Genomic DNA, 57,671 nt, shown 5'->3' with positions numbered 1-57,671 from the left:
CCTGGCGTCGTTCCCGGTCTAGGTGACCGGCGCGATGCAGTAGCTGACGCGTTGCGGCGCGGAGTAGTTCAGTGGCGCCGAGCCGCGGCAGGTCAGCGGCGCGCCCGCTGCCCGCTCGATCACCCGGATCACGTTCGGCGGTGCGCTGCCCAGTGCACTCGGGCAGTCGACGGGGCGGATGTCGGTGGTGGCGGCCTTGTCGGGCTTGACCTGGTAGCAGTTGCCCAGCGTCAGCTTCGGGACCACGCAGAGAACCGATCCCGCGGACTCGACGCGCGCATAGCTCGGGAGGCTGCAGGCCGTCTTCGCCGCGGCCTTCTCCGCCACTGCGAAGCTGAAGCCGTCGCCGTCGCCGTCGCAGCCGGTGCGGGTCACGTTGCCGCCCGAGACGGTGACGCAGTCGCCCACCTCGACCGAGCTCACCGACGCCACTTCCGGGCTCGTGGGCCTGACGCCCAGCAGGAGGACGGCGGCCCCCATGACCAGTGCGGCGATGATGCCGGAGTAGATCACGGAGCTGACCACCTTCCAGGTGGTCGTCGGTCGCACCTCGTCGAGTCGCCGGCCCACCGGCGTCGCGTCGAAGCGGCGCCGGAGCGCGGCGAGACGCGGCTGCGCGGGGTGCAGGAAGGACGTCGACATAGTCTCAATCTTAACTTGAGACTCACTAGGTAACACAAGTCTCAGTTTTCACAGAGGAATCGGCGCGGCAGTGCCACGGGGCCGACGCGGGCTCATTAGGCTTTGCGGCATGTCATTCGACGACGCGCCCGTCATCGCCGTGGGACCGAAGCCCGACCCCGAGTTCGACGCCGCGATCACCGCGGGCGGGGGAGCGCCCGGTCCACTGGCCCGCGCCGCGGGCCTGGTCTGGACCGACTCGCGCGCGGCCCTGCCCGACCTGCCCCCGACGGTGCGCTGGGTCCAGCTGCCCTTCGCCGGCGTGGAGGGCTTCATCGACAGCGGCGTCCTCGCCCGCAACCCGAAGGTGGTCTTCACCTCCGCGGCGGGCGCCTACTCCGGCACCGTCGCCGAGCAGGCGATCGCGCTGCTGCTCGCGGGCGTCCGCGGGCTCTGGCACCGCGAGAGCGAGTGGGACGCCGCCGGCGCCGCCGCGCGCACGGGCAGGCTCGGCGGCACGACGGTGGCGATCATCGGCGCGGGCGGCATCGGCCGCGACCTCATTCCGACGCTCCGCGGGCTCGGCGTGAAGGTCGTCGCCGTGAACCGTTCCGGGGCGGAGGTCTCCGACGCGGTCGTCGTCACCGCCGACCGCCTCGACGAGGTGTGGCCCGCCGTCGACCACGTGATCCTCGCGGCCCCGTCGACCGCGGAGACCCGGGCCCTGGTGAACGCGGAGGTGCTCGCGCAGCTGCAGCCCCATTCGTGGATCGTCAACGTGGCCCGCGGCTCGCTCATCGACACGGACGCGCTGGTGGAAGCCCTGCGCACGGGTGCGATCGGCGGCGTCGCCCTCGACGTGACCGATCCCGAGCCGCTCCCCGCCGGCCACGCCCTGTGGTCGATCCCGAACGCGATCATCACTCCGCACGTCGCGAACCCGCCGCAGCACCTGCGCCCGGCGCTGCTCGCGCGCGTCGAGGTGAACGTCCGCCGGTTCGCCAACGACATGGAGCCGCTCGCCGTCATCGACGCCGACCGGGGCTACTGATGTCCGACGGCCGGTCGTCCGTCGAAGCCCCGCACGCCGGGGTGCCGACGGACGACGCACCGAATGCGGGGGCGCCGGCCACCCCCGACGAGGTCGATCTCATCGTCCGGGGGATCGTGGGACTGGCCAAGCGGATCCGCAGCGACGCGCGCTTCGTGGGCGCGGAGGTCTCGTACGTCGACTTCACCCTGCTCTTCGTCCTGAACGAGTCCCCCGGGATCCGCGCGGTGGACCTCGCGGAGGCGGTGTCGATCGACAAGTCGACCGCCAGCCGCCAGCTCGCGGGGCTCGAGCGACGGGGCCTGATCCGTCGCGACGTGGACCCGCGGAGCCCGCGATCGCGGCAGTTGCGACTGACCGAGCGCGCGGAGAAGGTGCTCGCCGAAACCGACCGCGAATGGCGCCGCCGGATCGCCGCGCGCACGGCCGACTGGTCCAGCGAGGAATTGCGCACATTCGCGACACTGATCGACCGCTACATGAGCGTCGATCTGCCGGGCGAGGAGCCTCCGGAAGGCCTCTGAGCACGGGCGGAACCCCTCGTAGTGATGCGCGCCACGAGGCTACCGAGGGGTAAGTTATGGCGTGCTATGGTCAGCCCACTGTTCTGTGCATCAGGCGGCCAGCGTGGCCTCGCGATGCCCGGCGACCCCGGGCCTTCCGCGTGAAATCGCCCCCGTTCACACCGCGGCGGGGGTCGTACGCGCATGAAGTCGCCTCGGTGCCGGAGCTCCGGGCGCGCAGCCGCGCGGCCCGGCAGGGACGACAGGAACGAATCAATGAACGTCGGTGGACCGACCATGACCCCGTCCGCGGGTCGGCAGTGGGAGTGCTGCGCATGATCATCGGAGTCTTGAAAGAGGCGCGCCCGGGCGAGACCCGCGCCGCCGCAACCCCCGCCACGGTGGCCCAGCTGATCAAGCTCGGCTACGACGTGGTCGTGGACTCGGGCGCCGGTGCGGCGTCCTCGTTCGCGGACGAGGCCTATGTCGAGGCCGGCGCGACGATCGGTGACGCTCGCGCCGCCGACATCGTCCTCGGTGTCAACGCCCCGTCGGCCGCGCAGCTCGACGGCATCCGCCCGGGCGCGACCGTCGCCGGGCTCCTGGCCCCTGCACAGAACCCCGACCTGCTCGAGGACCTGCGCCGCCGGGAGCTGACCGCGCTGGCCATGGAGTCGGTGCCGCGTATCTCGCGCGCGCAGTCGATGGACGTGCTGTCGTCGATGGCGAACATCGCCGGCTACCGCGCCGTCGTCGAGGCCGCGCACGTCTTCGGCCGGTTCTTCACCGGTCAGGTGACGGCCGCCGGCAAGGTCCCGCCGGCGAAGGTGCTCGTGGTGGGCGCCGGCGTCGCCGGCCTCGCCGCGATCGGTGCCGCGGGTTCGCTGGGCGCCATCGTCCGCGCCACCGACCCGCGTCCCGAGGTGGCCGATCAGGTCGCCTCGCTGGGCGGCGAGTACCTCTCCGTCGCGAACGAGCAGGCCGAGGTCTCGGCCACCGGCTACGCCAAGGAGATGGACGACGACTACAAGGCACGCGAGGCGCAGCTGTACGCCGAGCAGTGCAAGGACGTCGACATCATCATCACCACGGCTCTGATCCCCGGGCGCCCCGCGCCGCGGATCATCACCGAGGAGATGGTCGCGTCGATGAAGCCCGGCAGCGTCATCGTCGATATGGCTGCGGCGAACGGCGGCAACGTCGCGGGCGCCGTCAAGGACGAGGCGATCGTCACGCCGAACGGCGTCACCATCATCGGCTACACCGATCTGGCCGGTCGCCTGCCCGCGCAGGCCTCGCAGCTGTACGGCACGAACCTCGTGAACCTGCTCAAGCTGATCACGCCGGGCAAGGACGGGCAGCTCGTGCTCGACTTCGAGGATCCGGTGCAGCGCTCGATCACCGTGACCCGCGCGGGCGAGCTGCTGTTCCCGCCGCCGCCCGTGCAGGTCTCGGCCGCGCCGAAGGCCGCGCCCGCCGCCGAGGCGGAGGCGAAGCCCGTCAAGGAGCCGATGTCGGCCTCCAAGAAGGTCTCGCTCACCCTCGTCGGTGCCGTGCTCTTCGGGCTGTTGATCAGCTTCTCGCCGAACCCGCTGCCGCAGCACTTCACCGTGCTCATGCTGGCGATCGTCATCGGCTACTACGTCATCGGCAACGTGGCGCACGCGCTGCACACGCCGCTGATGTCGGTGACCAACGCCATCTCCGGCGTGGTCGTGGTCGGCGCGCTGCTGCAGATCGCGAGCGACAAGACCACGGTGCTGGTCCTGGCGACGGTCGCGATCCTGCTCGCCTCGATCAACATCTTCGGTGGATTCGCGGTCACGCGCCGCATGCTCGCCATGTTCAGCAAGGGGGCGTGAGCCATGACCATCACCGCTGTCGCTACCGCGGCGTACATCGTCGCATCGCTTCTGTTCATCCTCTCGCTGGCGGGGCTCTCGAAGCACGAGTCCTCCAAGAGCGGCTTGACCTACGGCATCGTCGGCATGGGCATCGCCCTGGTCGCGACCATCGCCCTCGCCCTGAACAAGGTCTTCGACCTCGAGGACTACGACCTCACCTGGCTGCCGATCGTCCTCATGGCGGGCGCCATCGTGGTCGGCGCGCTGATCGGCCTGTGGCGCGCGCGCATCGTCGAGATGACGGGCATGCCCGAGCTGATCGCGCTGCTGCACTCGTTCGTCGGCCTCGCGGCCGTGCTCATCGGCTGGAACGGCGCCCTGCAGGGCGCCCACCTCGAGGGCATCCCGGAATCGGACCACGGCGCCCTGATCGGGATCCATGCGGCCGAGGTCGCGATCGGCATCTTCATCGGTGCGGTCACCTTCACCGGCTCGATCGTCGCCAACCTGAAGCTGTCGGCGAAGATGAAGTCGGCGCCGCTCATGCTGCCCGGCAAGAACATCATCAACGTCGGCTCGATCGTCGTCTTCGTGGTGCTCACCGCCGTGTACGTGGCGCGGGACGCGCACGACGACACCACCGGCCTGATCCTGCTGGGCGTCATCACCGCGCTCGCCCTGTTCCTGGGCTGGCACCTGGTGGCCTCGATCGGCGGCGGCGACATGCCCGTCGTGATCTCGATGCTCAACAGCTACTCCGGTTGGGCCGCGGCCGCGTCCGGCTTCCTGCTGAACAACGACCTGCTCATCGTCACCGGTGCGCTCGTCGGTTCGTCGGGTGCGTACCTGAGCTACATCATGTGCAAGGCGATGAACCGCTCGTTCATCTCCGTCATCGCGGGCGGCTTCGGCATCGAGGCCGGCCCGGCCGACGACACCGACTACGGCGAGCACCGCGAGGTCAACGCCGAGCAGGTGGCCGAGCTCCTCTCCGGCGCGAAGTCCGTCGTCATCACCCCGGGCTACGGCATGGCCGTCGCGCAGGCGCAGTACGGCGTGGCAGAGCTGACCAGCGAGCTCCGGAAGAAGGGCGTGAACGTCCGGTTCGGCATCCACCCGGTGGCGGGGCGCCTGCCCGGCCACATGAACGTGCTCCTCGCCGAGGCGAAGGTGCCGTACGACGTGGTGCTCGAGATGGACGAGATCAACGACGACTTCCCCGAGACCGACGTGGTCCTGGTGATCGGTGCCAATGACACCGTGAACCCGGCCGCGGCCGAGGATCCGAGCAGCCCCATCGCGGGCATGCCGGTCCTCGAGGTCTGGAACGCCGAGAACGTGATCGTCTTCAAGCGGTCCATGGCCGCCGGTTACGCCGGTGTCCAGAACCCGCTGTTCTTCCGCGAGAACTCGGCGATGCTCTTCGGCGACGCCAAGGACCGCGTGCAGGACATCCTCTCCGCGATGCGCTGACGCGAACGGCATTCGGGCCCGGCACTGTCGATACGACGGTGCCGGGCCCGAATAGTCTCTAGGTCCAGGCCTTCTCGATCGCCGTCTCGCCGTCGGTGAAGGGCAGGTCCTTCCCGACGGTGTCCGGCCGGTCCAGCACCGAGGCCGCGACCAGCGCGACGTTCGCCCGCGACGTGCCCGGGTTGTCCGCGGACCGCACGGCCTCGGGATCCACCCGACCGGTGGGCTCGTCGACGGTGAGCCGGCCCGGCATCAGTACGGTCCAGTCCAGGTCCGAGGCGCGCAGCGCCACATCGGCGGCAGCCTTCGCCTCCGCGTAGGGGAAGAAGGAGTCCGTCTCCGGCACGCCGTGATCGGGGGCGGCGCCGAGGTAGGAGACCATAACGTAGCGTTTCGCCCCGGCCTGCTCGGCGGCCTGGATCGACCGGATCGCGGCATCGCGGTCCACGGCGTAGGTGCGCTCGGGGTTCCCGCCGCCCGCGCCCGCGGAGAAGACCACCGCGTCGGACCCGGCGAGCGCGGCCGCGATCTCCTCGCGCGATGCCTGCTCGATGTCCAGCACGAGGGGCTTCGCGCCGGTCGCGGCCACCTCCGACGCGTGGTCCGGGTTGCGGATCCACGAGGTGACCGTGTCACCCCGGGAGCTGAGGACGCGCGCCAGGATCAGCGCGATTTTTCCGTGTCCACCGATGATCGTGACAGCTGCCATGCATTCCAACGTACGCGCCTCGCCGTGCGGTGGATCCCGTCCGCGCAGTGGGCACTATCCACCGCGCTGTCAGCCGCCGAGGGGCATGGTCGCGAGCCGCAGGGCGAGGAGCAGGAGCAGAGCGCCGATGCCGAGGTTGATCGCGCGCCACACGGCCGGGCGGCCCAGCACGCCTGACATTCTGCGGGCACCGAAGCCGAGCAGCGTGAACCACGCGACGCTCGCGACGCAGGCACCGAGCGCGAACCACCACCGGTCTCCCGCGTAGCGCGTGGACGCGGACCCGAGGAGGAGCACTGTATCGAGGTAGACGTGCGGGTTGAGCCAGGTCAGCGCGAGTGCACCGGCCACGACCGCCGCGACCGAGGAAGCCCCGTCACCCCCGGCGACGAGGCCCTCCGACCGGCGCGCCGACCACAGCGACCGCAGGCCGTAGCCGATCAGCACCAGGACGCCGGCCCACTTCACCACCTCCAGCAGCAGAGGCCGGCCGGAGACCGCGGCCCCCAGGCCGGCGACGCCCGCGACGATGAGCGCCACATCGGAGGCGATGCACACCGCGACCACGGCTCCCAGCCCGCGCCCGCGCACCCCGACCTGCAGCACGTAGGCGTTCTGCGCGCCGATGGCGACGATCAGCGAGAGTCCGAGCCCGAGGCCGGCGAGGAGTGCGGAGGTCATGGCGTCGACGCTAGGACCGTGGCGGCCATAAGCGCCAATGTCTAATGGCGATCACCCATTAGAATCACTTCATGCTGAGCGGAGCCCGTCTGGAGACCCTCGTCGCCGTGGTCGAGGAGGAGAGCTTCGGCGCCGCGGCCTCGCGCCTGCGGATCACGCAGTCGGCGGTCAGCCAGCGCATCCGCGCGCTGGAGCAGCAGGTGGGGCACGTCGTGGTCACGCGCGAAGGGCCGTGCCGTCCCACCGCGCAGGGCGAGGTTCTGCTCGGACTCGCCCGCGGCGTCGCGTCGCTCGAGTCCGATGCGCTGGGCCGGCTGGCCGGCGGCGCACCGTCGGCCGTGCTCGACGTGGGAGTGAACGCGGACTCGCTCGCGACGTGGTTCCGGGATGTGATCGACGCGGTGGCCGCCCTGCCCGACGGTCCGCTGCTGCGCCTGCTCGTCGACGACGAGCACCACACCGCCGATCTGCTGCGCGCGGGTTCGGTGCTCGGCGCCCTCACCACCGACCCGGAACCCGTGCAGGGCTGCGCCGTCGAGTACCTGGGTACCATGCGCTACCTGCCCGTGTGCACGCCGGCGTACGCGGAGCGGTGGCGCTCCGGCGGACGCTGGCGCTGGCGCGAGATGCCGGTCGTCCAGTTCGACCTGCGCAAGGACGAGCTGCAGAACAAGGTGCTCCACCGCCGCGGGATCACGGAGGCGCCGCCGATGCACCGCATTCCGTCGTCGGAGGCCTTCACGTACGCCGTCCGCGCGGGACTGGGTTGGGGGAGCCTCCCCGAGGCCGAGATCGGCGACGCCCTCGAGCGCGGCGCACTGATCCGCCTTACCGACGACACCGTCGACGTGAAGCTGTACTGGCAGTCCTGGCGGCTGCACACCCGTGCGACCGAGCGCCTCGCCGACGCCATCCACGCCGCCGCTGCGGTGCATCTGCGCTGATCGCTCGCACGCCGTGCAGCGCGCGGGGTACTTTGGCGCTCATGCCGGATTCCGTGCCGCATCCGTTCCGCACTCTGCACGAGGGCCTGAGCGACCTCGACCGTCGACTGTTCGACGCGGTCGCCGAGTCGCCGAGCCCGCTGCTCGACCTCACCATGCGCCCGCTGTCGGTCGCCGCGGACCATTCCAAGCTGTGGATGGTCCTCGCCGCCGGCCTCGGCTTCGGCGGGCTGTCGTCTCGTCGCGGCGCCGTCCGCGGTCTGTGCTCCCTGGCCGTCACCAGCCTGATCGTCAATCAGGGGCTCAAGCGGATCTACCCGCGCCGCCGCCCCGTCTTCGACGGCGTGCCGCTCAAGCGCGCGCGACGCCAGCCGACGTCGACTTCCTTCCCCTCGGGGCACTCGGCCGCCGCCGCGGCCTTCGCGATCGGGGTGGGGCTGGAGAACCGCACCGCCGGATACGCGCTGGCGGGCCTCGCCGGCGCGGTGGGCCTGTCCCGGATCGCGACCGGCGCGCACTATCCCGGCGACGTGCTGGCGGGCTTCGCCGTCGGCGCGGGCGTCGCCGTCGCGGGTGCGCGGCTCGTGCCGCCGGTGGACGACAGCCGCACGATGACGCCCGAGCCCACCGTCGAGCGGATCGCGACGGATCCCGACGGCGCCGGGCTCGTCGTCGTCCTCAATCCCGCCTCGGGCGACGGCACCGGCACCCGGGTCGCGGAGGAGATCCGTCGCACCCTCCCGAAGGCCGAGATCGTGGAGCTGGACAAGGATTCCGATATCGACGCGATCGCCGCCGACGTGGCTGAGCGCGCCCGGTTCCTCGGCGTCGCGGGCGGGGACGGCACGGTCGCGACGCTCGCCGCGCACGCCGTCGCGGCGGACAAGCCGCTCGCGGTCTTCCCCGCCGGCACCTTCAACCATTTCGCGAAGGACATCGGCGCGGAGACCGTCTCGGCCGTCGTGGATTCGGTCCGCAACGGTCGGATCGCCCACGTCGACGTGGTGTGGCTCAACGACGAGAAGCTGCTGCTCAACACCGCCAGCATCGGCGCCTACCCCGAGTTCGTGCGGGCCCGCACGCGCTATCAGCGGCGGCGCATCGGGCGCGTCGCTGCGACGGTGCGCGCGATGCGCAGGATCATGCGCGATACGGCGCCGGTCGCGGTGCGCATCGAGGGCAAGCCCGCCACCGTCTCCTTCTTCTTCCTCGGCAACTCCATGTACGGCGCACCGAGTTTCGTGCCCGGGCGCCGCAGCCGACTCGACGACGGCGTGCTCGACGTGCGCTATCTCGAGGACGGTCACCGCAACGCCACCACCCGCCTGCTCGTCTCGTGGATCAGCGGGCGGATCCGCAACTCCAAGGTGTACCGGGAACTGCAGGCTCCGGTCGTCACCATCGAGGCCGAAGAGCCCTTCCGCGTGGCGCACGACGGGGAGGCGGGCGAGCTGCACACTCGCGCCCGGTTCCGCGTGGACTACCGCGCGTTGCGCGTCTTCGGCACCAGCCTCACGCGCTGAGGTGCTACGAGACCCCCAGGAGCGTCATCCCGTTCGCGTTGATGTCGGCGGCGATGAGCGTGCCTGTGCCGACGCCGGTTCCGGTGCCGTCGGGCCTGGTGTGCACGGTGTTGACCACGCCGACGGCGGTGAACGTCCCGTCGGGCCACTTGGCGTAGACCGGCCCGCCGGAATCGCCCTCGACGGCGGGGATCCCGGCCCAGGTGACGCGGGTGCCGCTGACGTCGTCGAGCACCCCGCAGTGCCGCCCGGTGCGCGCGCCGACGATGCAGATCTCGGGTCGCCCGGCGCTCAGGTCCTCGGTGGAGCTGACGCCGGTGACGGAGCCGATCGCCGGCGCCACGGGGGCCACGTCCTTCCCCGCCACCTGGATGATCGCGATGTCCTGTCCGCGGTTGTTGCGGGTCGCCTTGATGTACTCGCCGAAGGGCGTGCTGTCGCCGTCGGGCGTGAGATAGCGCGCGACGGGGGCGCGGCCCGGTCGCGCCTGCCCGGCGAGCTCGGCGCAGTGACCGGCGGTGAAGGCCACGACCTCGCCTCCCGGGTAGCGGGCCAGGAAGCCCAGCGTGCAGACGCTGGAGTAGACGCCGAACGGGTCGGCGTAGGTCGTGATGCCCGCTCCCGTCGTCGGTTTCGAGGCGGTGGCGGGCGAGAGCCCCGGGGCCACCACGTCGTACGGAGCGACGCTCGGCGTCGTCACCACGACGGCGGGGACCGACGGTGCCGGTGGTGCCTCAACGGCGTCCTGCTGCACCACCCCGCAGCCGCCGAGGAGCGCGGCTCCCGACGCGCACGCGGCCATCCGCAGCGCGCGACGGGGACCGGTCATCGCCTCAGCCTAGAACGTCACGCCCGCGAGCGGATCGCCTCCGCGACGGCGGAGATCGCCAGCGCGCGCACCACGTCCACCTTGGCCTCCACCTGCCCGGTGGCGGCGGAGATGAAGGCGTCACCGTCGAAGCGGGTGTGCGGCGGATCGATCGCGCGGGCGAGTCCGTCGTGCGCGCCCTGCGCGAGGATCAGGCACTCGATCTTGGTGAGCGTCGCGTTGGTGAACACGACGCCGATGGTGGTGTTCTGACGGTTGCCGCCGAAGGGCTCGTAGTCGCCGAAATCGGCGGTGCCGGCCTCGCCGGTGAGGATCTCGCCGAAGGCGTTCACCGCGCACAGGGCGCCCACGATCACCTCGCCCGCGCGGACCTCGGCGTACGCGAGGCCGGCGTCGTGCAGGTTCTCGAGGCCGCGGGCTTTGCCCGTGGTGGCGCCGGCGCCCGCGCCGATCAGGCCCTGCAGTTCGGCGTGGTCGCTCACGGAGGCGGCTGCGGCGTAACCGTTCTCGGCGGTCGGGCGGACCGTCGGATCGCCGACCATGAGGTCGAACAGGCCCAGCGTGGGGACGATCGGGACGCGGCCGGCCACGGTCTCCACGCCGCGGCCCTCCTCCTCGAGGCGGCGCATCACGCCGTCGGCACAGGCGAGCCCGAAGGCGGAGCCGCCGGTGAGCACCGCGGCGTGGATCTCCTCGACGGAGCGCTCGGGGGAGAGCAGGTCGAACTCGCGGGAGGCGGGCGCGCCGCCCCGCACCTCCCCGGACCCGACGGTGCCGTCGGGGAAGGTCACCACGGTGCAGCCGGTGCGGGCGGCGGTGTCGGTGAAGTGGCCGACGCGGACGCCGGGGACGGTCACGCTCGGGACGACGGGCATGTCCCCAGGCTACGACGGTGCGGTCAGGCGCGCGCGGGGGCGTGCGCGGCCTCGTAGGCGCGGCGGACGGCGGCGCGGCGTTCGGCGACGACGGGGTTCTCCAGCTCCGGGTCGAGGCCGTTCTTCTCGAGCCGGCGGGCGCGGTTGGGGCGCATGTAGGCGGCGTTGTAGAAGACCGCGAGCAGCGCGCCGAGCAGGACCGTGGCGCCGCGCAGCCACAGCGGGCCCGGAAGCAGCATGAGCAGCGCGTAGACGGGGAGCACCGCGAGCTGACCGCGGATCAGGTGGCGCGCCGCCCAGCTACGACGGGTCAGGGTGTACCGCACCCATTCCCGGTTCCGTTCCGGCAGCGAGCCGGTGTAGAGCCAGGCGAGGTAGTGCAGCGGATCGGGGCGGTGGACGGCGTTCATGAGGACTCCTCGAGTGCGCCCGCGGCGAGCGCTTTGGCGTTGACGACGGTGAGGACGCGGTGCAGGTCCTCGAGCTCGGCGAGGCTGGCTCCCAGGCTCTCGATCACGGCGGGCGGCACCGCGAGCGCGTGCTCGCGCAGGGCGCGGCCCGCCTCGGTGAGCTCGACGTCGATCCGGCGCTCGTCATCCGCGGCGCGACCGCGGGTGAGCAGACCCTGTGCCTCCAGCCGCTTGAGCAGCGGGCTCAGCGTGGGGGAGTCCAGCTGCAGCGCCCCCGCGATCTCCTTGACGGACCGGGGCGAGGACTCCCACAGCGCCAGCATGACGAGGTACTGCGGGTGGGTCAGCCCCATCGGGGCGAGGATCGGCCGGTACACCGACAGCACGGCGCGGTTGGCGACGGCGAGCGCGAAGCACACCTGGCGCTCCAGGGCGAGCGGATCGGTATCGGTCACGCCACGACCGTAGCATTCAGATAGTGCACGAATCAATAGTGCACTAACTATTCCTCCGGGCCCTCCCAGGGCGCCTCGTCGGCCGTGGGGAGATCGCCGGGGAGCAGATCGCGCCGGAAACCGCGCCAGCTGGGTTGGCGCAGGTGGCCGCCACGGCGCAGCGACGAGTAGCGCACGTCGCCGATCACCTTCGGTAGGACCCAGACGGCGTCCCGCGCCTCGGGATCGTCGATCGGCGCCGTGAACGGCGATCGGCGCATGCGCAGCGGTTCCAGCTCCTCCTGCAGGGCCGCGAGGTCACGGTCGGAGAAGCCGGATCCGACAGCACCGAGGTACACCAGCCCGGTCTCGGCGGGGAGACCCACGAGTACCGAGCCGATGCCGTTCGCGCGGGAGCCCCTACCGGGTTTCCAGCCACCGATCGCGACCTGCAGGTCGCGCCAGTTCTTGTGCTTGACCCACGCGCGGACCCGCTGGCCGGGCAGGTACGGCGAGTCGCGCCGCTTGGCGATGATCCCCTCCCAGCCCCGTTCGGCGCTGATCGCCGCCGCCTCCGCGCCCATCGCCGCCCCGACCAGCGGCGGCACGCGGATCGCGGTGTCGGCCTCCAGAAGTGGGGCGAGACCGTCGAGTACCTGGCGGCGGACCGTCCACGGGCGCTTCGTCAGATCGACACCGTTGAGCTGCAGCACGTCGAACAGGTACAGCTGCACCGCGCCCGCCCGCGTCGCGCCGTCGGCCATCAGGTGGAACGACGGGACGCCGCCCGGATCGAGGACCACGGCCTCGCCGTCGAGCACCACGTCCATGCCGTCGAGATCGTGGGCGAGCGACTCGAACTCGGGGAATTCGCTCGTCACCACCCGGCCCGAGCGGGTGCGCAGCGCGACGGTGCCGCCGCGCACCGTCGCGATCATGCGGTAGCCGTCCCACTTGCCCTCGAAGGCCCAGTCCGTGCCGGACAGCCCGTCGATCGACGATTCGGTGGGCAGCATCGGATCCGGTGCCGCCGTGACGGCGGGTTTGGCGGGGGCGGACTTGTCCTTCGTGAGGTGCGCCAGCCAGTTCTTCTCTCCGGTGCGGATCAGTGCGTAACGCTTGCCCTGCAGACGATTCCCGTGCAGCGTCACGATCACCTCGTTCGAGCGCCACTTCTCCAGTTCGTAGGTGCCGTGGTCCCAGATGGTCACGTCGCCGCCGCCGTACTCGCCCTTGGGGATGCTGCCCTCGAAGGCCGCGTAGTCCATCGGGTGGTCCTCGGTGCGCACGGCGAGGTGGTTGATCTCCGGATCATCCGGGAGGTTCTTCGGTACGGCCCAGGAGGCGAGCACCCCGTCGTGCTCCAGGCGGAAGTCGTAGTGCAGGCGCCGGGCGTGGTGCTCCTGGATGACGAAGATCGGATCCCCGGTCGACGGTGCGCCCCCGAAGGGCTCGGGCGTCCGACGGGCGTCGCGCTTGGCGCGGTACTCGCCCAGGTCGACGGGCTCGGGTGGCGCCGACGGTGCCTGCGCGGCCCCGGCGCCGGGCTCGCCGTCGAGGCCGGCCAGGAGGTCACCGTCGGACAGGGCACGCGCGAGGACTTCGCGGAACTCGAGCTGGCGCAGTCCCGGCCGGGAGAGCTCGTCCCAGCTGCGGGGTGCCGCGACCCACGGGTGATCGCGGCCGCGCAGCGAGTACGGCGCGACGGTGGTCTTGGAGGCGCTGTTCTGCGACCAGTCGACGAAGATGCGGCCGCCGCGCTGGACCTTCGCCATCGACGCGGTGACCAGGTCGGGCGATTCGGCCTCGAGCTGCGAGGCGATGGCGTGGGCGACCTTGCGGGCGCCGGGCGCCGAGATCCCGGCGGGTAGCGGCGCGTAGATGTGCAGGCCCTTGGACCCGCTGGTCACGGGGTAGCCGTCCATGCCCATCGCCGCCAGCAGCTCGCGGATGCGCAGTGCCAGCGCGGCGCAGTCGTCGAGCGTGACATCGGGGCCGGGATCGAGATCGAGCACGAGTCGGTTCGGCGGCCCGGGGATCTCCGGACGGTCCGGGTCCGCACCGTCGGGAACGAAGGTCCACTGCGGCACGTGCAGTTCCAATGCCGCCTGCTGGCCGAGCCACACCATGCCGGCGGCGTTCTCGATCACCGGGTACAGCGATTCCCCGTCGGAGTGGTGCTGGCTGCCGCGACGGATCCACGCGGGCGCGTGACTCGGCAGCCGCTTCTCGAAGAAGGCGGTCTTGTCGACGCCGTTGGGCCAGCGCTTGCGGGTGAGCGGGCGGTCCCGCAGGTGCGGGAGCGCGAACGGGGCGATGGCCTGGAAGTAGTCGATGACCTCGGCCTTCGTCGTGGCCGTGGCGGGATAGAGCACCTTGTCGAGGTTGGTCAGCTGCACGGCGACGCCGTCCACCTCGCGGTTCTCCCGGATCTGCGCCACGGTCCCATTATCGCGGGAGACCGGGCCGTCGGCGGGAGCCCTCGCAATCTGGTCTCTCACCAGTCACAATGGTCACATGCGCGCGATATGGACGGGTGAGCTGTCGTTCGGGCTCGTGAACGTGCCCGTGAAGGTGTACTCGGCCGTCGAGAGTCATGACGCGAAGTCGCACCAGGTGGATTCGAAGGACGGGGTCCGCATCCGGTACAAGCGCGTGCGCGAGGGCACCGACGAGGAGATCGAATTCGCGAACATCGCCAACGCCTACGAGTCCGAGGGCGGTGACACGGTGGTGCTGTCCAAGGAGGACATCAAGTCGATGCCGGTGGAGAAGCATCGGGAGATCGCCGTGACGGAGTTCGTGCCGCGCGAGGACATCGACCCGATCATGTTCGACAAGCCCTACTTCCTAGAACCCGCGTCGAAGTCGCCCAAGGCCTACGTGCTGCTCCGGCAGGCCCTGCAGGAGACCGATCGACTCGCGATCTGCACGTTCACCCTGCGCAATCGCACGCGGCTCTGCGCGCTCCGCGTGGTCGGCAACGTGATGGTGCTGCAGACCCTGCTGTGGCCCGACGAGGTGCGCACGCCCGAGTTCCCCGCCCTCACCGAGGACGTGAAGATCCGCCCTCAGGAGCTGGCCATGGCCGCCTCCCTCATCGACTCGATGGCCACGGACTTCGACCCCGAGCAGTACGAGGACGACTACCAGGTGCAGCTGCGCCAGCTCATCGAGGCGAAGGCCACCGGCGGCACCGCTTTCCCCGAGGCACCCGAGGAGGAGACCGAGGACGACGAGGTCGCCGACCTGCTGGCCGCGCTCAAGGCGTCCGTGAAGAATCGCGAGGCACAGCCGGAGCGGCCCGCCCGCAAGCGCACCGCGAGCTGATCACCGACCGGTCGCGCCGTCCCGGAGGTCGGCGAAGGCGCGTCCGGTCAGGTCCTCCAGGTCGACGGTGCCCTCCGCCGCGATCCACTCCTCGTAGGCCGCGGTGAAGGCGGCGACACCCGCGCCGGCCACGATGCGGGCCGCCCGGGGCGGCACGCCCCGCCCGCTCAGCGCGGCGGCCAGGGCGCGGCCCAGGGAGTCCATCTTGTGCAGTTCGCGCTCACGCAGGGCGGGCGTCGCGTCGATGATCCGCTGGCGCTCGATCGGCAGGGCGCCGCGCCCGGCGAGCAGTCGCGCCATCGTGCGGAACGCGGCCTCGACCACGTCGATCGGTGCGGTGTCCGGCGCGGCCTCGGCGACCCGGGCGGCGAGCGCCTCCTCGAGGAGTCGCTGCCCCCAGAACAGGACCTCCTTCTTGTCGGCGTAGTGCCGGAAGAAGGTGCGCTCGGTGAGACCGGCGCGCGCGGCGATCTGGGCGACGGTGGTGGCTTCGTAACTCTGCTCGGCGAACAGCGCGAACGCCGCCTCCTCGAGCCGCTCCTGCGCGTTCGGCTGCCACCGTGCCATGCGTCGAGCCTACGAAACGGCCTCGGGGTCCCAGTGCGCGATGTCGTCGACCAGGCCGGCGCCCTCGGGCTCCCAGCCCAGCGCAGTACGGGTCCGTTCAGTCGACGCCGTGGTGTCGAGCGCGAGCAGCGGCGCGAGGAAACCGAACCGCGCCTCGGCATCGCCGCCCCCGACGGCATCGGTCGGAACGTTCATGAGCCGGCCGACGGCGGCGGCGATGTCCGCCACCGGAACGTCCTCACCCGCCGCGTGGAAGACCGATCCCGCGGCGCCGTTCTCCGCGGCCAGCCGGAAGAGGCGCGCGGCGTCGCGACGGTGCACCGCGGGCCATCGCTGCGCGCCGTCGCCGACGTACCCGGACCGCCCCGCGTCGCGGGCGATCGCGGCGAGGCGTCCGACGAAGCCCGCGGGAACGTCGTCGTGCACCGACGGGGCCAGGCGGACGACGGACGACCGGACGCCCCGCTCCGCGAGGGCGAGTGCGGCGGCGAACCCGGCTGCCCGCGGGGACGGCGGCATGGTGTCGGTCTCCAGCGCTGCGCGGCCGCTGGCGAGACCGAGCAGGCCGGAGGCGATGACCAGCGGCCGCCCGGACCCGGCGAGCTCGTCGCCGATCGCCTCGATCGCCGCGACCTCGACCCGTGCCGATTCCGTGAACTGTGAGAAGTCGTGGTTGAAGGCGAGGTGGATGACCCCGTCCGCGGACGCGGCGGCCGAGCGCAGCACCGGAGCCTGCTCGATGGTGCCGAGGACGGGTTCGGCGCCCAGCGCGCGAACGGTGTCGGCCGCGCGATCGGATCGCACCAGACCGGTGACGTGGTGGCCGGCGCCGAGGAGTTCGGTGACCACTGCGGAGCCGACGAAGCCGGACGCGCCCGTGACGAAGAATCGCATGACGATTGCCCTCCAGAGAGTGATGACAGTTGATGACATCACCGACAGTACGCGCGATGACAGCGACTGTCATCATGTTCGTTGCGGTCTACAGCGTGCGCTTGAGTCCCACGTGCTCGGAGCGATACCCGAGACGGGTGTAGAAGGCCCGTGCCCGCTCGCGCGAGACGTCGGTGGTCAGCTGGGAGAGCACAGCGCCATGGGTGCGGCCGTGGTGGTGCGCCCACTCGATCATCGCGGTGCCCAGGCCCCGCGAACGGTGGTCCCGCGCCACGCGGACCCCTTCGATCTGCAGCCGCGTCGAACCGCCGCGCGACAGGCCCGGGATGACGGTGAGATGCATGGTCCCCACGATGCCGCCGAGTTCGTCGCGGACCACGGCGAGGTACTGGGCGCGGTCGCGGGTGACCAGCTCGAAGGCGCTGTCGTACTCCGCGGCGTCGCCCACCTCGCGGGTCGCTCCGAGCTCGTCATCGGCGAGCAGCGCGACGATCGCGGGCACGTCGTCGCGGCGCGCGCGCTCCACCCGGTAGGTGCCGCCGACGCCGCGCAGCACCCCGCCGACGGAGGCCCGGGCCTGCAGTTCGCGGACCACACCGTCGAGCCAGGCCCCGACGTTCGCGCGCGCCTCGAGCGTGTCCGGATAGCGGCACCGCAGGTGCAGTCCGGCCTCGTCGAGGATGAACCACAGCATCACCCCGTCGGTGCGGATGCTCGCGCCGACGTACTGCGCGTCGAGCCGGGTCGCGTCCACGCGGACGGGGAGCCGGCGCAGGTCCAGCCACGAGATCGCGAACATGCCGGGGGCCTCCGGCATCCCGCCCCACCGCTCGAGAACGTCCGCGAGCGGCCACGAGCCGAGTCGGACCGCCTCCTTCACCGCCTCTGCCGCCGCGGCGGGCTCCGCGGACGGCGAATCCAGCACCGAGTTCGTGATGAACCATCCCACCGAGTCGTGCCAGGTCTCGTCGTAGCGGCTGTGCACCGGGAACACGGCCCGCAGCGGCGCACCGGCGAGGTCCAGCGTCACTCTGGTCAACGCCGCCACCGTCGCCGACAGAGTGGAGACGCCCGTCTCCCGGGCGGCGGAGGCGAACGCGGCCACCTCGTCGGTGCCGAAGACGTCCCTGACCTCCACCCGCTCCCGGTGCGCCTCGGGAGTGCCCAGGGGGAGGGGGAAGAGCGGCATGACTCCGCCGCTGGCGGTGATGATCTCGGTCCAGCGGTCCCGGACCTCGTCGGGCGCGCCGGGTCGGTCGGCCAGCGCTCGGGTGTGGTCGACGAACGGGGGCACGACGTCCGTCGAGGGCGCTCGTCCCGCCCGGACGTCCTCAAGTGCGGCGAGCAGGTCGCGCGCGATCACGAGCATCGACCACATGTCGGTGTGCGAGTGATCGGCGGCCACGATCACCGTCGGTCCCGCGGCGGTCTCCAGGACGCAGAGCCGGTGCGCGGGAAGGCGATAGGGGGAACAGGCGTCGTCGAGCACGTCCCGCAGGGCGTCGTTGACCGCCTGTCCCGGTCCGATCGGGTGCTCGACCCACACGCCGGGTCCGACCGTGATCTCGTGCAGGGTCGGTCCGTCCGCGCCGGGGCGGAACGCGGTCCGCAGTGTGCCGTGCCGCGCGATCACCGCGAGCCAGGCCGCCGCGAGCTGCTCGCGGGGCACCGGATCGGGGAGCCGGAAGGACAGTGCCATCCACGACCCCGGACGGTCCCCGCCGCCCACGTGCCGCGCCTGGTCGAAGGACACCGGCAGCGCCGCGCCCGGCTCCGACGCCGCGACGTCGTAGCCGTACAGCCGGCCGAAGGGCAGGCGCAGGTGGGCGACGTTGGTCAGGCGCATGGGCGGTACCCTAGCCCTTCGACGAACCCTCCGCGCGGCGAGAGAAGGTAGGATGACCAGCTTCGATGTGCCCGGCGCCCGCCTCGCGACGGAGTTCAGCGACGAGGGCGGCCGGCCCGTGGTCCAGCTGCACGGACTCACGTCGAGCCGCGCGCGCGACCGGGTGCTGGACCTCGATCTCGGACGGGGCCTGAGCGGAACCCGACTGCTGCGCTACGACGCCCGTGGGCACGGCGCCTCCACCGGGCGCCGGGTTCCCGAGGACTACCGCTGGCCGAACCTGGCCGACGATCTCCTCCGCCTCCTCGACCACTGGTTCCCCGGCGAGCGCGTGCACGGCGTCGGCCCGTCCATGGGCACCGGAACGTTGCTGCACGCCGCGGTCCGCGACCCGGACCGCTTCAGCGGCCTCACCCTCATGGTGCCGCCGACGGCGTGGGAGACGCGCGTGGCCAAGGCCGACGAATACCGCGCCGCCGCAACGCTCATCGAGGAGCAGGGGCTGGAGGCCTTCCTGACCGCCGCGGAGGGGGCCGTGCCGCCGCCGGCCACTGTCGGGCATCCTCCGACGGTGCCCGACGTCCCGGACGAGCTGCTGCCGTCCCTGTTCCGCGGCGCCGCGGCGAGCGACCTTCCCGACCTCGAAGCGCTTGCGCGGGTCGACATCCCGGTGACGGTGCTCGCGTGGGTCGATGACCCGGCGCACCCCGTCTCCACGGCGGAGACGCTCAGCAGGACGCTCCCGCGGGCGTCGCTGTCGGTCGCGCGGACGCCTCAGGACGTGCAGCAGTGGCCGTCGATCCTATGCCGGGACGTCGGCCGGACGAGCTGAAGCGGATCCGCGCGACGGCCACGCCCACCAGGCACAGTGCGCCGCCGAGCAGGCCCCACGCGGTGGGTGTCTCGGAGAGGAAGATCCAGCTGAGCAGGATCGACAGCGCCGGGACGGCGTACGACGAGGACGCGGCGACGCCCGCCGAGGTGTGCGCCAGCGCGTACGCCCACAGGAGGAAGGCCAGGGCGGTCGGGACCAGGCCGAGGTAGATCACGCCGACGGTGCTGCCGATCGGCGCGGCCGCGAGTTCGTCGAAGAGCCGGGGTGCCCACGGGAGCAGGACGGTCGCGCCGACGCCCGCACCCAGAGCGGTCGCGGTGAGCGGATCGACGGTGCGCAGCACCAGCTTCTGCGCGACCACGCTGATGCCGTAGAGCAGCGCCGCGGCGGCGGCCAGGGCGACGCCGGCGCCGTCGCGCCTGCCGTCCCCGGTGAAGGCGATGACGGCCGCCCCGGCGAAGCTGATCGCGATGCCCACCACCAGGAGCGGCGGGAAGCCCTCGTGGAGGAAGGCCCCGGCCAGCACCGCGACGATGATCGGCGCGATGTTCACCAGCAGGGCGGTGGTGCCCGCGTCGAGGTGCTGTTCCGCGGCGTTGACCAGCACGGTGTACAGCGCGAACCAGAGTGCGCCGTAGCCGACGGTGAGCGCGAGCGTCCGCCCGCGCGGCAGATGAGCTCCGCCGTTGTAGAGCGCGTTCATCCCCCAGATCACGCCGAGCACGGCCGCGCCCACCAGCAGACGGCCCTCGGCCATGGCGATGGGGGAGACGTGCGGGCCGAGTCCGCGGATCACCACGAAGGCCGAGGCCCACGCGAACATCACGGCCACGAGGGCGAGAGCGGGGAGTCGTTTCGTCATGTCTCCCACTGTGCGATCGAGTCGACGTAAGCACAAGCGCATGTTTCTGCATTATCATTCAGTGAGACTGAATGGAGGGCTCCATGCTCGACGCGCACCGACTCATGATCTTCCGCTCCGTCGCGGCCACGGGATCCGTCGCCGCGGCCGCGGCCAGCCTCGGCTACACACCGTCGGCCGTCTCGCAGCACGTCGCCGCCCTGCAGCGGGAGACGGGACTCAAGCTGCTGGAACGGGTCGGACGGGGCGTCGAGCTCACCCCCGCGGGGCGGGTGCTCGCGACCGAGGCCGACGGGGTGCTCAGCAGCCTCAACGACCTCGGCGCCACCGTCGACGATCTGCGGGCCGGCAAGGCTAACCGGATCACCATGAACGTCTTCGCCACCGCGGGCACGCACTGGATGCCCTCGGTCGTGCAGACCCTGAGCGCGGAGTTCCCGGACACCCGGCTGCGCCTGCGGATCGAGGACGAGGTCACCGAGATCGCGGCCCGGCGGCCCGATCTCGCCGTCGCGGTGCGGCAGGAGCACGGCCAGACCACGGCGGTCGCCGGCTTCTCGCACGAGGACCTCGTGGTGGAGTCGTACGTGGCCGTGGTGCCCGAGAACCACGAGTTCGCCGGGCGCGAGCTGGTCGACATGGCCGAGCTGGAGCACGAGCGGTGGATCGACAACGACGTGCGGCGCGGCGCCTGTCGCCAGGCCGTACTCGATGCCTGCGCCGCAGCGGGATTCACGCCCCGATTCGTCGTCGAGACCACCGACTACCCGTCGGCCCTGCGCTTCGTCGCGCGGGGAGTGGGCGTCACCGTGCTGCCCCGGCTCGGCGCCACCGAGCTGCCGCCCGGCACCGTCGCCGTGGACGTCTGCAACCCCGCGCCGCGGCGCACCATCGTCGCCTACGTCAAGGACTCCGAGTGCCGGAACCCCGTGGTGCGCCGGGCCATGCACCTGCTCCGCGCCGCCGCAGCAGAAGCTAGTCGCCCCTGAGTTGGGAGGCTCAATCAAAGGTGACACAAGATGTCTCCTTTGACTACCAGTGTTGGGGTCGCACTGAATCCCCGACACGAGAGGGCATCCCATGGGCGCACCCAACCTGTTCCTGATCTACGTCACCGACGCCGAGCGGTCGACGCGCTTCTACTCCGAGCTGTTCGACATCGAGCCGGTCTTCGTCTCGCCCTTCTACGTCGCGTTCGAGGTCGCGGAAGGAGTGTTGTTCGCTCTGTGGAGTCGGCGTCGAGACATCGTGACGTCAGAGGTCCCTCGCCTGTCCGAGGTAGGTCTCATGGTGCCAAGCTCGTCCGCGGCGATCGACGATCTGTATGCGACCTGGACAGCGAAGGGGCACAGGGTGGTCGAGGACATTCACGACGATGTCTTCGGTCGGACCTTCGTGATCGCCGACCCGGACGGCAACCACGTGCGGGTCTCGCCGGTCGACTGACGTCGCGCAGAAGCTAGGCGTCCCTGAGTCTGGATGCCACGAGCACCGTCAGGACGCCGGCGGTGATCGGCACCAGCATCGTGACTGCGAATCCCGCATGCCCCCAGGCGAGTACCTGGGCGAAGACGGCGCCGGCGCACGCGATGGTGAGGGCGGTGCCCACGGAGTCCGCGAGCTTGAGGGCACTGGAGTTGGCGCCCTGCTCGTCGTCGGCGCTGGCACCGAGGACCAGGACCGACAACGTGGGATAGGTCAGTCCCATGCCCAGACCGCCGATCGCCCACGCGGCGAAGATCACCGGCCACGGGGCGTTCACCGCGAAGGAGGTCGCGACGCCGACGAGCGAGGCGAGCACGAGGGAGGACCCGATCAGGGGGAGCCGGCGACGCGCCGGTCCTGACGCCGGGATCCGAGCCTGCACCTGTGCAGCACCGGCCCAGAGCAGAGCGGCGCCGGTCATCACCGATCCGGCGGCGAAGGGCGACATCGCGTCGATGTGCACCAGGTAGAGCGGGACGTAGATCTCCGCCGCGAAGAAGGTGCCCGAGATCAGCAGGTTGGTCAGCACCAGACGCGGGATTCCGCTGCGCCCCACGAGCGATCCGGCCGGCAGCATGCGGCGCGTGGAGGCGATCGCCACCACCAGACAGGCGGCGGTGAGGAGGAGGAAGCCCGCGCCGCGGGGCGCGGCGAACTGCGCGACGGCCGCCGACGCGCCCGCGACCAGCGCCGCCACGAGAACGGTGCGGTTCGGCGCACCGTCGGAGACGAATCCGGTCTCGTCCAGCCCGACGGTGGCCCGCAGCGTCGCCGCGAGCGCCCCGAGGGCGGGGACCGCGATGCCGAGGAAGACCCACCTCCAGCCGACGGTATCGGCGGTGAGTCCGGCGATCGCGGGCCCCACGAGCGAGGGGACGACCCACGCGGTGGAGAAGGCGGCGAAGATCTTCGGCCTCGCGTCGGCGGGGATCAACCGCCCCACCATCGCGTACAGCACCACACTGAGCAGCCCGCTGCCGAGCCCCTGCACCGCGCGGCCCAGCGCGAGGACGTTCATCCCCTGCGCCGAGCCGACCAGCACGAGCCCGGCGACGAACAGGATGCCGCCGACCACGAGCGGCGGCCGGACGCCGCCCCGATCCACCCACGGTCCCGCCCAGGCGATCGCCACGATCATGGCCGCGAAGGCGGCGCCGAAGGCTACCGAGTACTCCGCGGTCGCGCTGAACTGCTCCGCCGCCTTCGGCAGCACCGTCCCGACGGCGAGCGCCTCGAACGCCAGGAAGGAGATGAGCGCGACGGAGCCCACCTGGAACCACCGGACCGAGCCCCGGTCGAGGCGCGGTTCGGTGGTCTGTGCGGCGGACGGTCCTGCGGTCATTGCCAGAACGCTAATACCTCGACCATGGTTGATGGCAACTGTGAAAACCAGTTGATTCCGGACGCCTCACTCGGCACCGTTGACGAGTGTCCATCGATCCCCGTGCACGCCGACGCGTGCCCCGCATTCTGCGGCCTCTGCTGCGCAGGAACTACCGGTTCCTGTTCATCACGCTGCTGTGCGCGCTGATCGCGGACGGCATGTGGATGATCGCCATGGTCTGGCAGGTGATCCGCATGGGCGGCTCCCCGACCAGCGTCTCCGCGGTGAGCGGTGGCGCGGCCGTGGGCCTGTTGCTCTCCACCCTGGCCGGCGGAGTGCTGGCGGACCGGCTGCCGCAGCAGCGGATCCTGTTCGTGCTTGAGGTGCTCAACGCCGTCACCATCGGCGCCGTCGCGCTGCTGGTGCTCACCGATGCGGTCACCGTGCCGATGATGTTCGTGGCCACGTTCGCGCTGGGCCTGGTGTCGGGCTTCTACTTCCCGGCCTACTCGGCCCTGGTGCCGCGACTGGTCTCGCCGGGCGAGCTGCTCGCCGTCAACGGCTACGAGTCCGCGGTGCGCCCGGCGGCGTCCATGGCCGCGGGCCCGGCCATCGCGGGCTGGTTGATCGCGCTGCACTCGCCGGGACTCGCGCTCCTGGTCGCCGCGTGCCTGCCGGTGATCGGCGCGCTGTCGGTCGCCCGCATCCGCCTCGACGGCGAGCCGGACGGCGGCGACGCAGCCGCTGAGCCGGGGCATCCGCTGCGCGAGCTGTGGGAGGGCGTGCAGTACGTGCGTCGCACGCCGTGGCTGCTGGCGACCCTGCTCTTCGCGAGCCTGCTCGTTCTGCTGGTGGCCGGACCGCTCGACGTACTGCTGCCCTTCGCGATCAAGGACCACGCGGGCGGCGGACCGTCGGACCACTCGATGATCCTGGCGGCGTACGGTTTCGGCGGCGTTGCGGGTGCGCTGTTGATGGCCTCGCGGAAGCTGCCGCGCCGCTACCTCACGGTGATGATGTGCCTCTGGGGTCTCGGGGCACTACCGCTCGCCGTGTACGGCACGGCCACCAACGTCGCGGTCATGGTGGCCGCAGGGTTCGTCCTGGGGGTGGTCTTCGAGGCTCCGGTGGTGATCTGGGGGACCCTGCTGCAGCGGCGCGTGCCACGCCGTCTGCTGGGCCGGGTGTCGAGTCTCGACTTCTTCGTCTCGCTGGTGTTCATGCCGTTGTCGCTGGCCCTTGCGGGTCCGGTGAGCCACGCCATCGGCCTCACCACGACCTTCGTGCTCGCGGCCGTGGTGCCGATCCCGCTCGCGGCTATCGCGATCCTCGCCGCGCGGATGCCGCGCGACGAGCTCGAGCACCCGCTCCCCGAGGATGACTCCGACGAGGCCGGGTCCGAGCGCGATGTCGAGGACGACGCGCCGGTTACGCCCACCGTGAACGCTCCGCCGGGCGAGCGCACCGTCGGATAGGGTCGAACCCATGACGAGCGGGGTGGCGAGCATCGAGACGCACGAGCAGGTGGAGGCCGAGCGCCCCCCGCTGCTGCGCGAGGTGTTCGGCCGCGTGCTGCGGCAGGAGCGCACCCGTCAGGGCCGGACCCTCGCGGAGGTCGCGCGGGAGGCCGGCGTCTCCACGCAGTACCTCTCCGAGGTCGAGCGCGGGCGCAAGGAGGCCTCGTCGGAGGTACTCGCCAGCGTCTGCGACGCGCTCGGCGGCTCCATGATCGAGTTCGTGGGCGGCGTGCACCGCGAACTGCTCGGTGCGCGCTCGCAGCCCGTGGCGCTCGCCGCAGCCTGACTCACTGCTCAGCGGTGGTGTCCGGGCCCGCTGCGGCGATCTCCGCCTCGTGCTTGGCCTCGGCCTCCTTGGCCGTGCGGGTGTCCTTGTCGTAGCGCAGCAGGTGCGGGTGCACCGCGCGGAAGCCGCGGGCGCGGTAGGCGCGCAGGCTGCGAGTCTCCAGCCCCGGCTCGTCGGCGATCGCCTGGGTGAAGTTGTCGTCGATGAGCACCGTGCCCGGCCGGGCGGCGCTCGTCAGGCGGGCCGCGAGGTTCACCACGCTGCCGAACAGATCGCCGTAGCGCTGCAGCACTTCGCCGTACGCCATGCCCACGCGGAGCTGCGGGAATTCGATCTCGATGGCGTCCAGCTCGGGGTACTCGTGCGGTTCCTGCAGTTCCAGGCCGATCCGTGCGGCGTCCGCGGGGTTCTCCGCGGCGAACATCACCTCGTCGCCGACGCCCTTGATGATCCACCCGCCACCGCCGTAGATGACGGCTTGCATCCGCGCCTCGAACGTGGTGACCAGCGTGTTCAACTCCTCGACGGCGAGGCCACGGGACAGGCGCGTGTAGCCCACCATGTCCGCGAAGCCGACCGCCATCCGTGCGGTCAAGGCGTCGGACTCCTCCAACGTGACCAGGCGCTGGGTGGCCGTGGACAGGTGCCGTCGCCAGACGTGCGCCTGCAGGTTCTCCATCTTGTCGATGAGCTGAGCCACCCCGGCCGACGGATCCTTCGCGCCCGCTTCGTGCGCGTGGTCGAGATAGGTCTTGACGATGCCGGCCTGCCACTCGGCGAGCCGGTACATCGCCTGGCCCAGCGACTGCGCGCCGGGCACGACGGCCTCGCGATCGACGGCGTCGGTCGAGAACAGGTCGGCGAGGTCCTTGACGATCGCCACGTCGTCCCGCGTGAACGCCTTCTGGTCGTCGTCGCGCAGGTCAGCGAAACCTGCCGACGTCCACCAGACGCGCAGGTCCTCCACGTCCATGCCGCCCTGCTCGGCGAGCTGACGGAAGGTGTACTTGCGTTTGCCCGGGAGAAGCAGAGCGTCGATGTCCAGATCTTCGGCGTCGCCCATGAGACCACTGTATGGGGCATAGGCTGGAGGGGTGACGATCAGTGTGTTCGAGCTGTTCTCGGTGGGCATCGGCCCGTCGAGTTCGCACACCGTCGGGCCCATGCGCGCGGGTGCGGATTTCGCCGACGAGCTGCGGTCCTTCCCGTCGACGGTGCGCGCCGTGCACGTCGACCTGTACGGCTCGCTCGCCGCCACGGGGCGCGGGCACGGCACCTTCGCGGCCGTGCTTCTGGGGCTCGAGGGCAACCGGCCGGAGACCGTCGATCCCGAGTACGTCGAGAAGCGCGGAGCCGAGATCGAGGCCACCCGGACGGTGCTCTTCGCCGGGCGCGACGAGGTCCCGCTGTGTGCCGAGCAGATCGTGCTGCACCCACTGACGGTGCTGCCGCGGCACACCAACGGGATCCGCTTCCGCGCCGAGCTCGCCGACGGTGGCGAGCACGAGGCCGTCTACTACTCCGTGGGCGGCGGCTTCGTCGAGCGGGAGTCCGGTGCCGAGACGGTGAATCCGCTGGCCGGCAGCCCCGGCGTTCCCCACGACTTCGACACCGCTGCTTCGCTGCTGGAGACCTGCCCGCGCACCGGTCGAACCGTGCCCGAGCTCATGCTGGAGAACGAGATCGCACTCCGTCGGGCCCGTACGGGCGAGGACGAGCACGTGGCGGAGCACGAGGTACGTGCCGGGCTGCTGCACATCTGGGAGGTCATGGAGGCGTGCATCGAGCGGGGCTTCCGCGCCGAGGGCATGCTCCCGGGCGGGCTGGGGGTCAAGCGGCGCGCGCCGGGGCTGTACCGCAGGCTCGTCGAGTCCGACGGTGCCGACGCCATGGACTGGCTCAACGTGGCGGCCATGGCCGTGAACGAGGAGAACGCGTGCGGCGGCCGGATCGTGACCGCGCCGACGAACGGCGCGGCCGGGATCGTGCCGGCGGTGCTGTACTACGCGTTGAAGTTCCGGTCGTCGCTGGCCGCGCGTCGCGAGCAGGTGGTGTGCGACTACCTGCTCACGGCGGCCGCGATCGCGGTGCTCTACAAGCGGCGGGCCTCCATCTCCGGCGCCGAGGTGGGCTGCCAGGGCGAGGTGGGCTCCGCGTGCTCCATGGCCGCGGGCGCGCTCGCGCAGGTCATGGGCGCCACGCCCGCGCAGGTGGAGAACGCCGCCGAGATCGGGATCGAGCACAACCTGGGCCTGACCTGCGACCCGATCGGCGGGCTCGTGCAGATCCCGTGCATCGAGCGCAACGCCATCGCCTCCGTGAAGGCAGTCAACGCCGCGCGCATCGCCCTGCACGGCGACGGGACGCACCGCGTCTCGCTGGATCAGGCCATCGAGACCATGCGCCAGACCGGTGCCGACATGTTGTCGAAGTACAAAGAGACATCCCTCGGCGGTCTCGCCGTGAACGTGCCGGAGTGCTGAGGCGAACGTGTCGGTGGCCCTCGCTAGGGTGACCGTATGGACGTGCTGACGGTGGCGGCGGTGTGTTTCCGGGACGAAGCCGGACGGGTTCTGACGGTGCGCAAACGCGGGACCGACGCGTTCATGCTGCCCGGCGGCAAGCTGGAGCCGGGGGAGGCCGCGATCGACTGCGCGGTCCGCGAGATCGACGAGGAACTCGGCGTCGTGCTGACGACGGACGACCTCACGCACCTCGTGTCCTGGCGCGGGCCCGCCGCGAACGAGGCGAACACCGACATCGAGTCCACGGTCTTCGCCACCGAGCTCCGCGTGGAGCCGCGGGCCGCAGCGGAGATCGCCGAGGCCCGCTGGCTGGACCCCGCGGACCACGGCGAGGTGACCATCGCACCGATGCTCGAGCAGTACCTCTTCCCGCGGCTGGCGGGCGCGCCGAGCGCATGAGGATCACGCAGCCCCAGGCGCGCCGGATCGCGCTCGCGGCCCAGGGCTTCGAATCCGGCTTCGCGGGTTCGTCGACACCCACGATGCGGCAGGTCCAGAAGACCATCGACCGCCTGAAACTCATCCAGATCGATAGCGTCAACGTGGTCACGCGCAGCCAGTACCTCCCGGTCTTCGCGCGACTCGGCGACTACGACACCGCGCTACTCGACCGCGCCCGCGACAAGGCGCCGCGCCGGCTCGTCGAGGCCTGGGCGCACGAGGCATCGCTGGTCCCGCCCGAGACCTGGCCGCTGCTGCGGCACCGTCGGACCGCGGACCGGGTGACGCAACGCTTCGCGAGCTACGAGTCCCGCAACCCCGGCCAGCTGGACCGGCTGCGCTCCGAGCTGGCGGCGCTGCCGCCGCTCACCGCCCGCGCGCTGGAGGCGCACCTGGAGCACGACCAGGTGGTGGAGAAGACGCACTGGGGCTGGAACTGGTCGTCGGTGAAGGAGGGGCTCGAAGTGCTTTTCCATGCCGGCGAGGTCACCAGCGCCGGCCGCACCAGCCAGTTCGAGCGGCTCTACGCACCCACGTCCGCGGTGCTGGGGGAGATCGCCGAACGCGAGGTGTCCGACGAGGACGCGTACGTCGAGCTGATGCGGCAGTCGGCGAAGGCGCACGGCATCGGGACGCTGCGATGCCTGCGCGACTACTTCCGGTTGTCCTCCGCGCAGGCCACCCCCGCCGTCGAGAAACTCGTGGCGTCAGGCGAACTCGTTCCGGTGGAGGCCGATTGGTGGCCTGGCACCGTCTACCTTCACGCGGAGGCCAAGCGTCCCCGCGCGGTCGCAGCGCGTGCGCTGCTCTCGCCCTTCGACCCGGTGGTCTGGCAGCGCGAGCGCGCGGAGGCACTGTTCGACTTCTTCTACCGGATCGAGATCTACACACCGAAGGAGAAGCGGGTGCACGGCTACTACGTGCTGCCCTTCCTGTTCGGCGACCGGATCGTCGCGCGGTGCGATGTCAAGGCCGACCGGGCGGCGGGGGAACTGCTCGTGCACTCCACGTCGTGGGAGCCCGGCGGTCGCGACGCTGCGTCCGAAGCCGCGTTGGAGCAGACCGTCGCCGAGATGGCGGGCTGGCTGGGACTCGAGGGTTACCGACTCTGACCGATCGGCTGTGTGATCGTGCCGAAGACGCGGAACAGGGCGTGTGCGTCGGGGCGGTAGTGCCCGTAGTCGGGAGCGGACCGCCGGGAGGCGCTGTCCCACTGCTTCTTCGTCACCGAGGCGAAGTCGAGCCGGTACCCGTGCCGCGCCGCCAGGAGCTGTAGCAGCGTCTTCGATGCGCGACCGTTGCCCTCGCGGAACGGGTGCGCGCAGTTCAGGTACGCGTAGGCCTCGGCGAGGTGGTGAGCGTAGCCTCTGCGGCTCATGTGGTCGACGGGCTTGTGGAGGATCGCGGCGGCGTCGTCGAGGTACCGCTCGATCCACGCGGCTCGGAAGGTCTGGTGCCGCAGGTCCATGTCGTACCGGCGGTAGACGCCCGCCCACGGGTAGACGTCGCCGAACAGGGCGCGATGGATCCCGATGAGATGCACACCGTTGAAGGTGGCCGGCACGTCGATGTGCCCGGCCTCAATGCCGAACTGGCGGGCAGTGCCGATCTCGAACTCGAGCTGCTGCAGGGCGCCCGCGTTGCGAATCCCGAAGCGGTTGAGGAGTGTTCGCGTGCCCGGATAGAACGTGTCGGGGAAGTCGAGCGGTACCTCGATGCAGTCCGGCGGGCCGATCTCGGCGCCGGCCAGAGCGCGGTCGATCGCGGCGGCGACGTATTCGTCCAGCGTGACGGAGTCCGCCGCCAGTGCGATGAGCCGTTCCGCGTCCAGGGGCGTGGGCGCCCACCCCTCAAGCACGCTGTTGGCGATCGCCCCGCGCACCACCGTCCCACGATCCATCCGCGCAGCTTATCGAGCCCCGGTTGTCGAGGATCCCGTCGATTTCGGCGTGGCGCTCGCATATAGCGGCGCCACGCCGAAATCGCCCGATTCTCCGAGTGATCAGCGGGTGATCTCGACGTGCCGCGTCAGGTTCAGCAGATCGAGGAAGGCGCGGTCGTGGGAGACCACCACCAGTGCGCCCTCCCAGGACTTCAACGCTTCCACCAGCAGTTCCACCGACGGTACGTCCAGGTTGTTGGTCGGTTCGTCCAGCGCCAGGAGTGATGGCGCCGGCTCGCCGAGCAGGGCGATCGCCAGCGCGAGCCGCAAGCGCTCCCCACCACTGAGCGTGTTCACGATCCGCTCCGACTGCCGCCCTCGGAACAACATCCGCGCCAGCGCGGCGTATGCGTGCTGGGCGTCAAGATCCGGATGGGCGTCGCGGACCGCGTCGAGCAGCGTGCCCTCCTCGGCGGCCCCGAACCGGACGTCCTGCGGGACGTAGCCGATCACCGTCGGCGGCTCCGCGGCCCGGGCGGCGGCGATGGCGCGGCGCAGCACCGTCGTCTTGCCGGCCCCGTTGGGGCCGACGAGCGCGATCCGCTCCGGCCCCACGACCTGTAGCGGCCCGTCGTCGAGCTGGAGACGGTGCAGGCCCGGGCCGGGCTCCGGCATGGCGATGCGGACGGAGCGGTCGTCGCGGACGCCCTCCTTCGCGGCGTCCAGGGCGTCCCGGGCCGAATCGACGCGGTCCTCGTGCAGGCCCCGGTGTTTGCCGGCGGAGACCTCCGCGGCGTTCTTGCGCAGACCCGCGACGATCTTCGGCACTCGTTTCTCGGCCTCGGCCTTCGCGGCGAACCGCGCGCGACGGTCGAGCTTGACCTGCGCCTCGACGAGGTCCCGACGCTGTGCCTTGAGATCGACCTTCGCCGAGGTCACGGCCTGTTCCGCGGCGGCCTGCTCGGCGTCGAGCACCTCGCGGTAGTGCGAGTACGGGCCGCCGAAGACGCGGACGGAGCCGCGGTACAGCTCCACCGTCGAGTCCATCCGCTCGAGCAACGTCAGGTCGTGGCTGACCACCACGGCCGTGCCGCCGAAGCGCTCCAACGCCTCGGTGAGCAGGCCACGGGCCCGTTCGTCGAGGTTGTTGGTCGGTTCATCGAGCAGCAGGGTGTCTGGCCGGCGTAGCAACTGTCCGGCGATGGCGAGCAGGGTCGCCTCGCCCCCGGACAGGGTTCCGACGGTGCGGTCCAGCCCCCCGAGTCGCAGGCCCAACCCATCGAGGACGGCGGTCGCGCGCTCCTCGACGTCCCAGTCGTCGCCGACGGCCTCGAAGTCCTCGGGCTCGGCCGAGCCGCCTTCGATGCGGCGCAGTGCGGCGACGGTGCCGCCGATACCCAGCCCGTCGGCGAGAGTGTCCTCGGGACGCGCCTGCGGGTGCTGCGGGACGTAGCCGACGACGCCCGTGCCGCGCACGGAACCCGAGGTGGGGGTGATCCGACCTGCGAGGATGCGTAGCAGGGTGCTCTTACCGGCGCCGTTGGCGCCCACCAGCGCGGCGCGTCCGGCGGGGATGGTGAAGCTCAGGTCGTCGAAGACTTCCGTGCCGTCGGGCCAGCGCAGGGAGAGTGCGGAGACAGCGAGAGAAGTAGCCATGAATGCTCCTTGAGGTCCGTGGAGGGAGCCGCGGCACACGGGAGACCGGATGCGAAAGGGCGGCGGGGCCGGGGGACGTCTCAGGACAGCATGGCGACGAGTGTAGAGGGGGATGCGTGCGTTCCGCACCCGGTTTTCCTCGGCATGGAATGTGATGTGCATCCCACTGTGGGCCGCGGTGCTTGTGCGGCGAGGTACAGGGGGTGCTACTTTCAAGTCATGTCCGGGAGTCTTGAGGCCCATCTGCGCGTCGGTTATGAGACCGTCGCGCTGGGCTGCCGTCTCCCCATGGTTCGCGTGCACTGTCGAATGTGTTGCTGCTGAGCGTTCCGCTCGCAACTCCCGCCGACCCCTCTGACGGGTCGAGTCTTTCGACAACTCCATCTTCACGCCGACGCCCGGGGTAGATCCCCGCAGGTCGCGGCGTACGCACACCTACGAGGAACCATGACCGTCGTTGATCTTCCCCCCGTTTCCCCCGCTTCGGCCCGCCCCGCGCAGGCCCGGACCGCGCGGCCGCGCAACCCGCTGGCGCGCCCGGCGGCAGTGGAGCGCCCGGTCCGCACCGCTTCGCCCGCACGGGTTTTCGCCCCGCAGCTCCGCGTCTCGGAGAAGCCCGCCGCCGCCGTGCTGCGCGTGATCCGTCGCGGGGGCCTGGTACTGCGCGATGAGATCGTCCGCGAGACCCAGCTCTCCGCCGCCACTGTGAACCGCCAGGTGACGGCCCTGATCGAGGCCGGCCTCGTGCGTGAGCGCGCGGACCGCGCCGCGAGCGGCGTCGTCGGCCGCCCGCGCCTGCCGCTCGAGGTGGACCCGAACGGGCCGCTCGCGCTGGGCATCCACATCGGGTTCCGGGTCAGCACCGTGACGATGCACGATGTCGCCGGCAAGGTGATCGGCGCCATCCAGATCCCCACGCCCGAGAGCGGCGAGCCCGGCGAGGTGCTGTCCGTGATCGCCACCAGCGCGCGGCGATTCCTGGCGCGCTGGGACGGCCGTACTGTTCTTGGGGCCGGCATCGCCATCGGCGGCCGGGTCGACGATCGCGGTGTGGTGGCCGATCATCCCCGTCTCGGTTGGAAGGATGTCGCTCTGGGCGAACGTCTTTCGGGTGCGATCGGCCTGCCGGTCACGGTGGCGCCGCACGTCGAGGCGATGGCCGCCGCCGAGCTGCACCTGTCCGAGGAGTACGAGTCGCAGGGCTCCACGCTGTACTTCTACGGTCGCGAGACCGTGGGTGTCGCGCTGGCGCTGCACGGCGCGGTGCACTCGCCGAAGTCGGGCCCGCACACCATCGGTCACCTGCCGACCCGCAATGTCGAGTTGCTCGACCCGAAGCGCACCGGTCGCCTCGAGGACGCCGTCACCGACACTGCCGTCGTGGATGCCGCCCGCGCGCAGAAGCTCTCGGTGCGCACCATCGCCGATCTGCACAAGCTGGCCGACGGCGGGAACGAGAAGGCGCGCGCGATCGTCGCAGAGCGCGGTCGGGTGCTGGGTGAAGCGGCCGCGCTCGTGGCCGACATCTTCAATCCGGACCGGCTGATCCTGGGTGGCCAGGCGTTCACCGACCACACCGCGATCCTGCCCCACGTCGCCGCCGCACTGAAGGCCACGTCGGCCGAGCCCGGACGGGCCGTCCGGGTGAGTGGTGCGGGTGGCCGCGTCCAGCAGCAGGCCGCCGGCGCCGCCGCGCTCGACGGTGTCTACACCGACCCGCTGGGTGCCGTCTCCCGCGCGACCGCCTGATCGCTCCGGATCACTTGGCGTCCTTGACCATCAGGTAGCTCGCAGCCACCTGCTGGTGTGCCTGATCGAGGGTGCCCACGGCATCCGTCGTCACGTAGTAGCGGCCCGATGTGAAAGTGCATCGGTAGGCTCGTCGCGGCTCGCCGTTCGCGCGGGTGACGAGGCTGACGCATCGGGATTCCGGGACGCCGCCGACGGACGCGACTTCGGTCGCGCTGCCGTCGCTGCCCTCCTCTCCCGTCCGATAGGCGTCGGCGAGGTAGCGCGCGCTGGCGGCACTCCAGGTGCGGGTCACCGTCGAGCCTGCCGTGCCGATGAGGTCGGCGCCGGCTCGGTCGAGGAGCGTCTTCGTGGCGTTCCAGTCGTCGGTGGCGGCATTCGCCCAGGCCTGCGGCGTGAGGTAGCCCAGAGCCAGCTGCGTCCCGTCGCTCGCCCGGATCACGTCCGGGAGGGTCAGTGACATGATCCCGTCGCGGTCCGGCGGAAGCGTCAGTAGCTGGTCCGGTGACATGGTGGGCGTGCGGAGTGTGGTGGTCTGCCGGTCCAGCCACGACTTCGCCAGGGAGGCCGCCGTGGCATCGGCGGTGTTGCCGAGCCCGACCACGAGCAGGTAGTCCTGGTAGGGCGTCCACCAGACCTTGGTCAGGTCGAGGTTCGACAGGCTCGTCCCCAGGAAAGCGTCGGGGTGCTCCGGGATCGGCGACCTCTGGTTGGACGCGAACTCCGCCCGGATCGCGCGCGCGGCCGCTGCGGCGTTGTCGGCGGTTCGATATCGGATGACGGCGGTCGTCATACGGGCGGTATCGGCGTTCGCGCGTTCGATCTGGGTCGTCTGCCATGCCGACACGGCGCCTCCGACGAAGCTCTCGTTCTGCGACAGAGCCGGGATGAGCGGGAGCCCGAAGGCCAGTCCGAGTGCGACCGTCGAGGGCAGGACCGGCGTCGTCGATGCTGCGGCCCAGTTGAAGGTCTTGTCGAGCTCGGGCGGTGCGACCAGGCCCCCGGAGAGTTCGTAGCTGGCTTGTACCCGCCGGTCGTTCGCGTTCGTCCTCTCGGGAACAGCGCGCGGCTTCGTCGGATAGCCGCCCGGATCGAGCCGGACCGCGGCACTCGGATCCGGTGCGGCGGTGCCGTCGACCGTCGTCGCGCAGCCGCTGACGGCGAGCAGCACCGCTACCGTCGAACACCCACCCCGTACGAATCCCCGCATAGCGGACAGTTTTGCACAAGCGGTGCGGGGAACCGGTCCGATGATTCTGCGGGGTGCGCTATCGCGCTCCGGGGGCGGAATTACGACATTGAATTCCGGTGATCGATATGAATGCTCACGAAGATTGCTGGGTCGCCGGTGGCTGTGGGTGCGCCGGTTCATGAGCGGGGCGGCGAATCGAGCGGCTACCTGCGCTGACGTTCGTTCCGTGGGTGTGACTCAGGGGATTCGTTCGCGAGTCCGGTAACGGCGACCGGGCCGGTACGGCCGCGGCGCGTCGTCATGGATCGCTACGCCTCGCGACCGTGCACAACGTGACCGACAACCGGAATTGTCGATCGTGATCCTGTGTGGCCTGACCTGGAAGTCTTGCGACTCCACAAGGAGACCTTCGAGCGAGTGCGGTTGCAACAGGAGTGGTACATTCTTTTGCGACAACGAATACAGTCGGTACGTGTGTGCCGTCTGGCTGGGCAGGACGGGAGGGTGGCATTGAGCTCCGACAAGGACAGCGGTGCGAACCTCGGCCAAAGCGCGGGTGCCCGCGCCATCGAGGCGCGCGCGGCCATCGCCACGGCGCAGTTGCGTTCGACCGTGAAGTCGATCAGCTCCTCGGTGGGAAGTACCAGTGCGCACGGTGAGCGGATCGTCGAGACCATCGACGAACTCATCGATGGCGTCATTCCCGAGCTCGAGGCCGCGGAAGCGCTCGCGATGCGACGCCGCAGCGAACGTCCGTCCGAGGACACCTCCGGTAGTCGCTCGTCGCTGTGGGTGCAGGCCCCGTCGGCCATGGGGGTCGCGTCGTGATCACGTCGTCCACCGCCGCGTCGCGCTCGGCCTGAAGTGAGGTGTCGAAGTGATCGATCGCCCTGATACCCCCCACGCCGACGTCCTCCTCGAAGGGATCTGGGAGGACGAAGTGACTCCCGACGACCTGGCGTCGCGGGCGCTGTCCGCAGCGCAGGCGTCGTCGTACGCCTTCAGGGTGGCGAGCGAGGGAACCACTGCGACCGCCCAACTCGGTGAAGTCGAGGTGTCGGAGTTCCTCGAGACCGAGACCGGGAAGTGGGCGCAGGGCTTCATCGGCATCGTCCGGGTCGGCGAATCCCTGGTCCACGTCTCGCACGCGCTCGGTGAACTGGCGCGCAGCCTGCAGCAGGTGAACCTGGAGCAGTCCGAGATCGTGTACCAGGTCGAGGCGGAGATCGAGGCGGCGGAGCGGCAGTCCGCGCAGGCCGGCATCGATCCGGCCGATCGCGTCGCCGAGCTGATCGCCACCGCTCGGGCCCGGGCCGTCGAGGTGGCAGAGAAGATGGTCACGCCCGAGACGGGGGCCACGAAGGAGAAGCCGGCCGTCGGCCTGGTCAGCGGGTTCATGGCCTTCGGTCGCGTTCCCGGCACGAGCGTCGAGGCCAGTGAGCGCAACGGTCGCGTGGCACGGAACGGCCACGCCCGCAACGGCTACGCGGTGCGGAACACCCGCGGCGAGCAGAACGGGCACGCGCCGGTCAACGGGCGTTCCACGAACGGCCACGCCGAGACGAACGGACACACCGTCGTGAACGGCCACGCCGACTCGAACGGCCATGAGACGGTTCGCGACCCCGTCGAGACCAACGAGCGGGCGATCGTCGAGCCGGAAGCGGCGAGCCCGGAGGCCGCCGCCGCTGCCGCGCAGGACGCGTTCGCGAACTCGGTCGACGAAGCCCCGATGGATCTCGGTTTCATGGGGTTCGGCCGCATGCCGAAGAATCCTGTAGCCCGCGCCGAGGGCCCGGTGGAGTACGACAGCGTGGACGCCGACCACCCGGTGGCAGCTGACGCGACGGTCGACGACACGGACGACACCGAGGAATGCGTGACCTCCGAAGCCGAGACCTCGGAGACACCCGCTGATGTGGTCGAGGACGACGCTCCTGTGCTCGCCGACGGCTTCTTCGGACTCGGTCGAGCTCCGTCCGTGAGTCCACCGGTCGATGCGGCGGTGCCGGTGGTTCCGCAGCCGGTGTTCAACGGATTCACCTTCGGTCGCACCCCCGGCGCCGGCGAGGCAGGGGAGCGTGAGGCCGTGAGCGGGCCGATCCCCGTCGCCGCACCGGCCGGCTTCGTCCCGATTCCGGTCGAGGACGTCTCCGTCGACGACGACCAGGCGGCGGCGGAGAGCGAGGCCGGCACCGCCATTGCCCTCGGAGATGAGGCGGTTCGACCTGAACACCGGGAATCGGTGGGAGAGGCTGAGCCGCTCGACGCCGTGGTGGCCGGTGGCCTCTCCTTCGGGCGGGTGCCCGGAGGCGCGTGGTCCAGCCCCGGCGCGGTGCCGACGGTGCCCGCGGAACCCGCGGTCGTCGAGAACTCCGACGACGAGCGGTCCCAAGACGCGCAGCCCGTGGACCCCGTTCCCGATGGCGAACCGGACGGCGAGGCCGAGGACGATGCGGTCGGGACCGGAGACGACTCGGCCGCCGATATCGATGACCTCGGCGACATCGATGAGGACGACGGCATGGTCGACATCGACGACGAGGGCCTTTCGGCCGACGTGGACTTCGCGGACGACGAGATCGACACCGAGGCCGACGATGTCGTCGCCGACTCCGTCCTGGACGGTGATGCGGAGTCGTCCGGTGATGCCGTGACGGAGCTCGAGCCCGCCGAGATCGACGTGGATGGCGCGCTCGACGAATCGGCCGCCGCGGGCGAGACTGCCTCGGAAGCGGAAGCGGAAGCGGAAGCGGAAGCGGAAGCGGAAGCGGAAGCGGAAGCGGAAGCGGAAGCGGAAGCGGGCAGCGACGATGGGGTCGCCGTCGACGAGTCCGACGCGGACGAGACTGCGGCCGCGCTCGCGGAGCCGGCGGAGGAGGAGCCTGCAGCCGCAGAGGCGGACGAGGCCGCGTCCGGCGCGCTGGACGAACCCGACGTCGTCGAATCCACTGACGAAGGGACCCAGGCGGAACGCGAGCCGGAGAGCTCGGCGCCCGAACCCACCGCGGCCGCACCCGCACCCGCAACCGCGCCCGTGAAGAAGTCCGGGGTGATCAAGTTCTCGGATCTCCTCAAGGGCGAGCACACACCCGCGGCCGGACCTGCCGTATCGGCCGCAGTGGCCGCGCGAGCGCAGTCGCGTCCCGCTCGCACGGCTCCGGTACTCGCGACAGGGCCGGCCATTCTCGGGCGCACAGAACCCCTCGTACTCCGGAAGAAGTCGCCGGAGGTGCAGCAGGTCCACGATGCGGCGGCCTCGATCCTCGGCTCGCTCAGCGGCGGACCCCACGGACCGGAATCCGGACTCCACTGGGCTGCGGGACTACTCGTCAAGGAGGAGGAGACGGTCATGGCCGTCACCACCTCGGATGCAGGATGGCTGCCACCCGGCGTGGTGATCCCCGCCGGCGTGCGCGTCTTGTGGAACATCCCCAACGGCTACCGCTGGGCGTCCATCGACGATCCGGTCCGTCAACTGGTCGAGTACGCGGAGCGGAACGGATTCACCCTGACCGCCGTCGCGACGACCCATCCGAGCCGTGCGTACAGCTCCGTCGTGGGCGAGGAGAACATGGTGGGCGTCCGCCGCCCGGGTGCCGTACTCCCCGGTGGACGCAGCCGGTTCGAGGCGGCGGTGTCGCCAGCGCGGCTGCAGCAGATCCGTGCGCTCGATCCCGAACAGGCACGACGTCAGGCTCGTGCCCTGATCCGGGATCTCGAGACGCAGCCCATCGCGCCGGAACACGCCATCGGGATCGAGGCGGCGCGCATCGACGCGCGGTGCTTCCTGGACGACGGTGCCGCGGTGCCGCCTGCGGTGCTCGAGCAGCTGCACACCGACGAACGGGCGCTCGCCGACGTGCTGGGGCTCGATCGGACCCCGGCGTCGCCGGAGGATCTGACGGCGCCCGCTCCGGAGGCGACCCGGCTGCGCGACCGTTTGATGGAACGGGCGATCGTCGTCGCCACGCTGGCCGCGGCGTACAGCGACATCGAGTCGGCCGTGTACGCGTGGACCTTCGCCCGCTTCCTCTCGAGCCAGGATCAGGACTCCGCACAATCACGATGACGACCTCGAACCCCACTGCCCAGCGGTACTTCTCGCTCGGGCTGCGATCTCTCGCTGCACGAACCGATACCCGCGAACCGGCTCAGGCCTTCCGCTTGGCCGTCGAAGCCGACCCCACCATGTGCGACGCGTGGATCGGATTGATGGCGGTCGATCGCAGTCAGCTCTCCGATCCCGCCGCCGCGCGGGGGCTGCTCGCCTCGGCTCGCACGTTCGGAGCGGAGTTGCGCCGCAACGGCATGGTGGTGGACCCCGCCGAGGGTGCCCTGGGGCTGAAGATCCCGGTGCACATGGGCGTCGTCGAACTCGGCATGCCGGTGACCGACGTGCTGTACGCACGCGCGGGCGCCGCCGTCATCCTGGCGCAGGCGGGTCACCTCGCCGAGGCGGCCGAGGAACTGACGAAGCTCCAGCGCGAGGTGAGCCACGACTCGCCGGCTCAGCGGAACTACCTGCGATACCTGTGGCTCTGCCTGCTCGGGCTCGCGCACCGCTGGCCCGAGGTGCTCTCGACGGTGGCCGACAGTCGCGAGCCCCTCTGGGTGTCTGCGGAGACCGACGGTGCCGTCCGCTTCTGGCAGCTCGGTGTCACGGCGCTGACGGCGCGCGCACTCGTCGGTACGGGTGACGCGCAGCAGGCACTCTCGGCGACCAGGACGGCGCTCGCCTCCGAGGAGTTCAAACTGGTGCAGGCCAGCCTCATCGTCACCCAGGCCTACGCGCTCCGTGCGACGGGCGACGAGGACGGCGCGGCGAAGCTCCTACGCGATGCGCGGGCGTGGATCTCCTCGCGTGCCGACCTCGACCACGCGGCCGCCGGCGGTTTCCTCGAAGTCGTCACCGCGCAATCGATGAGCACGCGCACCGATCCCTGGGACCCGGCGTCGGGGACCACCGCCCTGGAGATCGAGCAGGAGAGTCTCGACCGGCAGCGCGACGTGGTGCTCGCCGACGCCTGGCGTGAACTGGACGCTCTGGTGGGCAGCCCGGACGTGAAGTCCCAGATCCGCCGCCTCGCGTCCAAGGTCGAGATGGACCGCGAGCGCAAGCAACTCAGTGAGGAACTGGGCGAGGAGTACAGCGAGGAGGAGATGCGCCTCTCCGCGATCATCACGGGCCCGCCCGGCACGGGTAAGACCACGGGCGTCCGGATTCTCGCGAAGTTGTACTACGGCCTCGGCGTGATCGCCAGGCCCGAGGTGTACGAGCACCAGCCGAGCGACATGATGACGGGATACGTGGGCCAGGCGGGTATCCGCACGAACAAGCTCATCGACGAGGCCCGCGGCGGACTGTTCTTCCTCGACGAGGCCTACGGGCTCGTCGCCGGTGACGGCGAGGACCAGGCGTCGCGGTTCGGCCGAGAGGCGCTCGAAGCGCTGCTCGCCCGGATCGAGAACGAGGGCGACCGGCCGCTGCGGGAGAAGGTCGTCGTGGTGCTCGCAGGCTACGACGACGACATGAACCGCTTGCTCCAGGTGAACGCCGGCCTTCCGCTCCGCTTCCCGACGCGCATCTCGTTCAGTTCCTTCACCCCCGAGGAACTCGTGGCGATCGCCGAGTCCGTCGCGGCGAAGAACCGCGAGGAACTGGGCGAGGGCGTGCGCGAGTACCTGGAATCGCACAACGACCGGCTCGCCGAGGTGAGCGCCCTCGATCTCAAGGGGCGCCTGTGCAGTGGCATCGACCTGATGTCGAACGCCCGGTTCATGCGCACCGTCATCTCCTCCGCGCGCGGCTTCCGCGACTTCCGGGTCAGCGGTATCGACCGCTCGGGCCTCTCCTCGGAGGAGAAGCGGGCGCTGTTGCGCACGCTCGAACTCGAGGACGTGCGGCTGGCCTACGAGGAGACGCTGCGGGTGTCGCCGAACTTCCCGTGGGCCGAGTGGAATCTGTTGGAGTCGAACTGGCGGGCGAAGGCGAATGGCTGAGATCAATTCCGATCCGCAGAATCCGAAGTCGGGTCTGCAGGAACGGGTCCGAGGGTTCCGCCTGACGTCGAAGTACCAGAAGTCGGGCGAGGCGTACCTGCAGCGGCGGAACGAAGAGGCGCTGGTCCGGCGGGACACCCGGTGGATCGACGACGTCAAGAAGTACCAGGGTTCGCCCCTGTACATGGCGCTCGCCGTCGGGTTGGTCGCGGTGCTCGGCTGCGTGATCGGGGCCGTGATCTTCCCGTCGGGGAAGGTGGGCGACGGCGACATCATCCAGGACTCGCAGACCGGTGCGTTGTACGTGCGGGTGGGCGACACGCTGAACCCGATCCCCAACGTGGTCTCCGGCCAGCTCATCATCGGCTCCCCGGCCCGGCCGGTGCAGGCGAAGTCCTCGGAGATCGAGAAGCTCCCCCGCGGACCCATGGTCGGTATTCCGTATGCCCCGACGGTGATCCGCAACTCCACCGACAGGCTCTCGCAGTGGGCGGTGTGCGACACCACTGCCACGGGGTCGGCGGTGCCGCTGGACCCGGGCACGGGCCTGCCGACCACGGCGACGGCGGCGGTCAAGGTCACCGTCATCGGCGGCGGGCTCACGCCCGCCGACGGCACCGACGAGCTGACCGGTGATCGGGCGCGCGTCGTGGCCTTCGACAACCAGACCTGGCTCGTCTACCAGGATCACGGGGTGGTCGCGCGCTCGCGGCTGGACCTGAGCAACTCGGCGATCCGCGAGGCGCTGGGCATCAGGATCGACCAGCGCGTGATCCCCATGTCCCCGGGGTTGTTCAACGCACTCGCAGCGCGCGAGCCCGTCGACGTCCCGCCGATCACCGATCTCGGTAAGCCCGTGCGGTTCCCGAACACGGAGAAGCTCCTCGTCGGTACCACGCTGCGGGTGCCCACCGTCGACGGTGGCTGGACCTACTACGTGGTGGCGGCCGACGGCATCCAGCAGATCAGCCAGACCGCGGCGTCCATCCTGCAGACCGTTTCGCCGGTCAAGAGCGGCGTGGTGGAGACCGAGGCGGCGAAGGCGAATCAGTGGCCCAAGGTGGGCGGGCGGATCGCCGTCGACCACTTCCCCGCGGGGAAGGTGCGCATCGAGGATGCGACCAGTGACCCCGTGACGTGCATGACCTGGTCACACGACGGGGACGCGCCGACCGCCCAGCAGCGCGTGCTCGTGGCCGGCACCCTCCCGCTGACCGCAGCGCAGAGCGCCGCCCGGATCGCCCTCATCGGAGCGCCGGGTTCCGCGGGAACCATCGCCGACGACGTCTACCTGCCGGCGAACAGTGGCCGGTATGTCTACGCCACCGGCTCGGCCGCGGACTCCCGGGAGCACAGCGGCGAGTTCTGGATCGCCGACACCGGAATCCGTTACGGCATCGACGATCAGGGGTCGAACGAGGCGGGATCCTCCGCCAAGGCGCTCGGGCTGCGGGATCCCGTGCCCGCGCCCTGGACGATCATCAGCTTGTTCGCGCAGGGGCCCACCCTCTCGCAGGCCAGCGCATCCATCAAGCACGACGGTGGCGCCGAGGACCCCGTCGTCGCGAAGTTCGACCCGAAGGGGAAGAAGTGAGTAGGCAGGTCTTCGAGCCCCCGCTCCACCCGAAGAAGGAGCCCCGGGTCGTCAAGAAGGAGGTGGAGGTCCGGACGCCGGACACCATCGACGAGATCGATCCGCCCGGTAAGTGGCGCACGGTGATGATGCCGGTGATCATGGTGGTCGCCGTGCTCGGCATGCTGTTCATGATGATCCGCATGAACCGCGGCTTCAACCCGGTCATGCTGCTGATGCCGATGATGTTGCTGTTCGGCATGTTCGCCTACATGGGCGGCGGGCCCGGCGGCAGCGGAAGCAAATCGAAGGCGCAACTGCTGCACGACCGGAAGCAGGCGAGCCGCTCGATCGGGAACTCGCGGGAGAAGGCTCTCTCGCGGGGCCGCAACTACTTCGACGCCCTCGCGCACGCCTACCCGGACCCCGCCGTGACCGCCTCGCTCGTCGGGACGGAACGGATGTGGGAGGTCAACGGTGGCGATCAGGAACGCAAGAGCCGGTTCACCGCGGCGCGGTACGGGCGTGGCCGGATCGTGCCGAAGGCGAAACTGCTCACCCCCGAGGCGCCCGACGGCGAGTTCCTCGACCCGGTGCAGTGGACGGAGACCGTCAAGTTCCTGCACACCCATTCGACCATCGCGGACATGCCACTGGCGCTGACGCTGCGCAATCTCCCCGTCCTCGGGGTGGGCGGCGACCCCGAGAAGTCCGCCGGGATGGTCCGCGCGATGCTGAACCACCTCGCGGTGACGCACGGGCCGGACCGGCTGCGGATCGCCGTCGTGGCCGATACCCCCGACGGCGGCCGCTGGGAGTACCTGAAATGGCTTCCGCAGGTGCAGCACCCGAGCCTGATCGACGCGCTCGGATCGCGCCGCATGATCTACGGCAACTGGACGGAGTTCCTCGAGGAACTGGCGGGCGGCGACGAGCAGCCCACCGCCGAGGCCGATCGCATCGTCGACTACTCCCGTCCGTTCACCACCGAGACCGAGGTGACCGGACGCACCCGGCACACCGTCGTGATCGTGGAATCCGCAGAACGAGCGCGGATGACGGACCAGGCGATCGCCTCCCTGGCGGACGTCACCTGGATCCTGATGTCGCCGCCCGACGGCGTCATCGACTCCTTCCCGCACGCGGTCCTGCTCGATGTGGACGCCACGGGGATCGTGACCCGCTGGGATTCGGACCTCCCGCTGGAGGCGCCGAAGGAGATCGCGCGCGCCGACCACCTCGATCTCATCGACGCACACACCACCGCACGCAAGTTGGCGCGGTGGGAGCTGGAGACCACCGCCTCCCTGCTCTCCAAGGAGCGCCAGGACACCGGGCGGGACTGGGCCAGCCTCGTGCAGGTGGACGATCCCGGCGCCATCGACGTGGTCGACTTCTGGCAGCGGATCAAGCGCTTCGACGACCCGCACCGGCTCAACTTCCCGATCGGCTTCGGACCCGACGGCACGCGGATCTTCCTCAACATGCGCGAGGCCAGCCAGGGCGGCACCGGCCCCCACGGCGAGATGATCGGTACGTCGGGTTCCGGTAAGTCCGAATTCCTCCGCTGCCTGGTGCTCGACGCCTGCCTCTTCCACTCGCCGTCGATGCTCAACCTGCTGCTCGTGGACTTCAAGGGCGGCGCGACCTATCAGGGCATGGAGGACATCCCGCACGTCGCCGCCGTGGTCACGAACCTCGAGAAGTCCGAGAGCATGGTCGACCGCATGATGGAGGTCATCACCGGCGAGCTCAAGCGGCGCCAGCAACTCTTCGACAGCGCCGCGGCACGGTACCCGTCGTTCAACATCATCGGCCTGACGGAGTACGAGAAGGCGCGCGAGTCCGGGCACTGCCCCGACCTCGAACCGATGCCGGCGCTGCTCGTCCTGATCGACGAGTACACCGAACTCCTCGAGGCCAAGCCGGAATTCGTGAACATCTTCAGCCAGATCGGCCGCGTGGGCCGGTCCGTGGGCGTGCACCTGTTGCTCGCCTCGCAGAACGCGGAGATGGCGCGCTCGCGCGGTCTCGAGTCGAACATTCACTACCACATCGCACTTCGTACCGGCACCGCCGGCGATTCCCGTGCGGTGATCGGCGTACCGGACGCGAAGAACCTGCCCGGCAAGCCCGGCAACGGCCTGATCAAGACCCTGCACGAGGACGACCTCATCCGGTTCTACGCGGGCTTCACCGGAAAGCCCTACTTCGCGCCCGAGGCGGCACCCGAGCCCGTGGTGCGCGAGGTGGTCCAGCCGACCGCCGACGACCTGTCCTCCCGCGGGTTCACGGCTCGACGCGTGGACATCCCCGATCTCGAGGCGGAGATCGTCGAGGACGAGGAGATCGTGCGCACCGAGGAGGAGATCCTCGCAGCGCCCACCGTCTTCACCGTGGTCAAGGAACTGCTCACGAAGGCTCCGGCGCGCCCGGCGTACAAGCCCTGGCTCCCGGAGCTCACCTCCACCACCCTGGACATCCTCGCCCCGTCGCTCGGCGCGGACGAGTGGGTCGCGCCGAAGGTGACCACCCCGGCCACCCTCAAGACGCCCTTCGGCGTCTTCGACGACCCGGCGAAGCACCAGCAGCCGGTCTGGGAGCTCGACCTGTCCGGTGGCCAGGGCAACGTGCTGATCTACGGCGCGCCGCAGAAGGGCAAGACCACCGCGGCGATGACGCTGGTGACCTCGCTCGCGTTGACGCACTCGCCGGAGCAGGTGCAGTTCTTCATCGTGGACTACACCGGCGGCGGTTGGATGCGGCTCGAGGACCTGCCGCACGTCTCGCGGATCGCGACGCGGTCCGAGGAGGACGCGATCAACCGGATCATCTCGCAGATGTCCGACCTGATCGAGCACCGCGTCAAGCTCTTCCGCAAGTACCGCGTGAACTCGATGGCCGAGTACCGGCGGCTGCGCAGCGATCCTGCGGCGGAGGTGATCACCGAGGACGCCTTCGGTGACGCCTTCATCGTGATCGACGGCTTCGACGCCGCGGTCACCGAGGGCGGGGTCTTCGAGGACGAGGTGGCGGTCCTGGAGGCGCTGGCATCGGGCGCCCTGAACTACGGCATCCACTTCGTCATCACCACGGCTCGCAACACCGTTCTGCGCGGCCTCGCGAGCCACATGCACACGATCATCGAGGGACGGGTCTCGACGGCCAGCTACGACATGTCCGTCGTGAATTCGCAGCGCAACAAGGCGGTTCCCGATAGGGCCGGTCACGTGATCACCACCGATCGGGACCTGCTGGCCCTGGTGGCACTGCCGCGCGCCGACGGGGACTCGTCCCCCGAGACCCTCAGTGACGGCATCGAGGAGGTCGTGGAGCGGATCCGCCGCGCCAACACCTCCGGGGCCGAGGCGCCGAAGCTGCTGGCCCTGCCCGAGGTGATCCTCCAGGACGACCTGTTCTCAGTGTTGCCGGCCGAGGCGAGTGCGCGCGAGCGCGTCCGTTTGCCCTTCGGCGTTCGCGAGACCGATGCCGGTCCCGCCGTCGCGGACTTCGGCCGGGAGGCCCACATGTACGTGGTGGGCGAGAGCGGATCCGGGCGATCGGCGTTCGTGCACACGATCATCGAGGCGATCAGTCGCCGGTACCCGACGATCGACGACGGTGCCATCGCCCTGCTCGACCCGAAGCGCGTGCACCGCGGTGCGTTCGCCCCCAACCCGAAGAACCTCGGCCTGCACGGCTCCGATCTCCACGACTTCCTGCGCCGCTGGCAGGACAAGCTCGTGGAATGGATGGGCGACGGGGAGACCGACCCCGCGAAGGTGACCTACCGTCGCGTCCCCGACGCCGCCGACAGTGCCGCGCTCGCGCGGCGCGACTGGTGGACCGGTCCCGAGGTCTTCCTGATCATCGACGACTACGACGCCGTCGTCGCGCGCGGTGACCGGACGAACCCGATCACGCAGACCGTGAAGCTGATGAACGACGGTGTTATTCGCGGCTTCCACGTGATCATCGTGCTCAACGATTCCGAGTACCTGTACAAGGCCAGCTCCGATCCGCTGATCCAGTTCCTCGACACGCACAGCTCCATGGCGCTGGCGCTGTCCGCGGACAAGTTCAACGTGAACATCGGCGGCGAGCGCGGTCAGCGGTACGGCATTCCCGGCCGCGGACGGTTCCACCCCGGCCGCGGCGCGCCGTCGGACGTCGTGCAGGTGGCCTGGAACGGCGTTCGACGGGACGACGGCGTCGCCGACGACGACCTGTGGGGATAGGCGTGGCAGAGACCGGCGTACCGAGCATTCGTGCATCGGTGGCGCTGGTCATGGCGCTCGCACTGTCGGCGTGTTCGACGACGGTGCCGGGGGAGGCGGTGCCGGCCGAGGTCGTACTCGACACCGGGAACTTCACGACGGTGCCGCGCGACGTCCCGCCGCGGGTCGGCGATGACGCGGCGGTACAGGGCAACATCGCGCTGGGGGACTACGTCGTCACGCCGTCCGACCTGGACGCGACGTTCGACTGGGGCCTGTACCGGTTGTTCCCGAACCTCCCCGATGCCAACTCGATGCTGCGGATGATGGGAACCCGGTTGGGGAGCGTGTTGCAGCCCGGCCGCGTATCGGGTGTGCTGGCGCCCGCTACCGAGGATCCCAACAGCGACGACGCACCGCAGGCGACGATGATCGTTCTCCGCTACACGGACAGCGCCGGCGCGGCTGCGGCTTTCGCGGGTGTGAAGGGCATTCCGCCGACGATCGTGGGTACGCCACCGGCGAAGTACCCTGCGGCCCACGTGGGACCGCAACCCGAGTCCTTCCGCGCGGGGCCGGCCGTCTGGTGGGACCACGAGGAGTACGTTCTCGCGGCGGTCTTCGCGAACATCGCGGACGACGCCCGGGTGAGAGGGCTGGCAGAGGCCTTCTTCGACAGGCAGATACCGAAACTCGGTACGGTTCCGTTCACCGCTGCGCAGGCGCTGCAGCAACCCGTGGACAAGGACGGGATCCTCCGGCTCACGCGCATCGACTCGGTGGAAGACGGTCCGGTCAAATACACATCGGGGTACTACACACCTCGGACGCTTCGTATGAACGGCTCCGGTCAGATCAGCCGTACGCGGGACGTGTACGCGGTCCACGGGATCGACCTGATCGGTTACGAGGGGCGCAATCAGGTACTCCGCGCGGCGAGCGCTTCCCGGGCGGCGGACTTCGTCGCGCAGTCGGGTACGGGCTCGAGTGCGAACGCCGCGCGAAGCTTCCGTTCCGAGGGCGGCGTGCCCGGGGTGCGGGACTCGGCGTGCCATTCCCAGGTCGCCGATCTCTACGGGCGCGCCGAGCGGGTGTACGGCTGCTACGTCTCGCGTGGACGGTACGTCTCGGGGGCGCAGGGATCCTCGCTCCGGCAGGCGCAGCAGGGTGCGGCAGCGAGCTACCTGGTGCTCAAGGACGCGAAGTAGGGTCGCCGGCCCGCGTGCCGGTGCGCTGTCCCGGTGTTCGGGATCGCGGAGCGACTGTGCGGAGATCGACACTGTGGTCACCCGGGGATTGACGAGAGCGGACCGGCCTGCAATAGTTGCAATCCGAAAGTCGATCTGAAGGGGATAAGCGGGTGGGCCTGAACGTGGCGCCTATACAACTCTTGGCAGGAACCAACGAGGTCATGGCTAATGTCGCCACCACCTCCGGCTTGATCGGTGGTGCCGCGGGCGCCATCGGTGCCGTCGTGCCGGCGGGGGCGGACGACGTCTCTCTGCTGGTCTCCACCAGCTCGGCAGCGCATGCGGCGAACTTCCTGGCCACGTCCATCATCGACCACGCCGAGGTTGCGCAGTACGCGGTCAGCCTCTCCGCGGTCGCCTCGACGTACATCATGGCCGACAACGCCGTGCAGTTCTGACACGAGCGTGATGTCGTGACCTTCCCAGCGCTGCCACCAGAGGTGAACGTCGGCCGTCTCATGTCGGGCGCGGGCCCCGCGCCCGCGACGGCGGCAGCCGCGGCCTGGGCCTCGGTAGCAGCGTCGGTCAGTTCGCGCTCGGTCTTCCTCCAGTCGCTGCTGCCGCGCCTCGCCGCGTCGTGGCAGGCGCCCGAGACCGCGCTGATGACGCGCAACGTGGCGATGTACCTCGCGCACAACGAAGCTCTGCGCGCGCAGGCGCTCCTCGCCTCCACCCGGCACACGAAGCAGGCTGCCGACTACTCCGCCGCGTTGGCGGGCATGGCGCAGCTGCCCGAGATCGCCCTCAACCACATCACCAACGCGGTGCTGAACGCGACCAACTTCCTGGGCGTGAACACCGCCGCGATCGCCGCCAACGAGGCGCAGTACGCGGCGATGTGGGCCCAGAACGCCTCGATGATGGCGGTGTACCTCGCGAACTCCGTCGCCAACATGACCTTCGAACCGTTCATCGCGCCGAAGCCGATGGCCACCTCCATCGGCGTGCCGATTCCGGCCGCGGCGGCGGGCGCCGCCTCCGTTGGTGACGCCGTCGTCACCAAGATGACCCTGGCGGCACAGGGCGCTCAGGCGACCGCCAGCATGCTCGCGATGCGCACGGCCGGCGGCGTCTTCTCGGCGACCAAGCTCGCACAGACCGCCATCGTCAACGCCCAGCGCTTCGAGCAGGCCGCTTCGAATGCGGGGACCGCCGAATCCCAGTCGAGGGACACCGGCGTCGCGCGCCCGACCACTGGGCAACAGCTCGGTCAGAGTCTGGTGCAGCAACTGGGCGGCGCGGCGGGCGCCGGCGCGAGTGCCGGGGCGGGTGCCGTCGCCACGGGCTCGGCCATGGGCGTCTCGTCCCTGGGGGTGGGCCAGGCGCCGACGGCAGGGGCCACGGCCGGTGGGGTCGTCTACCAGCCGATGAGCGCGCTCCTCGCGAACGTGAACGCCGAGAACCGGACCAGCACCGTCGGGTACTACGGAGCGCGACCGGGCTCGCCGGCGTTGGAGCGGATGTCGCGCGGCGAGCATCCGACGCGGTCCGCCTCCGTACTGCGTGCGGAGACCGGGACCGCGGCGTTGCCGCAGATCGCGGCGCCCGCGAACTGGGCCACCGACGGCCTGACCGTCGCGCCGCCGCCCCCGCCCGTTCCGCGCGTCCAGGCGGAGCCGCTGCGCCCGATCCTGCCGACGGGGACCTCCGCTCCCGTCGCGAGGTCGAAGGGCAAGCAGCGCGAGCGCATCGTCGTACCCGATACCGCCGCGATGCCCGTCTACCAGGACTCGGTGCCCGAGTACGAGTCCGTTCCCGTCGACGTCCCGTCGAGTGGGGAGGGACGCTGATCCACACGACGCGCTCGACCCGCGAAGACCATCTCTGAACCGAAGGAGCTCCGATGCCCCCGCAGATCTACGACATGAACACGGTTGCCCACGCCGCGGGTACCGCGAAGACCCACGACGTGGCCGCGACCACGCTCGCGAACATCAAGTTCGTGCGCACCACGGCCGAGGCCTACCGCGCGGCGAACAACGGCGACACGGCGAACAAGGCGAGCGCCCACATGGAGGAGCTCATCGCCGTGTGCAACGCCGAGCAGCAGAAGCTCGAGGCCGTGGCCGAGGCGCTGGGCCGTAACGGCGGACTCATCGCCAGCACCGACAGCGACGCCGGCGGCCTGTTCACCGGCTACGTCGTCTAGACCGCAGATCCGATCGAAGGAATACCACCATGACCTCCGCTGAACGCATCACAGTCGCGTACGCGAGCTACGACGCCACCTCGGCCAGCTTGGCCAAGGCCTCCGCCATCGCGGACGCCAACATCGCCGAGCTCACCGCCAACAACACCGCGAACCTCAACGCGGGCAACTGGGTCGGCGTGGACCAGGAGAGCTACCAGAACGTCCACCAGGTGTGCCTGAAGGCGAACGAGAACCTCGCCATGGCCATCCGGAAGACCGGTATCAACATCCAGACCGCCGCGACGATCCACCAGGCCGGCCAGGTCCAGGCCTCGGGCTTCTACGCGGTCTAGAAACACGGCGATGAGGCCCGGTCACCGCGTGCGGTGGACCGGGCCGAGTCGGAAGAGGAGAGGCGAATGGCCGTGCTGCGCGACGAACCTGCGGCGAAGCTGTCCGCCTTCGCGGCGGGCATCGACGAGCTGCTGTTGCTGATGCGGCTGTCCGATGTCACCGAGTTGGCTCCGATCGTGCTGGCGGTGCACCCCAACGTGTACCGGCCCGACGATCAACTGGTGGTCGACCTGGCGGTGCTGCCGGGACTCGTGGAAGCGGGGCTCGTCGACGCGAACGGATCCGTCGATCCTCAGGTCAAGCAGTGGCTCCGGGCGCTCCAGGCGCCCGCCGCCGAGCTCGCGATCCGCATTCTCGACGGCGACGCGATGCTGCGCGGCGCGATCGTGCGCCGGGACGAGACGGTGGTCGTGGCCTTCCGCAACGACGACCAGTTCACGGTGCAGGGCTTCAGTACGGACCGCGAGGATTTCGAATCGACCGTGGTCGAACCTCTCTGGCGGGTCCTCGGTACCAAGGATCCGGCGGATCTCGAATCGCTCACCCTCGACGCGAGCGAGCTGACGGAGATCGTCGACAGCTTCGACCCGCGCGTGACGGGACCGCGCGGCGAACGCGAGATCCGCAGCAGGCTGCGCGAGCACGACCTGTCGCAGCGGACCGTCGACATCCTCCTCGAGGCCGCCCGGTTCGCCGGCCGTCGAGCCGAGATCGTCTATCACCGTACGGATTCCAGCGGCGTACGGAACCAGGCCGGATGGGCGGTCGGGGTCATGGACACCTCCGCGGGCAGGGTTCTCTCCACCACGCAGCGCGGCTCGCAGGGCGCGGTCGACGTCACCCTCAGTCCTGGTACGCGCCGCCGCTTCTCCGAGGGGATCTCCGAACTCGTCGAGCGCGGGGGTTGCACCGGATGGTTCGACACAGCAAACTGATAGCCGACCCTGCTGCTCGCTTTGACCAGCGAGAGTATTAGACTGCAAACAATTCTTCCATCGAGAGAGGTGCGATCCATGAGCGACGCAGCTACGAACGTTCGGGTGCCTTTCGTGCCGCAAAGCGGTCATGGTGAGGGCGATGCCGTTTCCTCGGTCCTGCCGACCACCGACACCGCCGTGCCCGTGGTCCGACCGTCCGCGCCGACCGGTGGTGCACTGTCGGAGCCGGTGAGCGGCGAGTGGGAGGAACCCGCGCTGCCCGACGTGGACGATCTCGCCGGTGCGGCGGTCGTTCCTTCGACGCCCGCGGTCGCGCCCGTCGTCGTGGTGGCCGATGAGCGGCCCACTGCCGAGCAGCCCGCCGTCGTCGACGATGTGAAGCCCGACGCTCCGAAGGCTCCCGCCGCGGACGTCGCGAAGGCCGACGCCGAGAAGGCGGACGCGCCGAAGACCGATGTGAAGGCCGGTGCCGACAAGGCCGACGTGCCCGTGAACGGCGCCGCGAAGGCCGACGAGCCCACGGCGGATGTCCCGAGCGGTGCCGCACCCGCGGCACCGTCGGCGCCGCAGCCGGCGGCGGCCAAGCCCACCCCGGCCCCCGCGCCGGTCCCGCAGCAGCAGTGGCAGGGCGGCCAGAACGGCTTCGCGCCCGCAGCGCAGAACGGCCAGCCGCACAGCGGCCCGGCGCAGCAGGCCGCCTTCCAGGGCGTCCCGCAGACCGGCCAGTTCCAGGCGGCGCAGCCCGCCGGCCAGATGCAGCGTCCCAGTGCTCCGCAGCCCTTCGGCCAGCCGCCCGTGCAGAACGCGCAGGCCCCGATGGTTCCGCAGCACCAGGCCCCGATGCGCCCGATGGGCGAGTCGCTGTCGGCGCCGATGTCGACCGCCTCGTCGTCGTTCAACCAGCAGATCCGCTTCTCGGACGCCGCCGTGCGCGTCTCCGGCTGGCGTGCCTGGCTGCGCAAGATGGGGCTGGACATCGGCCCCAGCGCGAACGATCAGGAGCACGCGGAGCTGGTGCACCGCATCCGCGTGCCGAAGCACAAGTTCCACGTGACCAGCGTCTTCGCTGACAACGCCGGTGGCACGCTCCTGGTGGGCGTGCTCGGCCAGATCCTCGAGCGCACCCGTGCCGACAACGTGGTCGCGCTCGACCTCGATCCCGACGGTGGCGATCTCGATCAGGTGACCGCGTGGCATCAGGGCGGCTCGACGGCCCGCACGCTGATCCAGCAGAGCGATCTCTCGGACCGCAACCAGGTGGACAAGCACCTCGCCGTCACGTCGACCAACCTGCACGTGCTGCCCACGCCGTGGCGATTCAACGGTCGTGACCTGACCGACTACGACGACGTGCTGGACCTGTATTCGATCTTCCGGCCGCACTACAGCCTCGCGCTGGTCGACGCGGGCCGCGGCCTGCAGACGCAGACCGGTACCGGCGTCCTCGAGATCTCCTCGGCGCTGATCCTGCCGGCGTCGGCCACGACCCGGGGCGTGCGCCGGGTGGCGGCGACCATCGACTGGCTGCGTCACCACGGCTGGCACGGCCTGCTGGCGAACACGATCGTGGTCATCAACCACACCAAGCGCCACAGCAGCGTCTCCGTGGAGCAGTTCGACGAGCTCTTCCGCGCCGGCCAGAAGCTGCGCGTGCACGAGATCCCGTACGACCCGCACCTCGACTCGGATCAGCCGATCGACATCGACCTGCTGCGCAAGCGCACGGTCCGGGCCTTCGAGGAACTGGCCGCGGACCTGGCGGACGGCTTCAACTCGGGATACGAGCCGCCGGCCGCCCAGAAGCTCGCGGAGTTGCAGCAGGTGCGCACGACAGAGGGACGCTGACGCCAGATGGTCTTCCCGATCACCCCGGAGCCCGCCGGGACCGAACAGGCGGCGGGCCCCGGGAGATCCGCCGTCCCCGAACAGGTTCGCGTCCTGGTCGAGGTGGGCGAGAACTCCGTCGAGCGCAGCCTCCTGGCGCGCCGCCGGCTGTCCATCGTGATGGATTCCGTGATTCCCGGGCTGGAGCAGATCTTCCCGGACCACGACTTCTCGACGACCGGTGCCTGGACCTTCGCCCGTGAGGGCGGCGGCCAGCTGGCGCGGGACAAGTCGCTGGCGGACGCCGGCGTGCTCGACGGGGATCGGCTGATCCTCGCCGAGACCTTCTCGACGCAGACCTTCAGGCCGCTCATCGAGAGCACGGCCGACGCGATCCAGGAGTTCTGCCGGCAGCGCTTCCGTCGCTTCGAATCGGCCACGGCGCGGGCGCTGGGCCTGATCGCCCTGGTCCTGGGCGCGACGGTCTTCGCCGCGATGGTGCTCATCGCCTGGTTCGCGCATTCCAGTGTGCTGTGGTGGTTCCCGGTGGCGGCGCTGGCGTCGATCGGCGTGGTGCTCGCCGCGATCTCCGCGGACCGGCAGTACCACGCCCCGCAGGTCGCGTACGCGCTGCAATTGGCCTGTGTCCCCGTGCTGTTCACGGCGGGCTTCGTCCTCATCCCGCCGGACGGCGGGGTCGACGGCGCCTTCACGGCCGCGAACGTGCTCACGGGCTCGATCTTCGCGCTGTTCGGCGTGGTGGTCTTGGGCCGCGCGAGCGGGCTCGGAGCGACGGTGCTGGCCGCGCTCGGCCTGACCGCCGCGGCCGCGGTGGTGGCGAGCGCCCTGTTCGCGTACACGCCGCTGGGGCGCCCCGCGATTCCCGCGATCGGTGTGATCGGCGGCCTCCTGCTGGCGAACTGGGCGCAGGGTTGGGCCCTGATGCTCGCGCGGGTCCGCCCGGATCCGCTGCCGCCGCCCGGCGAGGACATCGACCGCAGCGAGCTCGACGCGGCGTACCACGTGGACACCTTCGACGACGAGAGCACCACGGAACTGGCGCGCGCCGACGAGAACACCGGACTCGAGCGCAAGGCCCGCACCGCGGCCAAGCTGCTCACGGGGTTCTACGCGGCGATCGCGGGCATCCTCGTGGTCTCGGCGCTCACCGTCGTGGTCCCGCACAGCCACTACTTCTGGGGCGAGGTCGCCATCGCGCTCTTGACCTCCGCGATCTGCGTGCTGCGCGGACGCACGCTGGACGACCGTGTGCACGCCACGGTCTTCTTCGTGGCGGGCTTCCTCATCGCGGCGGGGCTCGCGGTGATCCTGGTCGGCGCCATCGACTCGGACCTCGGCCGGCTGGTCGTGATCGTGCTCGGCGCTGCGGTCCTCGCGTCCTTCGGCGCCGGCGGGCTCCTGCTCGCGGACCGCGTCGCCACCGATGGCGGCGGTCACGTCCGCGCGCTCTCGGCGCGACTGCTCGGCCGCATCGAGGCGGGGGAGAAGCTGGCGATCTTCGCCGTCGTCCTGCTCGCGCTGTGGACCACCCGGCTGTTCGCGTTCATGCGCGAGCTCGACCTGTCGTTCCTGAAGTAGAGGGGCTGGGTCCGTGCTCCGTTTCCCGAGGGCGGCCGCGATCGCGGCGGTCTCCGTCTCCGTGGTCGTCGCCGGAAGCTGGGCTCCTGCCCTGAGCGGCGCGGTGGTCCCGCCCGCCGCCGACATCGGCGGTGCTCCGCCCGACACCGACGGCCCGGAACGCCCGCTGCGCAGCAACAATCCGCGGTGCGTGGAACCCGCGGTGCTGCCGAATTCGAACCTGGCGGCGGCGCCCGCGCCGGCGAACACCCTCCGGATCGACGAGGCCCACAAGTTCTCGACGGGGGCCGGGGTCACCGTCGCGGTGCTGAGCACCGGCGTGCGGCCGCAGCTGCGGCTGCGCGGACTCGACGGTGCGGGCGACAACATGGTCGCGGCCGATCGCGGCCTCCTCGACTGCGATTCCACGGGAACACTCGTCGCGGGCATCGTCGGGGCCCAGCCCGTGCCGGGCGACGGTTTCGTCGGTGTGGCCCCGGACGCGCGGATCCTCTCGATCCGCGTCGACTCCGCCGGGTTCTCCCTGCAGAACAGCCCGGCCGACGACGCCGACCCCAACCTGAGCCGCGCCGCCGTGAACGCCCGCAGCATCGCGCGCGCCATCGTGCGCGCCGCCAACCGCGGGGCGAAGGTCATCGTCGTGCCGGAACCGGTCTGCATGGCCGCGGACAACCAGTTCCGCCAGCGGGAGATCGGCGGCGCCGTGGCCTACGCGCTGCGCGCGAAGGACTCCCTCGTCGTGGTCGGCGCGGGCGCCACCGAGCGGCAGGGCGGCGCCGTCGGCGCCAGCGAGTGCAAGGCCAACCCCGATCCGGACGCCGGCCAGCCCGACGATCCGCGGGGCTGGCGCAGGGTGACCACCGTCGCGACACCGAACTGGTTCGACGGGCAGGTGCTCTCGGTGGGCGCCACCACTGCGGAGGGAACCCCGCTGCCGGGCTCGCTGAACGGCCCCTGGCTCGACGTGGCGGCTCCGGGCGCGGGCATCGTCTCGCTGAGCTCCCGCGGCGGCGACGGCGTGGTGAACGGCGCACCGTCGGACCGCACGCTGGTGCCCTTCGCCGGGCCCGAGTTCGCGGCGGCCTACGTGGCCGGCGCCGCGGCCCTGGTGCGTTCGCGCTACCCGCAGCTCTCGGCCACTCAGGCGGCGGCCCGGCTCGTCGCCACCGCGCACGCTCCGGGGCGCGGCACGGACAACAAGGTCGGGCGCGGCCTCATCGACCCGGTGGCGGCGCTCACCGCGAAGGTGCCGGACATCGACGCCGCCATCGATCCCCAGTCGGTGGAGAAGCTGCTGGTGCCGCCGCCCCCGCCCGAGCCGGACACCCGGCCCCGCCGGACCGCGGCGATCGTCGCGGGCGCGGGAGCGCTGGTGCTGTTGGTGCTCGGCGGCGTGGTCGCACTGGTGCGACCCGGCCGGAAGCGGAGGGCGTGATGACTCGGACCACCATGACCGGACCTCCCGCGGCGGGCGTTCCGTCGCCCGGGACTCCCGCCGCTCCGCCGGAGACCGCGGTGCATCCCGAGATCGCGCGCCTGCAGCGGACCGTCGGGATCCGGGTGTCGCTGCGTCGCGCCCTGGTGTGGGCGGTGCTGTCCGCCTCGCTGGTGTCGCTCGTCGGCGGACGCTGGCCGCTCTGGCTGGTGATCGTGCTGATCGTGCTCGGCGCCCTGGTGGCCTTCGTCGCGGTGCACGGCACGGTGGTCAGCGAGAAGATCGGTGCCCGGTACCGCTACCTGCGCCGGCGGCGCAGCGCCACGGGCGGCATCCCGGGGCGCGTCATCGACGTCGACGGCTGCGGAGTGCGGCAGGGCGACGGCTTCGAGTTGGTCTCCGCGATCGAGCTGACCGCGGACCCGGCCGAGACCCGGCTGCGCGAGGGCCGCGCCTTCGCCGCGGAGACGGTACCGCTGGACCTGCTGGCCACGATGATGACGCAGTACGGCCTGGACGTGGACATCGACATCGTCTCGGCCGGCCGGCGCGTGCCGCCCGGTCCCGCGTACCGCGCCTCGTACTCGCAGGGCGTGCGGTTCTACGCCGCCATGGCGGAGCGCTCGACGTGGCTCGTGTTGCGCGTGAACACGCAGCGCAACCTCGCGGGCATCGTCCGCCGCGGGCCGTCGCGCACGGCGGGGCCGAAGGCGCTGATGGCGGCGACCCGACGGCTCGAGCAGCGCCTGCTGGAGCGGTTGATCCGCGCTCGGGTGCTGCCGGCCGCGGAGCTCGCGCAGCTGGACACCCGGATGACCTTCGGCGCGGATCCGTTGGGCGGCAACGAGAACTGGCAGAACATCGAGCACGGCGCGCAGTTCGCCACCACCTACCTCGTGGACCCGGTGCGCACTTCCACGGAGAAGCTGGACCGCTGGTGGGGCCTCGACAGCGACAGCACCTCGGTGGTGCTCCGCATGCGCAAGTCCGACGCGCAGGCGCCCGTGGAGATCAGCGGCCTGGTCCGCTACGACACCGCGGTACCGATCGTCGACAACCTCGACGACGCGCTCGTCCCGATGCCGGGGCGCCAGCTCGAACTGGCGCGCGGCACGCTCCCGGGCGGCGGGTCCAGCATCGTCGACCTGCCCTCGACACCGCTGAGCGGCCTCGGCGCGGTGGAGATCCCCGTCGGGCCGGCGGGCCCGGTCTGGGGCCTCGCCGGCGCCGACGCCGTCGCGCTGCCCCTGTTCGACGGTTCGCCCGTCCCCGAGACGCTGATCGTGGAGTTCGCGACCGAGCTGATCCCGCTGCAGCTCGTGCTGCTGCGGTCCGTCGGTGCGGGCGCCTCCGTGGTGGTGCACACCGATCGTCCGGCCCAGTGGGCGACGCTCGCCGCGACGCTCGCCGACCCGGCGCGCTTCCGGATCGCCGACGGTGCCATCGGCCGACCCGCGGACATCACCGTCTTCGACGGTGCCCCGGCCGACGCGGTGCCCGAGCGCACCATGCTCACGCTGCGCCCGCCCGGCACCGCACCGCAGCGCGCGAACGCCGACATCGTGGTCGAGCAGGTCTCCCCGACCGCGGTGCGCGTGCGCATCGGGCGCCGCATCCCCTTCGACGTGGTGCTCAACCCGACGGACGAGGAGCTGCGGTACTGCGACGTGCAGGCGCAGCCGATCGCCGCCGTCGCGCCGCCGCAGCCCGCGCCCCGGCTGCCGCGGCAGGTGCCCGCGCCGCCGCGACTGGCACCCGGGGCCGTGCCGCCCGCCGTACCGCCGAACGTCGGGGCTCCGCAGGCCCCGGTGGGCCGACCGTACGCGCAGCCCGGCGGACCCGCGCCCGCCCCGAGTCCGCAGGTACCCGCAGCGCAGGCGCCGCCACCCGCCGCCCCGAGCGGCCCGGGCGCTCCGAGTGTCCCGGGTGCGCCGGGCGTCCCCGGTGTGCCGGAGGTTCCCGGCCCGCCGGCCGCCGCGGCGCCGCCGCATCCGGCACCGCAACGGCCTGTACCCGCTCCGGCCCCTCCGCGACCGGCGCGTCCGCTGCCGCCCCCGCC

The 57,671-nt window shown here is 70.8% G+C and carries 48 protein-coding genes (1 of these 48 only partly in view); 31 read left to right on the top strand and 17 right to left on the bottom strand.

What is annotated here, in order from left to right:
- Positions 1–18 precede the first annotated feature (18 nt).
- Positions 19–642 carry a hypothetical protein gene (locus FK268_RS19880; RefSeq protein ID WP_146437196.1) on the bottom strand — a complete coding sequence of 208 codons (624 nt, stop codon included), beginning with the start codon at positions 640–642 and terminating at the stop codon, positions 19–21.
- Between the two features lie 109 nt (positions 643–751).
- On the opposite strand from FK268_RS19880, the gene FK268_RS19875 reads away from it, so the two are divergent.
- The 4 genes from FK268_RS19875 (at position 752) to pntB (ending at position 5,492) form a co-directional block, all read left to right on the top strand.
- A complete protein-coding gene (locus FK268_RS19875; protein WP_146437195.1) occupies positions 752–1,672 on the top strand; it encodes a D-isomer specific 2-hydroxyacid dehydrogenase family protein in 921 nt (306 codons plus the stop codon).
- Positions 1,672–2,196: a MarR family winged helix-turn-helix transcriptional regulator gene (locus tag FK268_RS19870; protein WP_146437194.1), complete on the top strand. Its 525-nt coding sequence runs from the start codon at positions 1,672–1,674 to the stop codon at positions 2,194–2,196. Before FK268_RS19875 ends, FK268_RS19870 begins: the two co-directional genes overlap by 1 nt.
- 314 nt (positions 2,197–2,510) lie before the next feature.
- Positions 2,511–4,037, top strand: a complete 1,527-nt coding sequence (locus FK268_RS19865) for a Re/Si-specific NAD(P)(+) transhydrogenase subunit alpha (RefSeq protein ID WP_146437193.1) — start codon at positions 2,511–2,513, stop codon at positions 4,035–4,037.
- Positions 4,038–4,040: 3 nt separating this feature from the next.
- Positions 4,041–5,492 (top strand): Re/Si-specific NAD(P)(+) transhydrogenase subunit beta, encoded by a 1,452-nt coding sequence (gene pntB / locus FK268_RS19860; RefSeq protein WP_146437192.1) that lies wholly within the window; start codon positions 4,041–4,043, stop codon positions 5,490–5,492.
- A gap of 58 nt (positions 5,493–5,550) precedes the next feature.
- On the opposite strand, the gene FK268_RS19855 is transcribed toward pntB, so the two are convergent.
- Positions 5,551–6,201 (bottom strand): SDR family oxidoreductase, encoded by a 651-nt coding sequence (locus FK268_RS19855; protein ID WP_146437191.1) that lies wholly within the window; start codon positions 6,199–6,201, stop codon positions 5,551–5,553.
- Positions 6,202–6,270: 69 nt separating this feature from the next.
- Positions 6,271–6,882: a LysE/ArgO family amino acid transporter gene (locus FK268_RS19850; protein WP_146437190.1), complete on the bottom strand. Its 612-nt coding sequence runs from the start codon at positions 6,880–6,882 to the stop codon at positions 6,271–6,273.
- A gap of 71 nt (positions 6,883–6,953) precedes the next feature.
- On the opposite strand from FK268_RS19850, the gene FK268_RS19845 reads away from it, so the two are divergent.
- Complete coding sequence (locus tag FK268_RS19845) at positions 6,954–7,826, top strand: LysR family transcriptional regulator ArgP (protein WP_146437189.1); 873 nt, start codon at positions 6,954–6,956, stop codon at positions 7,824–7,826.
- Between the two features lie 41 nt (positions 7,827–7,867).
- Positions 7,868–9,349 (top strand): bifunctional phosphatase PAP2/diacylglycerol kinase family protein, encoded by a 1,482-nt coding sequence (locus FK268_RS19840; RefSeq protein WP_146437188.1) that lies wholly within the window; start codon positions 7,868–7,870, stop codon positions 9,347–9,349.
- Between the two features lie 4 nt (positions 9,350–9,353).
- On the opposite strand, the gene FK268_RS19835 is transcribed toward FK268_RS19840, so the two are convergent.
- Genes FK268_RS19835 through FK268_RS19815 form a run of 5 tightly spaced genes read right to left on the bottom strand, consistent with a single transcriptional unit; the run spans position 9,354 to position 14,338 of the window.
- Positions 9,354–10,178, bottom strand: a complete 825-nt coding sequence (locus tag FK268_RS19835) for a chymotrypsin family serine protease (RefSeq protein WP_146437187.1) — start codon at positions 10,176–10,178, stop codon at positions 9,354–9,356.
- Positions 10,179–10,195: 17 nt separating this feature from the next.
- A complete protein-coding gene (locus tag FK268_RS19830) occupies positions 10,196–11,053 on the bottom strand; it encodes a P1 family peptidase (protein ID WP_146437186.1) in 858 nt (285 codons plus the stop codon).
- A 23-nt stretch (positions 11,054–11,076) separates the two neighbouring features.
- Complete coding sequence (locus tag FK268_RS19825) at positions 11,077–11,463, bottom strand: DUF5313 family protein (protein ID WP_146437185.1); 387 nt, start codon at positions 11,461–11,463, stop codon at positions 11,077–11,079.
- Positions 11,460–11,918 carry a MarR family winged helix-turn-helix transcriptional regulator gene (locus FK268_RS19820; RefSeq protein ID WP_146437184.1) on the bottom strand — a complete coding sequence of 153 codons (459 nt, stop codon included), beginning with the start codon at positions 11,916–11,918 and terminating at the stop codon, positions 11,460–11,462. Before FK268_RS19820 ends, FK268_RS19825 begins: the two co-directional genes overlap by 4 nt.
- Positions 11,919–11,965: 47 nt before the next feature.
- Entirely contained in the window at positions 11,966–14,338 is a 2,373-nt protein-coding gene (locus tag FK268_RS19815; RefSeq protein WP_146437183.1) for an ATP-dependent DNA ligase, read from the bottom strand.
- A 76-nt stretch (positions 14,339–14,414) separates the two neighbouring features.
- Here FK268_RS19815 and ku point away from each other — a divergent pair, with 76 nt between their 5' ends.
- Positions 14,415–15,227: a non-homologous end joining protein Ku gene (ku, locus tag FK268_RS19810; protein ID WP_146437182.1), complete on the top strand. Its 813-nt coding sequence runs from the start codon at positions 14,415–14,417 to the stop codon at positions 15,225–15,227.
- Here the strand turns inward: ku and FK268_RS19805 are convergent, their stop codons facing one another.
- From FK268_RS19805 to FK268_RS19795, 3 genes are all read right to left on the bottom strand, one after another.
- Positions 15,228–15,794, bottom strand: coding sequence for a TetR/AcrR family transcriptional regulator (locus FK268_RS19805; RefSeq protein ID WP_146437181.1), 567 nt, complete (start codon positions 15,792–15,794; stop codon positions 15,228–15,230).
- Between the two features lie 9 nt (positions 15,795–15,803).
- On the bottom strand, positions 15,804–16,688 hold the full coding sequence (locus tag FK268_RS19800; protein WP_146437180.1) for an SDR family oxidoreductase: 885 nt from the start codon (positions 16,686–16,688) through the stop codon (positions 15,804–15,806).
- Positions 16,689–16,776: 88 nt separating this feature from the next.
- Positions 16,777–18,534, bottom strand: a complete 1,758-nt coding sequence (locus FK268_RS19795; protein WP_146437179.1) for a GNAT family N-acetyltransferase — start codon at positions 18,532–18,534, stop codon at positions 16,777–16,779.
- Between the two features lie 52 nt (positions 18,535–18,586).
- Here FK268_RS19795 and FK268_RS19790 point away from each other — a divergent pair, with 52 nt between their 5' ends.
- The gene (locus FK268_RS19790) at positions 18,587–19,366 is read left to right on the top strand and encodes an alpha/beta fold hydrolase (RefSeq protein ID WP_146437178.1); all 780 of its coding nucleotides are present in this window, start codon (positions 18,587–18,589) and stop codon (positions 19,364–19,366) included.
- On the opposite strand, the gene FK268_RS19785 is transcribed toward FK268_RS19790, so the two are convergent.
- Entirely contained in the window at positions 19,263–20,231 is a 969-nt protein-coding gene (locus FK268_RS19785) for a DMT family transporter (protein ID WP_146437177.1), read from the bottom strand. The genes FK268_RS19790 and FK268_RS19785 overlap by 104 nt on opposite strands.
- A gap of 71 nt (positions 20,232–20,302) precedes the next feature.
- Between FK268_RS19785 and FK268_RS19780 the strand changes: the two genes are divergently transcribed.
- On the top strand, positions 20,303–21,220 hold the full coding sequence (locus FK268_RS19780; RefSeq protein WP_231707174.1) for a LysR substrate-binding domain-containing protein: 918 nt from the start codon (positions 20,303–20,305) through the stop codon (positions 21,218–21,220).
- 91 nt (positions 21,221–21,311) lie between these two features.
- The gene (locus FK268_RS19775; RefSeq protein ID WP_146437176.1) at positions 21,312–21,677 is read left to right on the top strand and encodes a VOC family protein; all 366 of its coding nucleotides are present in this window, start codon (positions 21,312–21,314) and stop codon (positions 21,675–21,677) included.
- A 13-nt stretch (positions 21,678–21,690) separates the two neighbouring features.
- Here FK268_RS19775 and FK268_RS19770 read toward each other — a convergent pair whose 3' ends face one another.
- Positions 21,691–23,058: an MFS transporter gene (locus tag FK268_RS19770; protein WP_146437175.1), complete on the bottom strand. Its 1,368-nt coding sequence runs from the start codon at positions 23,056–23,058 to the stop codon at positions 21,691–21,693.
- Between the two features lie 86 nt (positions 23,059–23,144).
- On the opposite strand from FK268_RS19770, the gene FK268_RS19765 reads away from it, so the two are divergent.
- The gene (locus FK268_RS19765; RefSeq protein ID WP_231707173.1) at positions 23,145–24,515 is read left to right on the top strand and encodes an MFS transporter; all 1,371 of its coding nucleotides are present in this window, start codon (positions 23,145–23,147) and stop codon (positions 24,513–24,515) included.
- Positions 24,516–24,525: 10 nt separating this feature from the next.
- The gene (locus FK268_RS19760) at positions 24,526–24,843 is read left to right on the top strand and encodes a helix-turn-helix domain-containing protein (protein WP_146437174.1); all 318 of its coding nucleotides are present in this window, start codon (positions 24,526–24,528) and stop codon (positions 24,841–24,843) included.
- 1 nt (position 24,844) lies between these two features.
- Here the strand turns inward: FK268_RS19760 and FK268_RS19755 are convergent, their stop codons facing one another.
- Entirely contained in the window at positions 24,845–25,906 is a 1,062-nt protein-coding gene (locus FK268_RS19755; protein WP_158636174.1) for an adenylate/guanylate cyclase domain-containing protein, read from the bottom strand.
- Between the two features lie 31 nt (positions 25,907–25,937).
- Between FK268_RS19755 and FK268_RS19750 the strand changes: the two genes are divergently transcribed.
- Genes FK268_RS19750 through FK268_RS19740 form a run of 3 tightly spaced genes read left to right on the top strand, consistent with a single transcriptional unit; the run spans position 25,938 to position 28,921 of the window.
- Positions 25,938–27,326 (top strand): L-serine ammonia-lyase, encoded by a 1,389-nt coding sequence (locus tag FK268_RS19750; RefSeq protein WP_146437172.1) that lies wholly within the window; start codon positions 25,938–25,940, stop codon positions 27,324–27,326.
- A gap of 36 nt (positions 27,327–27,362) precedes the next feature.
- Entirely contained in the window at positions 27,363–27,767 is a 405-nt protein-coding gene (locus tag FK268_RS19745) for an NUDIX hydrolase (protein ID WP_146437171.1), read from the top strand.
- Positions 27,764–28,921 carry a winged helix-turn-helix domain-containing protein gene (locus FK268_RS19740; protein WP_146437170.1) on the top strand — a complete coding sequence of 386 codons (1,158 nt, stop codon included), beginning with the start codon at positions 27,764–27,766 and terminating at the stop codon, positions 28,919–28,921. The genes FK268_RS19745 and FK268_RS19740 overlap by 4 nt, the downstream gene beginning before the upstream one ends.
- Here FK268_RS19740 and FK268_RS19735 read toward each other — a convergent pair.
- A complete protein-coding gene (locus tag FK268_RS19735) occupies positions 28,909–29,709 on the bottom strand; it encodes a Fic family protein (RefSeq protein WP_146437169.1) in 801 nt (266 codons plus the stop codon). The genes FK268_RS19740 and FK268_RS19735 overlap by 13 nt on opposite strands.
- Positions 29,710–29,811: 102 nt before the next feature.
- A complete protein-coding gene (locus tag FK268_RS19730) occupies positions 29,812–31,347 on the bottom strand; it encodes an ATP-binding cassette domain-containing protein (RefSeq protein WP_146437168.1) in 1,536 nt (511 codons plus the stop codon).
- A 447-nt stretch (positions 31,348–31,794) separates the two neighbouring features.
- Between FK268_RS19730 and FK268_RS19725 the strand changes: the two genes are divergently transcribed.
- On the top strand, positions 31,795–33,096 hold the full coding sequence (locus FK268_RS19725) for an ROK family transcriptional regulator (protein WP_146437166.1): 1,302 nt from the start codon (positions 31,795–31,797) through the stop codon (positions 33,094–33,096).
- Between the two features lie 10 nt (positions 33,097–33,106).
- On the opposite strand, the gene FK268_RS19720 is transcribed toward FK268_RS19725, so the two are convergent.
- On the bottom strand, positions 33,107–34,306 hold the full coding sequence (locus FK268_RS19720; protein WP_146437165.1) for a DUF7373 family lipoprotein: 1,200 nt from the start codon (positions 34,304–34,306) through the stop codon (positions 33,107–33,109).
- A gap of 486 nt (positions 34,307–34,792) precedes the next feature.
- Here FK268_RS19720 and FK268_RS19715 point away from each other — a divergent pair, with 486 nt between their 5' ends.
- From FK268_RS19715 to eccE, 15 genes are all read left to right on the top strand, one after another.
- A complete protein-coding gene (locus FK268_RS19715) occupies positions 34,793–35,116 on the top strand; it encodes a hypothetical protein (RefSeq protein WP_146437163.1) in 324 nt (107 codons plus the stop codon).
- 49 nt (positions 35,117–35,165) lie between these two features.
- Positions 35,166–38,360, top strand: a complete 3,195-nt coding sequence (locus tag FK268_RS24300; RefSeq protein ID WP_158636173.1) for a DUF5632 domain-containing protein — start codon at positions 35,166–35,168, stop codon at positions 38,358–38,360.
- Positions 38,357–40,291: an AAA family ATPase gene (locus tag FK268_RS19710; RefSeq protein WP_158636172.1), complete on the top strand. Its 1,935-nt coding sequence runs from the start codon at positions 38,357–38,359 to the stop codon at positions 40,289–40,291. The genes FK268_RS24300 and FK268_RS19710 overlap by 4 nt, the downstream gene beginning before the upstream one ends.
- Positions 40,284–41,885, top strand: a complete 1,602-nt coding sequence (gene eccB, locus FK268_RS19705) for a type VII secretion protein EccB (protein WP_146437159.1) — start codon at positions 40,284–40,286, stop codon at positions 41,883–41,885. Before FK268_RS19710 ends, eccB begins: the two co-directional genes overlap by 8 nt.
- The gene (gene eccCa, locus FK268_RS19700; RefSeq protein WP_158636171.1) at positions 41,882–46,102 is read left to right on the top strand and encodes a type VII secretion protein EccCa; all 4,221 of its coding nucleotides are present in this window, start codon (positions 41,882–41,884) and stop codon (positions 46,100–46,102) included. Before eccB ends, eccCa begins: the two co-directional genes overlap by 4 nt.
- A gap of 2 nt (positions 46,103–46,104) precedes the next feature.
- A complete protein-coding gene (locus FK268_RS19695) occupies positions 46,105–47,289 on the top strand; it encodes a DUF7373 family lipoprotein (RefSeq protein WP_146437156.1) in 1,185 nt (394 codons plus the stop codon).
- Between the two features lie 152 nt (positions 47,290–47,441).
- Positions 47,442–47,729 carry a PE family protein gene (locus FK268_RS19690; protein WP_306461498.1) on the top strand — a complete coding sequence of 96 codons (288 nt, stop codon included), beginning with the start codon at positions 47,442–47,444 and terminating at the stop codon, positions 47,727–47,729.
- 15 nt (positions 47,730–47,744) lie between these two features.
- Positions 47,745–49,121, top strand: coding sequence for a PPE family protein (locus FK268_RS19685; RefSeq protein ID WP_146437152.1), 1,377 nt, complete (start codon positions 47,745–47,747; stop codon positions 49,119–49,121).
- A gap of 53 nt (positions 49,122–49,174) precedes the next feature.
- The gene (locus tag FK268_RS19680) at positions 49,175–49,480 is read left to right on the top strand and encodes a hypothetical protein (protein ID WP_146437150.1); all 306 of its coding nucleotides are present in this window, start codon (positions 49,175–49,177) and stop codon (positions 49,478–49,480) included.
- Between the two features lie 29 nt (positions 49,481–49,509).
- Positions 49,510–49,815, top strand: coding sequence for a hypothetical protein (locus FK268_RS19675; protein WP_146437148.1), 306 nt, complete (start codon positions 49,510–49,512; stop codon positions 49,813–49,815).
- Positions 49,816–49,881: 66 nt separating this feature from the next.
- Positions 49,882–50,751, top strand: a complete 870-nt coding sequence (locus FK268_RS19670) for an ESX secretion-associated protein EspG (protein ID WP_146437147.1) — start codon at positions 49,882–49,884, stop codon at positions 50,749–50,751.
- A 78-nt stretch (positions 50,752–50,829) separates the two neighbouring features.
- The gene (locus tag FK268_RS19665) at positions 50,830–52,599 is read left to right on the top strand and encodes a MinD/ParA family ATP-binding protein (RefSeq protein WP_146437145.1); all 1,770 of its coding nucleotides are present in this window, start codon (positions 50,830–50,832) and stop codon (positions 52,597–52,599) included.
- Between the two features lie 6 nt (positions 52,600–52,605).
- On the top strand, positions 52,606–54,177 hold the full coding sequence (eccD, locus tag FK268_RS19660; RefSeq protein ID WP_146437143.1) for a type VII secretion integral membrane protein EccD: 1,572 nt from the start codon (positions 52,606–52,608) through the stop codon (positions 54,175–54,177).
- A gap of 13 nt (positions 54,178–54,190) precedes the next feature.
- Entirely contained in the window at positions 54,191–55,612 is a 1,422-nt protein-coding gene (mycP, locus tag FK268_RS19655) for a type VII secretion-associated serine protease mycosin (protein ID WP_231707172.1), read from the top strand.
- Positions 55,612–57,671, top strand: the 5' portion of a protein-coding gene (eccE, locus tag FK268_RS25250; RefSeq protein WP_146437141.1) for a type VII secretion protein EccE. The gene runs 175 nt beyond the window's last position; only the first 2,060 of its 2,235 coding nucleotides appear in the window; its start codon is at positions 55,612–55,614; the stop codon falls past the right edge of the window. Before mycP ends, eccE begins: the two co-directional genes overlap by 1 nt.

The organism is Tsukamurella sputi, from assembly GCF_007858445.1.
GTDB lineage: Bacteria > Actinomycetota > Actinomycetes > Mycobacteriales > Mycobacteriaceae > Tsukamurella > Tsukamurella sputi.
The sequence above is the reverse complement of the archived record's forward strand: the minus strand, read 5'-3'. Positions and strand labels throughout refer to the sequence as shown.

What these genes read in the sequence shown, in the direction of transcription:
- FK268_RS19780 (WP_231707174.1), top strand. Translation starts at nt 20,303, where the DNA reads ATGGAGGGCTCCATGCTCGACGCGCACCGACTCATGATCTTCCGCTCC.
- FK268_RS19870 (WP_146437194.1), top strand. Translation starts at nt 1,672, where the DNA reads ATGTCCGACGGCCGGTCGTCCGTCGAAGCCCCGCACGCCGGGGTGCCG.
- FK268_RS19865 (WP_146437193.1), top strand. Translation starts at nt 2,511, where the DNA reads ATGATCATCGGAGTCTTGAAAGAGGCGCGCCCGGGCGAGACCCGCGCC.
- FK268_RS19850 (WP_146437190.1), bottom strand. Translation starts at nt 6,882, where the DNA reads ATGACCTCCGCACTCCTCGCCGGCCTCGGGCTCGGACTCTCGCTGATC.
- FK268_RS19775 (WP_146437176.1), top strand. Translation starts at nt 21,312, where the DNA reads ATGGGCGCACCCAACCTGTTCCTGATCTACGTCACCGACGCCGAGCGG.
- FK268_RS19800 (WP_146437180.1), bottom strand. Translation starts at nt 16,688, where the DNA reads ATGCGATTCTTCGTCACGGGCGCGTCCGGCTTCGTCGGCTCCGCAGTG.
- FK268_RS19720 (WP_146437165.1), bottom strand. Translation starts at nt 34,306, where the DNA reads ATGCGGGGATTCGTACGGGGTGGGTGTTCGACGGTAGCGGTGCTGCTC.
- FK268_RS19790 (WP_146437178.1), top strand. Translation starts at nt 18,587, where the DNA reads ATGACCAGCTTCGATGTGCCCGGCGCCCGCCTCGCGACGGAGTTCAGC.
- FK268_RS19830 (WP_146437186.1), bottom strand. Translation starts at nt 11,053, where the DNA reads ATGCCCGTCGTCCCGAGCGTGACCGTCCCCGGCGTCCGCGTCGGCCAC.
- FK268_RS19670 (WP_146437147.1), top strand. Translation starts at nt 49,882, where the DNA reads ATGGCCGTGCTGCGCGACGAACCTGCGGCGAAGCTGTCCGCCTTCGCG.
- FK268_RS19845 (WP_146437189.1), top strand. Translation starts at nt 6,954, where the DNA reads ATGCTGAGCGGAGCCCGTCTGGAGACCCTCGTCGCCGTGGTCGAGGAG.
- FK268_RS19710 (WP_158636172.1), top strand. Translation starts at nt 38,357, where the DNA reads ATGACGACCTCGAACCCCACTGCCCAGCGGTACTTCTCGCTCGGGCTG.
- FK268_RS19825 (WP_146437185.1), bottom strand. Translation starts at nt 11,463, where the DNA reads ATGAACGCCGTCCACCGCCCCGATCCGCTGCACTACCTCGCCTGGCTC.
- FK268_RS19745 (WP_146437171.1), top strand. Translation starts at nt 27,363, where the DNA reads ATGGACGTGCTGACGGTGGCGGCGGTGTGTTTCCGGGACGAAGCCGGA.
- FK268_RS19795 (WP_146437179.1), bottom strand. Translation starts at nt 18,534, where the DNA reads ATGCGCCTGACCAACGTCGCCCACCTGCGCCTGCCCTTCGGCCGGCTG.
- FK268_RS19675 (WP_146437148.1), top strand. Translation starts at nt 49,510, where the DNA reads ATGACCTCCGCTGAACGCATCACAGTCGCGTACGCGAGCTACGACGCC.
- FK268_RS19725 (WP_146437166.1), top strand. Translation starts at nt 31,795, where the DNA reads ATGACCGTCGTTGATCTTCCCCCCGTTTCCCCCGCTTCGGCCCGCCCC.
- FK268_RS19840 (WP_146437188.1), top strand. Translation starts at nt 7,868, where the DNA reads ATGCCGGATTCCGTGCCGCATCCGTTCCGCACTCTGCACGAGGGCCTG.
- FK268_RS19770 (WP_146437175.1), bottom strand. Translation starts at nt 23,058, where the DNA reads ATGACCGCAGGACCGTCCGCCGCACAGACCACCGAACCGCGCCTCGAC.
- FK268_RS19760 (WP_146437174.1), top strand. Translation starts at nt 24,526, where the DNA reads ATGACGAGCGGGGTGGCGAGCATCGAGACGCACGAGCAGGTGGAGGCC.
- ku (WP_146437182.1), top strand. Translation starts at nt 14,415, where the DNA reads ATGCGCGCGATATGGACGGGTGAGCTGTCGTTCGGGCTCGTGAACGTG.
- FK268_RS19740 (WP_146437170.1), top strand. Translation starts at nt 27,764, where the DNA reads ATGAGGATCACGCAGCCCCAGGCGCGCCGGATCGCGCTCGCGGCCCAG.
- eccD (WP_146437143.1), top strand. Translation starts at nt 52,606, where the DNA reads ATGGTCTTCCCGATCACCCCGGAGCCCGCCGGGACCGAACAGGCGGCG.
- FK268_RS19680 (WP_146437150.1), top strand. Translation starts at nt 49,175, where the DNA reads ATGCCCCCGCAGATCTACGACATGAACACGGTTGCCCACGCCGCGGGT.
- FK268_RS19875 (WP_146437195.1), top strand. Translation starts at nt 752, where the DNA reads ATGTCATTCGACGACGCGCCCGTCATCGCCGTGGGACCGAAGCCCGAC.
- FK268_RS19805 (WP_146437181.1), bottom strand. Translation starts at nt 15,794, where the DNA reads ATGGCACGGTGGCAGCCGAACGCGCAGGAGCGGCTCGAGGAGGCGGCG.
- FK268_RS19755 (WP_158636174.1), bottom strand. Translation starts at nt 25,906, where the DNA reads ATGGGCGACGCCGAAGATCTGGACATCGACGCTCTGCTTCTCCCGGGC.
- FK268_RS19665 (WP_146437145.1), top strand. Translation starts at nt 50,830, where the DNA reads ATGAGCGACGCAGCTACGAACGTTCGGGTGCCTTTCGTGCCGCAAAGC.
- eccB (WP_146437159.1), top strand. Translation starts at nt 40,284, where the DNA reads ATGGCTGAGATCAATTCCGATCCGCAGAATCCGAAGTCGGGTCTGCAG.
- FK268_RS19835 (WP_146437187.1), bottom strand. Translation starts at nt 10,178, where the DNA reads ATGACCGGTCCCCGTCGCGCGCTGCGGATGGCCGCGTGCGCGTCGGGA.
- FK268_RS19785 (WP_146437177.1), bottom strand. Translation starts at nt 20,231, where the DNA reads ATGACGAAACGACTCCCCGCTCTCGCCCTCGTGGCCGTGATGTTCGCG.
- FK268_RS19735 (WP_146437169.1), bottom strand. Translation starts at nt 29,709, where the DNA reads ATGGATCGTGGGACGGTGGTGCGCGGGGCGATCGCCAACAGCGTGCTT.
- FK268_RS19880 (WP_146437196.1), bottom strand. Translation starts at nt 642, where the DNA reads ATGTCGACGTCCTTCCTGCACCCCGCGCAGCCGCGTCTCGCCGCGCTC.
- FK268_RS19855 (WP_146437191.1), bottom strand. Translation starts at nt 6,201, where the DNA reads ATGGCAGCTGTCACGATCATCGGTGGACACGGAAAAATCGCGCTGATC.
- pntB (WP_146437192.1), top strand. Translation starts at nt 4,041, where the DNA reads ATGACCATCACCGCTGTCGCTACCGCGGCGTACATCGTCGCATCGCTT.
- FK268_RS19730 (WP_146437168.1), bottom strand. Translation starts at nt 31,347, where the DNA reads ATGGCTACTTCTCTCGCTGTCTCCGCACTCTCCCTGCGCTGGCCCGAC.